This window comes from Streptomyces sp. NPDC051987, from assembly GCF_040680735.1.
Classification (GTDB): domain Bacteria; phylum Actinomycetota; class Actinomycetes; order Streptomycetales; family Streptomycetaceae; genus Streptomyces.
The window spans coordinates 54,916-111,783 of record NZ_JBFAXI010000011.1; the positions used below are offsets into that span (position 1 = coordinate 54,916).

The window sequence follows — 56,868 nt, forward strand, 5'->3', positions numbered from 1 at the left end:
GTGACGCCGTCGCGCACCGCACCGGCACGGCGGTCCTGCTCGCCCCGGCGGGCGACGTCAAGGCCTGACCGGAAGGTTCCCGTGGTTGCGGCTCGCCGTGGACACCTCCGGTCCGCGGCGGGCCCGTCGGCGGGTCACCGCCGCCGCCAGGGCAGCGCTTCCTGTGCGTCGCCGTCGGCGTCCATCCGCTGCAGGGCGGCGTTGATCGCCTCGCCGATCTCGGCGAACCGGGTCACCTGCTCGGGGGTGAGAACGTCGAAGACGGCACGGCGGACCGCCTCGACATGGCCCGGGGCCTCGCGTTCCAGGAGGGCCAGGCCGGCCGGGGTCAGGACGGCGCGCTGGTTCCGGCGGCTGGCGGGGTCCTCGCGGCGGTCGACATAGCCGGCCTCCTGGAGACGGGTCACGGCGTGGGTGAGCCGGCTTCGGGTGATCTTCAGGCGTTCGGCCAGCTGGGACATGGTCAGACCGTGGTCCCGGACCGAGGACAGGTGGGCGAGCAGCGTGTAGTCCGCGTGGGTCATGCCCGCGTCGCGCCGCAGCTGGCGGTTGAGGTGGTCGGACAGGTGGGTGGAGAACTGGACGTAGGCGAGCCACGCCCGCCGCTCCTCGGGGTTCAGCCAGCGTGGCGTCACGGTCATGCGGGTACCCTAACGGGCATTGTTTGACTGTTCAAACGAAAGCTCCGGTCCCGACTCCGTCAGGGCTCCTCGGTCCCCTTCGGCTCCTCCGGCACGCCGACCGAGGGTGCCAGAGCGACGAACAGCGGGAGCCTGTACAGCGGTGGCGGTTCGCCTGCGAGTCCCAGTCGCTGCCAGGCCAGCTGAGCCGAGATCTTCAGCACCCTTCGGGCGCGCATGACGAGCAGGAAGGCGAGCGGCAGCTCCACCAGCACGGCCGAGGCCGTGCTCACCCACACGTCGCCCCTCCCCCAGCTCAGGGAGATGTCGAACCAGGCGTCGCAGACCAGCAGGGTGGCCGCCACGAAGGACATCGGTATCAGGGCCTGCCGTCTCAGCCAGACCGCCACCCCGGCGCCGACCAGCGACACCATCAGCATCACGTCGAAGCCCACCCAGACCATGGGCCAGTACCGGGCCTCGAAGCGATCGGGCAGCGAGACGGCGAGGTAGACGGTCCAGGGGACGAGCACCACGACGCACAGGGCGAGCTGCGCCACAGCCCGTCGATGGCGGCGGCGCACCACAGGGCTGTCCGGTGAGAACGCCTGGGCCGTCATGGCCGTCGAGGCGGAGTGATCGGTCTGGTCGCTCATCCTTGCCTGTCCCTGATGTCGGCTGCCGGCCGTGCCGACTCCGTCGGTGACCGCGCTTGTGGTCGCGTCGCACGGGCCGCACACGAGCGGGAGGGGACCACGCCGTCACACCCGCTGATCGCTCTTCGATGGTACGGCGGCATACCGGTGACCAACCGTGCCCAAGCCGTTTCCGAAGCGGCCCTCTCCAGCATGGAGACGTCAGCGGAGGTCGCTGACGTCGACCGAGAGTGGAGATCGTCATGGCCGAGAACACCGAACTCGTCGAGGCGGAGTTCGTCCTGTCCCTGCAGAGCATGGAGGTCGAGACCCCGACCAGTTCCATCGTCTTCAGCTGCAGCTCCTGCGCCATCACCAGCTGCTGACAGGCACCGGAACACGGCGGTCCCCGACGGTGCCGGCCCACGCGCCGCAACCCGTCCGGGACCGCCCGCGGGGATCGCGTTCACGAGGACGAGAAGGGGGCGGCCCGACATGCAGTTGCCGTGGGAGAACGTGCTGTCGTACATGAACCACGATCCGCGGTGGTTCGAGGACTTCGGCCGGCGGGAGCCGGGCAGCGAGCACCTGAGCATCTACCGGGCGACGGTGCCCGGCAGCTGGCGCACCTGGCGCCGGGGGTACTGGATGATCGCCGAACCGCCCGACGCGCCCGTGGTCGGCGAGGGCTGGAAACTGCACGTCGCGGCGACCTCCCGCACCAGCGCCGAGACATTGCGGCGGTCGCTGCCCGTGCTGCGCGACGCGGGGGTGCGCTTCAAGTTCCTGATGGACCCCCTGGCGGTGCGCGAGGCCAACGGAAAGTCGTTCCCGCGCGCTTCGAGCGGGAAGTTCATCACCGTCTACCCCGCCGACACCCCGCAGTTCCACGCCGTCGCGTCGGAACTGACCGAGGCGCTGAAGGAGTTGGACGGGCCGTACATCCTGTCCGACCGGCGCTGCCCCGGTTCGAAGGTGGTGTCCTACCGCTACGGCGGCTTCGTCAGCCGCTTCGCGCTCGGGCCGCTGGGTCTGCGGAACCTGCTGATGCAGGCCCCGGACGGCTCGCTGGTGCCGGATGTGCGCACCCCTTTCTGGTCCGCGCCGAGCTGGGCGCGGGATCCGTACGCCGGTACGGAGCGGGCGGCGGGCACGGCCCCGGGTGGCTCGTCAGGCGCCGGCCGGGGCCTGCTGAACGGCCGGTTCACGGTGGAGAGCGCGCTGGCCTTCAGCAATCGTGGCGGCATCTACCGCGGCGTGGACACCGAGACGGGCGCGGACGTCGTCCTGCGCGAGGCGCGGCCCGGTGTCGAGGTGGGCCCGGAGGGCATCGACGCGGTGCGACTGCTGCGCCACGAGTACGAGTTGCTCACCGAACTGGCCGACACCGGCCTGTTCGTGCGCCCGGTCGCGTTCTTCGAGGAGTGGGAGCACGCGTTCATCGCCGAGGAGCACGTCGAGGGGGGCCATCTGGGGCATCTGAGTGTCGCCCACAACCCGCTGTACGGGCTGGACCTCACCCCGGCCGCGCTGACCGACTACTACGACCGGTTCCGGCTGCTGTGGCTGCAGGTGGCGGACGCGATCGCGGCCTGTCACGAACGCGGCATCGTGCTGGGCGACCTGTCGCCGACCAACATCATGGTCACCGCGGACGACCGGATCCGGGTCATCGACCTGGAGTCCGCCTTCCACGAGGACCGCGGCGGCGGCGCGGGGCTGGGCACCCCCGGCACGGTAACCCGGCGCGCGGTGGCCGCCGGCCGTGGCGACCGGCGCTCCGACTACTACGCGCTCGGCGGGATCATCCTGTGCTGCGTCCTGACCTGCCAGCAGAACGACCTCGTCGAGCACGCCGTGCCGCTGCGCCTGCTCGACGCGGTGGCCGACGACCTCGCGCTGCCCGGCGAACTGGTCGCCCTCGTCAGGGAACTCTACGACGAGGACGCACCGCTGCCCGACCCGGCGGAACTGCGCCGCCGGCTGGCCGAGCTGCCGTTCACCACCGCGTGGCGCCGGACCCCGCCGCTCGCCCACCGCGTGACACCGGACGAAGGGTCCGGGGCCGAGCTGCACCGGCGGATCGCGACCGTCCTCGACGGCGTGACGCAGTACCTCTACCGCACCGCCGACCCGCACCGCGAGGACCGGCTCTTCCCTGCGGACATGCTGGTCTTCGAGACCAATCCGCTCTCGGTCGCGCACGGCGCCTACGGCTGCCTCTACGCCCTGCACACCATGGGCGCGACGGTGCCCGACACCCTCCTGGCGTGGGCCCTGCGCAAACCGACCGGGCACACCGCACTGCCGCCCGGCCTCTACTACGGTTCGGCGGGCGTCGCCTGGGTGCTGTCGGCGCTGGGTCACCGCGAGGCGGCCGCCCGGATCCTGCGCGACGCCGGCGGACATCCGCTGCTGTACGCCGAACCGGGCGTACTGACCGGCGCCGCCGGACACGGGATGGCGTGCCTGCGGCTGTGGCGCGACACCGGCGGGGGCGAGTTCCTCGACCGGGCCCGCGAGATCGGCGCACACCTCGCGCGGACCGCCCGGCACGAGGACGGCCGCGCGCACTGGCCGGGCTCCGGCCGGCACGTCCCCGTCGGCTACGGCGAGGGCGCCTCGGGTGTGGCCATGTTCCTGCTGGCCCTGCACGCGGCGACCGGCGACCGGACCGCGCTGGAACTGGGCCGCGCCGGCCTGGAGTTCGACCTGTCCTGCGGCACGTACTCGCCCACCGGCCTGCTGTCCTTCCCGGCCGTCGCGGCCACCGGCGAACCGGCCTCCGTCCTGCGCCACTACTGGGACGAGGGCACCGCCGGCATCCTGACCACGCTGCTCCGCTACCACCAGGTGACGGGGGACGAGGCCCTGGGCAAGCGCGTCGCGGAGCTGCTGCCGGACGTACGGCGGAAGTACACGACGTTCCCCCAGCTGTTCCACGGGCTCAGCGGCCTCGGCAACGTCCTGCTCGACGCCTACGAGTTCCTGGGCGACCCGGAGTTGCTGGGCGACGCGCGGCGAGCGGCGGAGGCGGTGCTGTGCAGCGCCGTGCGACGGCCGGAGGGCGTGGTCTTCCCGGGTGAGCAGACGGTACGGGAGAGCGGTGACCTGGCGACCGGTTCGGCCGGTGTCGCCCTCTTCCTGGACCGGCTGCACAGGGCCCGCCCCGGGGCGCGCACCAACACGAACTTCCTGCTGGACGACCTGCTGACGATGCCGGGGAGCGTCGCATGACCGCCACCGTGCCCCTGGACGAGGTCGGAGCTCCCCGGCTCGGCCGCAACCGGGCGTTCCGGCTGCTGTGGATCGGACAGGCGCTGTCGGACTTCGGGTCGTCGATGACGTTCGTCGTGCTGCCGCTGGTGCTGCTGGCGGCGGGCAGTTCGGCCACGGCCGCCGCGACCGTCGGCACGGCCTCCCTGGTCGTCGCGCTCGTGACCCGGCTGCCGGCCGGCTACCTGAGCGACCGCCACGACCCGCGCACCCTGATGCTCCTGTGCGACCTGATCCGCATGACCGCCGTCGGGGCGGTGGCCGTATGGGTGCTGCTGCGCCCGGTGCCGATCGCGCTGGCGCTGGCGGCCGTGATCGCGTCCGACGCGGCGCTGGAGGTCTTCCGGCCGGCTCAGAACAAGGTCGTCCGACGCGTCGTGCCGGCCGGACAGCTGGGCACGGCGATGTCGTTGAACCAGGCTCGGGCCTACGGTGCCGACATCGCCGCACCGGCCGCGGCCGGGCTGCTGCTGTCGCTGTCCCCCGCCGTGCCCTTCACGGTCGACGCCCTGACCTTCGGCGTCTCCGCCCTCTGCGTCAGCAGGGCGGTCCGCGCGCGGCGGGCAGGCCGGCGCGCGGCCGGCCGCGACGCGGGCGCGGCGGAGCCGGGGCCGGCCCGGCAGCCGTTCCGGGCCGAATTCACCGCGGGGTGGCGGTACTTGGTCAGGGACCGGTTCATGCGCCGCTGCGCCGCCTACTTCGCCGGTCTGAACGTGGCGTTCTCCGCGCTGGCGTATGCCCTGATCCTCGGCGTGGGCCGGCTGCCCGACGGACCGGTGCTGGTGGGTACGGCCATGAGCGCGGCGGCCGCCGTCGGTCTGGCCGGCTCTCTGCTCACCCCTCTCCTCCAGCGCCACGTGCCCCTGAAGGCGACCCTGGCGCTGACACCCGCGCTCGGCGCCACGCTGCTGGCCCTCGCCTGGAGCGGGGGCGGCACCGTCGCGTTCGTCGGCGGCTTCTGCGCGCTGTGCCTGCTCACGCCGGTGGGCACGGCGACGTTCGCCACGATCATGGCGGTGGCCGTGCCGGAGGAGATCTACGGCCGGGTCACCACCACCAGCAGCCTCCTCGCCCAGTTCCTCCAGCCCTTCGGGCCGCTGGCCGCCGGACTGCTGCTGGCCCGTCTGTCGCTGCCCGGCACCGCCGCGGTGTTCGCGGGGGCGCTCGCCCTGCTGGCCGGTGTCCCCCTCGCCCTGCCCGTGCCGCCCCGGCCCGGCCCCCCGACCGAGGACAGGAGTTCCCTGTGAACACGCCACAGAGCCAGGACACCGCCGGCCGCGCCGTCCCCTCGGTCCCGCTGTCGGTGCTGGAAGTGGGCGCGACGGACGGCCGGCTCCCGGCCGCCCAGGTCGTCCGGGAGATCGCCGACGTCGCCCGGGTCGCCGACGAGTGCGGTTACCACCGCTTCTGGGTCGCCGAGCACCACGGCTCGCCCGATGTCGTCAGCAGCGCTCCCGCGGTCCTCATCGCGCACCTCGCCGCCCGCACCCGTCGCATCCGGGTCGGTTCGGGCGGGGTGATGCTGCCCCACCACGCCCCCTACGTGGTGGCCGAACAGTTCGCCACCCTGTCCGCCCTGTACCCCGGGCGGATCGACCTCGGGGTCGGCCGCTCCTCCAGCACCGCCGGGACCCCGGCCTACCGGGCGCTGCTGGAGGCCGCGCTGCGACGCGACGCGCGGGCGACGGTCGAGTTCCCCGCGCTGCTCGACGAACTGACCGGTTTCCTGGGCCCGTCGGCCCCCGCGGCACCGCTCCCGGACAACCCTTCCCTCTTCCTGTCCCCGCGGGTCACCGCACCGGCCGGGGTCTACGTCCTGGGCGCGGGGGAGAGTTCGGCACGCATCGCCGCGGAGCGCTCACTGCCGTTCGTCTACGGCCATCACCTGGGCCGCTCCAAGTGCCGTCCCGCGGCGGTCGAACGCTACCGGGCGGCCTTCTCCCCCGGCCCGCACGGTGCCCGCCCCTACGTCATCGCCTCGCTCAACGTGCTCTGCGCGGAGAACGACGCCGAGGCCGAGCGTCTGGCCCTGCGGGCCGCGGGCCACACCGTGGTCCGGCGCACGGGGGCGGCCGCCGGACAGCCGCTGTCGCCGACCCGGGAGGAGTTCCTCGCCCGCCGGTTCCTGGCGGACCAGCAGGTGGTCCACGGCGGCCGCGCCACGGTCACCACGGCTGTCCACCAGGTGGCGGGCGCGCTGGGCGCCGACGAGATCATGCTGGTCCCCTTCGACGTCACCGCGACGGGGCGCGGCCGGACCCTGCGCCTGCTCACGGGTCGACGGGCGCCGGCCTCGGCGCCTGTCGCGGTGCGCTGATCAGGTTCCTGCCGCCGGACAGCATGGACCGGTACCTGGCTTCGAGCACCGGGCTCGGTCCCAGCCCGAACTCCCGTGCCAGCACCTGGCGGTACTCGTCGTAGACGGCGAACGCCTCGGTCTGCCGCCCCAGTTGGAACAGCGTGTCCATGTGTGCGGCGCGCAGCCGTTCGCGGTGCGGATGCAGTCCGGTCAGCTCGCCGATGGTGCCCGCGACGACCTTGGCGTTGCCCAGCGCCAGCTCGGCCTCCGCCCAGTCCTCGTAGACCTGCAGGTACTGCCTGCCCAGGTGGTCGGCCTCCTCGGACAGGGCCCGCGAACAGCGCAGTTCCGGCAGCGCGGGTCCGTTCCACAGGCTCAGCGCCCGGCGCAACAGCCCGGCCGCCGCAGGGAGGTTCCCCTGGTCCGCGGTCTCCCGGCCGGCATCGGCGAGCTTGCGGAACCGTAAGGAGTCCAGTTCCTCGTCGCCCACCGACAGCAGGTAGCCGCCGGTATGGCGGACCAGTCGTCCGCCCGCGCCGACGTCGGCCAGGAGTTTGCGCAGGGCCCAGACATAGACCTGGATGTTCTTGCGTGCCGTCCTCGGCGGCTCGGCCTCCCACAGGGCGTCCGTCAGCACGTCGATCCGGACGACGGTGTTGGGGCGGCACAACAGCATGGCGAGGAGCACGCGTTGTTTGAGTGGCCCGACGGACCGGGGCCCGTCGGCGCCGCCGTGGGCGACGGAGAGCGGACCCAGCACGGAGAACCGAACGGTGCCGGGCCGCGGAACGGCCGCTCCTTGTCCCATCATTACCCCCGTTTCGGACGCATCTCGCGGCCTTCGCCGGGCCGCAGGACGACAGAGTGATCCTTCGTCCCCGCCCTGTCGCGTCCCGTTCCGTTCAACGGACCCGGACGACCGGTGCGCCGTCCGCGCCACGATCGAGGTCTCACGTGCCGGAAGCTGTCGGTCGCCTGTCAGAGTCCCGGAGTCTCACCCGCCGACGTACTCCGCGAGGTGCTGGGCGGTGAGGGTCGAGCGGGCGGCCACCAGGTCGGCCGGGGTGCCCTCGAAGACGATCCGGCCGCCGTCGTGGCCGGCGCCGGGGCCGAGGTCGATGATCCAGTCGGCGTGGGCCATCACCGCCTGGTGGTGCTCGACGACGATGACCGACTTGCCGGAGTCGACCAGCCGGTCCAGCAGGGCGAGGAGCTGCTCGACGTCGGCGAGGTGCAGGCCCGCGGTCGGCTCGTCGAGGACGTAGACGCCGCCCTTGTCGGCCATGTGCGTGGCCAGCTTGAGCCGCTGGCGCTCACCGCCGGACAGGGTGGTGAGCGGCTGCCCGATGGTGAGGTAGCCGAGGCCGACGTCCTCGAGACGCTGGAGGATGCGGTGGGCCGCCGGGGTGTGCGCCTCGCCCGCGCCGAAGAACTCCTCGGCCTCGGTCACCGGCATCGCCAGCACCTCGCTGATGTCACGGCCGCCGAGACGGTAGTCGAGGACCGACGCCTCGAACCGCTTCCCCTCGCACTCCTCGCAGGTGGTGGCCACGCCCGCCATCATCGCCAGGTCGGTGTAGACCACCCCGGCGCCGTTGCAGGTGGGGCAGGCGCCCTCGGAGTTGGGGCTGAACAGGGTGGGCTTGACGCCGTTCTGCTTGGCGAAGGCCTTGCGGATCGGGTCGAGCAGGCCGGTGTACGTCGCCGGGTTGCTGCGCCGGGAGCCGCGGATGGCGCCCTGGTCGACGGAGATCACCCCGGCCCCGGCCGGGATCGAGCCGTGCACCAGGGAGCTCTTGCCGGAGCCCGCGACACCGGTCACCACGGCCAGGACGCCGAGCGGGATGTCGACGTCGACGCCCCGCAGGTTGTGGGTGGACGCGCCACGGATCTCCAGCGTGCCGGTGGGCTTGCGGACGGCGGCCTTGAGCGAGGCCCGGTCGTCGAAGTGGCGGCCGGTGACGGTGCCGCTGGTGCGCAGCCCCTCGACGGTGCCCTGGAAGCACACGGTGCCGCCGCCCGCCCCGGCACCGGGGCCGAGGTCGACGACGTGGTCGGCGATGGCGATGACCTCCGGCTTGTGCTCCACGACGAGCACGGTGTTGCCCTTGTCGCGCAGCCGCAGCAGCAGGCCGTTCATCCGCTGGATGTCGTGCGGGTGCAGGCCGGTGGTGGGCTCGTCGAAGACGTAGGTGACGTCGGTGAGCGAGGAGCCGAGGTGGCGGATCATCTTGGTGCGCTGCGCCTCGCCGCCGGACAGTGTGCCGGCCGGGCGGTCGAGCGAGAGGTAGCCGAGGCCGATCTCCACGAACGACTCCAGGGTGTGCCGCAGCGTGTCGAGGAGCGGCGCCACCGAGGGTTCGTCGAGGCCGCGCACCCACTCGGCGAGGTCGCTGATCTGCATCGCGCAGGCGTCGGCGATGCTGATGCCGTCGATCCTGGAGGAGCGGGCGCCCTCGCTCAGCCGGGTGCCGTCGCAGTCTGGGCAGGTGGCGAAGGTGACAGCGCGCTCCACGAACTCGCGGATGTGCGGCTGCATCGACTCCTTGTCCTTGGAGAGCATCGACTTCTGGATGCGCGGGACCAGACCTTCGTAGGTCATGTTGATGCCCGCGATCTTCATCCGGGTCGGCTCCCGGTACAGGAAGTCCTGCAGCTCCCTCTTGGTGAACTTGCTGATCGGTTTGTCCGGGTCGACGAAGCCGGACTCGATGTAGAGGCGGGAGTTCCAGCCGCCGCCCTTGTAGCCGGGGACGGTGATCGCGCCCTCGTTCAGGGACAGGTTCTCGTCGTAGAGCTGGGCGAGGTCGAGGTCGGTGACGGCGCCGCGGCCCTCGCAGCGCGGGCACATGCCGCCGGTGATGCTGAAGCTGCGCCGTTCCTTCACCTTCTGCCCGGCGCGTTCCACGGTGACGGCGCCCGCCCCGCTGATCGAGGCGATGTTGAAGGAGAACGCCTTGGGCGAGCCGATGTGCGGCTTGCCGAGGCGGCTGAAGAGGATGCGCAGCAGGGCGTTGGCGTCGGTGGCGGTGCCGACGGTGGAACGCGGGTCGCCGCCCATCCGCTGCTGGTCGACGATGATCGCGGTGGTCAGTCCGTCGAGGACGTCGACCTCGGGGCGGGCCAGGCTGGGCATGAAGCCCTGGACGAAGGCGGGGTAGGTCTCGTTGATCAGCCGCTGCGACTCGGCGGCGATGGTGTCGAACACCAGGGAGCTCTTGCCCGAGCCGGAGACTCCGGTGAAGACCGTCAGCCTGCGCTTGGGGATCTCGATGCTGACGTCCTTGAGGTTGTTCTCCCGCGCGCCGTGCACGCGGATCAGGCCGTGGCTGTCGGCCACGTGCAGCGTGGGCGTCGTCGTCCCGGTCTCTTCGGCCATGCTCGAACCCGTCTCCGTCTGCTGTGCAGCGTCTGTGGCGGTCGCCGCCACGCTAGCGAGGGACGAAGGGTAACGCTTCTCCATTCCTGACCGGCCCGGACGCCGGACCGCTCCCGGACCGGGGCTACCAAGATTTTGCGTTCCCGCAAGATGCCCATGAACCGGCCCCCACCTGCGCCAGGTCCGCTATGTCCGCCGGGGCGCCGCACAGGTAACGGCGAGTTCACCCGGCTCCCCTTCCTCGGCAGTCTACGCGCGTGGTGTCATGCCCACGCTCACCCACCCCCCACGTGAGCGTCTACTCGCCTAGGAGTCATGCACATGCTGTCGAAGCTTCTCGTTCGCGCGGGTGTCGCCCTGGCGGCCACCGCGGCCGTGGTCGCGACCGCGGTCCCGGCGAACGCCGCGAGCTACTCCGCGTTCGCCTTCTCCCTCAGCAGCAGCGAGCCCACGATCTACGACTTCATCAACTCGGCCACCAGCTCGCTCGACATGACGATGTACGAGCTGGAGGACACCACGGCCGTCAACGACCTCATAGCCCTGAAGAACAAGGGCGTCACCGTGCGGGTCGTCCTGGACCAGGCGCACAAGAGCGCCGACAACTCCGCCTACACGGCCCTCACCAACGCGGGCGTGGGCGTGGCCTGGTCACCGACCCGCTTCGTCTACACGCACCAGAAGACCATCACGGTCGACGGCACCAAGTCGCTCGTCCTGACGGGCAACCTGACCTCCCAGTACTACGCGACCGGCCGGGACTACGGCGTCTTCACCGACGACACCCGGGACGTCGCGGCGATCGAGAAGGTCTTCAACGCAGACTACGCCGGCACCTCGATCACCCCGACCGACGGCGACCACCTGCTCTGGTCCCCCACCGACTCGCGCAGCCGCCTGCTGACCGTGATCAACGCCGCCACCAAGACGCTCGACGTCGAGGAACTGGAGTTCAGCGACAGCACGGTGGTCAACGCCATCGTCGCCAGGGCCGAGGCGGGCGTGAAGGTGCGGGTCGTCCTGGAGACGCCGGGCGACTACTCCAGCGAGGTCTCCGCCGTCGAGGCCGCCGGCGGCACGGTCGTCGGCTACTCCGACCCCAACGGCTTCTACATCCACGCCAAGGCCATGGTCGCCGACTACGGCCTGTCCACCCAGGAGGTGGAGGCGGGCTCGATGAACATCAGCAGCAACTCGCTCTCCAGCAACCGTGAGCTGGGCATCATCCTCACCGGCACCGGAGTGGCGCAGTCCGTGGCCACGACCGTCGAGACCACGTTCAACAGCGACTACGCGGGCGGCACCGCCGCGTAGCGGTCCGGACCGGCCCCGTCCCGGCCGCGCCTCGGCACGGCCGGGACGGGGGGCGCACCGGAATGGTGCACCGGACCGTCGAACCGTTCCCCGGCCGACGCCGAAAGCCAGGTCAGGCGAGATCATCGGGCGATCTATGCTGCTGGGGGCAGGAGGCTCGCCAGATGGTCGCAGGAGAGGGTACCCGGCACGGCGACGCCCTCTGTCCGGCGTCCGCACCGTGTCCGTCTCCCCCGAGGAACCCCGTTGAACTTCTGGTCGATCTATGAACACGGCTTCGCGCGCGTCGCCTCGTGCACGGGCCACACCGTCATCGCCGACCCGCTCGCCAACGCCGAGGCGGTCCTGCGGCAGGCCCGCCGCTGCGCCGAGGAGGGAGTCGCGGTCGCGGTCTTCCCGGAGCTCGGCCTGACCGGTTACTCGATCGAGGACCTGCTGCTCCAGGACGCGGTCCTCGACCAGGTGGAGGAGGCCGTGGCGGCGGTGGCGTCCGGCTCGGCCGGGCTGCTGCCGCTGCTCGTCGTCGGCGCGCCGCTGCGGCACCGCAACCGGGTCTACAACTGCGCGGTGCTGGTGCACCGTGGCCGGATCCTCGGGGTCGTACCGAAGTCGTACCCGCCGAACTACCGTGAGTTCTACGAGCGCCGCCAGATCGCCGCAGGCGACGACGAGCGGGGCGGCACCATCCGGCTCGGCGGCGCGCGCGTGCCGTTCGGGGTGGACCTGCTGTTCGAGGCGGAGGACGTGCCCGGACTCGTGCTGCACGCCGAGATCTGCGAGGACATGTGGGTGCCGGTGCCGCCCAGCGCGGAGGCCGCGCTGGCCGGCGCGACCGTGCTGGTCAACCTCTCGGGCAGCCCGATCACGGTCGGCCGTGCGGAGGACCGGAAGCTGCTGTGCCGCTCCGCTTCGCAGCGCTGTCTCGCCGCGTACGTCTACGCGGCGGCCGGGCTCGGCGAGTCGTCGACGGACCTGTCCTGGGACGGCCAGACCATGATCTACGAGAACGGCGCACTGCTCGCCGAGACGGACCGGTTCGCGCTGGGCGACCAGTACGCGGTGGCCGACGTGGACCTGGATCTGCTGCGGCAGGAGCGGGCCAGGATGGGCTCGTTCGACGACAACCGCCGGACCCACGCGGCCCGCACCGGCGGCTTCCGGACCGTCCCCTTCCGGCTCGACCCGCCGGTCGCCGACCTCGGGCTGCACCGCCGCGTGGAGCGCTTCCCCTTCGTCCCCGCCGACCCGCGCCGGCTCGCCCAGGACTGCTACGAGGCGTACAACATCCAGGTCTCCGCGCTCCAGCAGCGGCTGGCGTCGATCGGCGACCCGAAGGTGGTCATCGGGGTGTCCGGCGGCCTCGACTCCACGCACGCGCTGATCGTGGCGGCCCGCGCCATGGACCGCGCGGGCCGCCCGCGCAGCGACATCCTCGCCTTCACCCTCCCGGGCTTCGCCACCGGCGAGCACACCAAGGGCAACGCGCACCGTCTGATGAACTCGCTCGGCGTGACCGCGGCCGAGCTGGACATCACGCCGACCGCGCGGCTGATGCTCCAGGAGATGGGCCACCCGTTCGCCGCGGGCGAGCCGGTCTACGACGTCACCTTCGAGAACGTCCAGGCCGGTCTGCGCACCGACTACCTGTTCCGGCTGGCGAACCAGCGCGGGGGCATCGTCCTCGGCACCGGGGACCTGTCGGAGCTGGCGCTGGGCTGGTCGACGTACGGCGTCGGCGACCAGATGAGCCACTACAACGTCAACTCCGGGGTGCCGAAGACGCTGATCCAGCACCTGATCCGCTGGGTCATCAGCAGCGAGCAGTTCGACGCGGAGACCGGCCGGACCCTTGCGGCGATCCTCGACACGGAGATCAGCCCGGAGCTGGTGCCGGGTGAGGAGCTGCAGTCCACCGAGTCCAAGATCGGCCCGTACGCGCTGCACGACTTCACCCTCTACCAGGTGCTGCGGCACGGGTTCCGGCCGTCCAAGATCGCCTTCCTGGCCTGGCACGCCTGGCACGACCCGGACGCGGGCGCCTGGCCGCCCGGCTTCCCCGAGGCCGAGCGCAAGGCGTACGACCTGGCTCAGATCCGGCACTGGCTCGACTACTTCTGCCGCCGCTTCTTCGCCTTCGCCCAGTTCAAACGCTCGGCGATGCCGAACGGGCCGAAGGTCTCGGCGGGCGGCTCGCTCTCCCCGCGCGGTGACTGGCGGGCCCCCTCGGACAGTTCGGCCAAGGCCTGGCTGAACGATCTGGCCCGGGTTCCTCAGTAGCCGCCGCCCGGCAGTGGGTGTCCGGTCGGCCGTCAGTCGCCGGCCGGACGCATGACGAGGCAGGTGGTGGTCGCGTGCGCGATCAGTTTGCCGCGCTCGTCCAGCACCTTGCCCTCGGCCGTGGCGGTGGAGCGGCCGACGTGGATGACGTTGCCCTCGGCCGTGAGGGTCTGGCCCGCGGTGTGGGCGGCGCGGATGTAGTTGACCTTGAGTTCGAGAGTGGTGTAGCCGACACCGGCGGGCAGGGTGGTGTGCACGGCGCAGCCCATCACGGAGTCGAGGAGGGTGGCCGCGATGCCGCCGTGGACGATGCCCAGGGGGTTGGTGAAGTCGGGGCGGGTGTCGAGCGAGATGACCATGCGCCCGTGCTCCACCTCGTCGAAGCGCATGCCGAGCAGCCGGCCGATGGAAGGGGTCACGGAGTCGGCGGGCTGCGCGGACTGTATCCGGCGCATCAGTTCGAGGCCGGACAGGGCGGCGAGGTCGGTGGTGGACACGGGTGTCTCCTCGGTGTGCTGGGGGTGGTGCGGGCCGGACCGCGTCACGGACAGCGGGCCGCGGTGGGTGTCAGCGGTTTTCGGCGGTCTTCAGCGGTCTTCGGCGGTCTCAGCGGTTTTCAGGGTCTTCACTGGTGCTCACAGGCCTTCACCGGTCGCGGAAGGCATGGGTCAGCAGTTCGCGCAGTTCGGTGGCGGCGGCGTCCAGCGGCGCGGTGGTCCGTTCGGCGCGGCACATGATCACGGCGCCTTCCAGGGCGGCGATGACGAGGGACGCGAGCCGGGTGCCGCGCGCCTCCGGGAGCCCGTGCCGGCAGAAGTGCGCGGCCAGCGTCTCCTGCCAGCGGGCGAACGCCGCGGCGGCGGAGCGGGCGAGCTGGGGCGCCTCGTCGTTGGTCTCCGCGGCCACGGCCGCGACGGGGCAGCCGATGCGGTAGCCGCTCTCCACCAGCCGCTCCCGCCACACCGCGAAGAAGGAGTCGACCGCTTCCAGCGGGTCCTCGGCCGCCATGACGGCGTCGATCCGCTTCGCCATGAGGTCACCGGAGCGGGTCACCGCCTCCTCGATCAGCTGAGCGCGGCCGCCGGGGAAGTGGTGGTAGACGGATCCGCGCGGAGCTCCGGTACGGGCGAGGACCCGGTCGATGCTGGTGGCACCGGCGCCGTACTCACGCAGCAGTTCCGACGCGCCGACGAGCATCCGGTCCCGGCTGTCGCTCCTGCGCGGGCTCATACGACCACCGTTCCTCTTCCCCCGGACGCTCGCCCTGTGTCTACGAGTAAGTAACTTATGGTGTGTGCCATAGAACATGCAAGAGTCGGCACCGGTCGGCGCGCGATGCGCGGCGGTCCAGGGAAACACGCCCCGCATCCTGCGGGCAGACGCGGGTGCGAGGCCTGCCCGGCTCTTCGCCTGCGCGGCCGGCACCGGCGGCCGGGCGCACCCTGACGGGCGAACATCCGCCCAGTACCCGGACGGAGCCGGGCGGTGAGGCAAACCACCTGGTCAGCGCATTTGCCGTGACCCGGTCGGCGCCGTGCGCGGCCCGTGACCGGTTGCGGGGCCCCTCCCCGCTTCCCACGGTGGGCGCAAGACAGCAGTTCTCGAAAGGAACCCCATGCGCGCCCTAGCCTCCCGCGGCCTCCTCGTCTCCCCCCTGGTCTGCGCCGCTCTGGTCCTCGGTCCGGCGGCCGCCTCCGCTGCCGCCGCCGACATCGGCCGAGACACGACGGGACCCGGTGCCGCGCGGACGGCTCCGCAGCCCGGCACCGGCCTCGCGACGCTCCTCGACCGCATCGACGCGACCGGGACACCGGGCCACCATCACGCCCTCGCCCCCCTCCTGGACACGCTGTCCGGCGCCGCCACGACGCAGGGCGCGCGGATCGACCCGGCGCGGGCCGCCGCCTACGCCAAGGCACTGCGGTCGTGGAGCGACGGACTGCAGGAGCGGCTGCGGCACCTGGACGCCGGCTCGGCCGACCGCGCGCACCGGGCCACGCCCCGCGCGGCCGACCCTGTCCAGGACCTGCTGAACGCCGTCGAATCCGCCGTCGACAGCCTGCTCGCCTCGCTGACCTCGCTCGACCTGGGCGGGGTGCTGAGCGCCGTCACCGGCCTGTTGGCCCCCGTCCTCGACGCGGTCACCGGTCTCCTCGGCACCGTGCCCGCGCTGCCTGCCGCGAGCAGCCTCACCTCCGCGACGACCGTCGCCCCGTGAGGAACTGACGCGGCGCCGGCTCACCCGCACGGTCGCGGGGCGTCAGTGCCCGTTCCACCCCGGGACGGCAGGCAGCACCTGCTCCGCGACCCGCGCCAGGGCCGTGTCGTCCGGCGGTACGTCGTCCTGCCGCCAGATCGCGACCTCCAGCGTGCCCTTGCCGTCGTCCTTCCCGTGCCCGGAGACCAGCATGCAGCGCGCGGTGCCGCCGGGGCCCGTGGTCGCCTTGCCACCGCCCAGGCTGAAACCGATGGAGATGGTCGGGCTGGAGTAGACGATGGCGGGGCGACCGAGGACGGTCGTCCTGCGGGCGTCGCCCAGCAGGCTGCCCGCCTCGGAGACGGTCATGTCGTCGTACGAAGCCGTGAGTTTCACGGAGTACGTGTCCAGGGTGACCGTCGCCTCGGGTTCGGCGATCTTCTTGCCACCGGCGAGGGTGAGCCACTCGCCGTTGCCGTCGGCGGTCTCGACGTGCTCGTTCGTGGTGCCCAGCAGGGCGGGCAGGTCCGGGCGGTTGAGCGCGGCGCACAGTGCGGCGCCCGAGACGTAGCGGGCCGGCAGGCGGTCGCCCCCCTTCGAGCAGGCCGCCGGTCCGGTGGAGCTGTCCTTCTGGTGGACGAACTCCTTCTGCGCCCACAGGGCGCCCACGACGACCGCGAACAAGGCCACCGCCGCCACTGCCTGAAGCCCCGGTCTGCCGTCCTTCTCGGGCTCGGCGAAGCCTTCGGTCATGTCCCCCCACCCTCACTGTGCATCCCCTGTGCGCGGTGGAGCCTAACGGATGCTCACGGGGAAGGCACCCGCCGCACATGGCCCTCGGTGGCAGGGGAACCCTCCGGGAGTGTTTGATGACGCATGCACGCTGCAGGCCGGAGCAGGCAAGGGGGACGCGGTGGCCGACGGACGGGTCGTCGAGGCGGGCGGGAGCGCCCTGGTGGTGCGGCGCAGGCCGTGGGACCGGACACGGGCGGCGGTGCTCGTCCTGCACGGCGGGCAGGAGAACGGCCGCCGTCCGGCGCGCTCCTGGCAGCCGGCCGCGCTGCGCATGCGCCCCTTCCTCGGCGCCGCCGCCTCGGTCTCCTCGCCTCGCGACGTGCTGATCGGCCAGGTGCGCTACCGGTACCAGGGATGGAACGACGACGCCGACCCGCTGCAGGACACCCTGCGCGCCCTCGACGAGTTGCGCGGCCTGGCGGGTGACGCGCCGGTGGTGCTGGTCGGCCACTCGATGGGCGGCCGGGCGGCGCTGCGCGCGGCGGTCGACCCCGCGGTGTGCGGGGTGCTCGCGCTGGCTCCCTGGTGCCCGCCCGGCGACCCCGTGGACGATCTCGCCGGGACGCGGATCCTCGTCCTGCACGGGGACCGCGACCGGACCACCGGACCCGCCGACTCGGCCGCGTACGTACGCCGGGCCCGTGCCGCCGGCGCGGAGGCCGGGATGGTGCTGCTCAGCGGCGGTGACCACGCGATGCTCCGGCGCAGCCGCGACTGGCACCGCGCCTCCGCCGCCGCCGTCAGGCGGCTGCTGCGCCCCGAACGCGGCCTCGACGGGTGGACGGCGAAGGCCTGCGCCTCGCCGGAACCGCTTCTGCGCTGACCCGCGCCCTGGTAGGGTGCCTCGCCCCCACGGGACATCCACGCAGAGGACTGCCGATGCCGCTCGCCCGCACCGTTCGGATTGTCACGTACCTGACATCCTTGTTCCTGGTTCTCACCCTGTTCGGCACCGCCCCGGCCACCGCCGGTCCGCGGACCGCGCCGGTCGCAGCCGCGGCACCGGCCTCGTCGGCGACCGGCACCTGGCAGCCACCGCTGTCCACCCGCGGCCGCTACATCGTCGACGCCGCCGGCAACCGGTTCCGCCTCAAGGCGGCCAACTGGGACGGCGCACAGGGCTCCTGGACGGGCAGCGGCAGCATCACCGACCCCGCGAACCACCACGCCGGCCAGGACTCCTACGGCATCCCCCTCGGCCTGGACCGCGCCCCACTCACCCAGCTCCTCGTCGACTTCCAGGCACTCGGCATCAACAGCGTCCGGCTGCCGTTCTCCAACGAGATGATCCGTACGACCGCCCCGGTGCCGGACGCCGCGGTCACCGCCAACCCGCAGCTGCGCGGAAAGACGCCCCTCGAGGTCTACGACGCCGTGGTGACCGCCCTCACCGGCGCGGGCTTCGCCGTCATCCTCAACAACCACACCAACACCTCCCGTTGGTGCTGCGGCGTCGACGGCAACGAACGCTGGAACAGCAGCCAGTCCACCCAGCAGTGGGCCGACGACTGGGTCTTCATGGCCCGCCGCTACGCCGCGAACCCCCGGGTCGTGGGGGCCGACCTCTACAACGAGGTGCGCCGGGACGTGCTCGACGACCCCAACTGGGGCCTCGGGGACGCCCACGACTGGTACGCGGCGGCCCAGCTCGCCGCCGACCGCATCCTCACCGAGGCGAACCCGAACCTCCTCATCGTCATCGAGGGCATCAACTGGACGGGCGTCCCGGTCGACGGCCTCCCCCACGGCCGCCCGGTCCTCACCCCCGTCCGGACCCTCTCCAACACCCTCGTGGACGCCCACAAGCTGGTCTACTCGGCCCACTTCTACGGCTACACCGGCCCGAACCACAGCGGGGCCACCGGCCTGGGCGAGACGAGCGATCCCCGCTACCAGGACCTGACCCGCGACCAGCTGTACCAGGCCCTGGCCGACGAGGCGTTCTTCGTCACCACCGAGGGCCGGCACTACACCGCGCCCGTGTGGGTCAGCGAGTTCGGCATCGGCGCCCAGGAGACGGGCACCGCGGCCCGCACCTGGTTCGGCAACATCACCGACTACTTCGCCGACCACGACACCGACTTCGCCTACTGGCCGCTGGTCGGCTGGGAGGGCCACGACGACTGGGCGCTGCTGCGCTACGACACCGCCGGGCACCGCTCCGGCATCCTCGACGGAGGCGACTGGCGGGCCACCGCCTGGGGCCACCTCATGACCTCCGCGAGCCGCAGCGGGTACGTCGCGCCGGGGACGACCTGGCGCATGCTCGCCACGGACCACGGCGACCAGGTCGAGTCGCTGCGGGTGCGGGCGGGCGGCGACTGGGACTCGGGCGCCTACAAGGCGGTCTGCCCGGACGGGCTGCGGCTGAACGGTCTCGCGCACTCCGGCGGACGCGGGCTGTGCACCGACGCGACCGCCGGCGACCTGAGCGCCACGGGCACCGCGCAGACGGTGGTCACGGACGAGCGGTACGTCCCGGCGGGCGGTGACTGGGCTTCCGGTTACACCAAACTGCAGTGCCCGGCGGGCCAGTTCGCCATCGGCTACAGCCGTCGCGGGGAGCGGGTGTCGGCGGTGCTGTGCGCGCCGGCCCGTGCCGCACTCGGCGCCGGCGGCCGCACGGTGTGGTTCGACCGGTCCGACAACCGGCCCGCCGACGGGGCGGGGGACGACTTCGCGTACGGCGCCTACAAGGGTCAGTGCGCGGCCGGCGAGTACATCGGGGGCGTCGCCTTCACCACCCGCGTGGGCAGCGCTCAGGGGCCCGCCGCCGTGCTGTGCGTCCCGCTGCCGTCCTGAGCGGTGCACCGGCCACCGGGCCGCCGCTGCGGTGACCGAGGACGGGTACGCCCCGAGGCCTGCGGACCGTGCAGGCGTTCCGGCCCGAACTGCGTCTCTCCCAGGGGAGTTCGCGGACCGGCCGACCGTGCAGCGGCGTGCCCCCCTCTTCGACGCCCAGCGCGCCCCCGGCCGCCCGCCGGCGCCCCCCATCCAGCGGAGGGCGGAGAAGGCCTACGGCATGCCCTTCGACCACGTGCGGGTGCACCTGACGCGCCTCACGCAGGCAGGACGGCGGAGGGTCAGGGAACGCGGGTCAGTCCGCCGCCCGGTGCCGGTGCGGCCAGGTCGTCGTCGTGGTGCGGGGGTGTGCCGGGGTTCTCGGCGGTCGCCGTGAGGATGGACTGCTGCAGGCGGCACAGGCGCGCCGAGGGTTCCAGGCCCAGGTCCCTGACGAGGTGGGTGCGCAGCTGCTGGTAGACGAGGAGGGCCTCGCCGCGCCGGCCCGAGCGGTAGAGGGCGAGCATGAACTGCGCGTGCAGATTCTCGTGGGAGCGGTAGCGGCTGGTCAGGACGGTGAGTTCGGCGAGCAGTTCGCGGTGCCGGCCGAGCCGCAGGTCGGCCTCGATGCGCAGGTCCAGTGCGCAGAGCCGGCTCTCCTCCAGCCGCCGGGCCTCCATGCCCAGGTGGACCCCGGTGGGCACGTCGGCGAAGGGCGGCCCGGTCCACAGGTCCAGCGCGCGGCGCAGGATGCCGGAGGCGCCCGCGAAGTTCCCGTCGTCCATGGCACGGCAGCCCTGTTCGCTCAGCCGCTCGAACTCCCTGATGTCGCTGCGACCGCCCTGGGCGACGAGCAGATAGCCGCCCGGCAGGGTCGTGAGCACGTCCTTCGCGGACCGGGCGTCCGCCTGCCCGGGAGCCGCACCCTCGCGCAGCGCCGTCGCGATGAGCTCCCGGAGCTGGAGCACATAGGTCTGCAGAGTGGTGCGGGCACTGCGCGGTGGAGTGCCCGCCCAGACCTCCTCGACCAGGGTCGGGACGGAGACGACCTGGTCGGCGCGCAGCGCCAGCAGGGCCAGCAGCTGACGGGGCTTCGGTGCGGTCGGGGCGATGGAGACCCCGTTCTCCCTCACGTTCAGTGCGCCCAGCAGCCCGATGTCCACGTGCTTCTCCCTGGTCCTCTCAGCTGACGGTCCGCCGGTCAGTAGAAAACAGCACGAGCGGTCTGTCAACCGGCCAGGGACCGGCCTGTCTCTGACACACCGGCGGAGAACGGCCACAGACCCTCACCGGACCCCTCTTCGCCGCGGAAGCAGCAGTACAGGCATATGACGCTGGCGTCCGGCCGAGGGAACAGCACTCTTTCCGTCCACAGGATTCGGTCAGCGAAACAGGCTGGATCCCGCCCCGGGGAGGCGGCGAAACAGACCAATTGGTCGGTTTTCTGGATGCCGTCACCGTCTAGCGCGTCCACGGCGGCGCCGTGACCGGTGAGGCCGGGGGCGGGCGCCGCAGGCCCGCCGGCAGCGCTCATACCGGTCGACCGATCCTGTCAGTTCATGATCACCGGCGTGCGCCCGCCGCACATCGATGACATGACGGATGCCACTTGTCGTATGATTCGACCAAGTTTTGGCCAACGTGCGCCGGTATCGTTTCCCCGAACCTGCCCGTGGGACAGACTCACCCGCGGAGGGGGGACGAGCACGGCCGTTTCACGCCGGACGTGCCATCCCGCAGTGTCGCGCCGCCCAGGGGAAAGGCGGCGAGCAGACCAGCGGAGGAATGAATGACGCAGTCGCTTCCGGGGCGGCACCCTGCCCAGGAGCAGGCGTGGGGCGGCCACCGGCGGCCACCCGTCGTCGTGATCGGAGCCGGACCGTACGGGCTGTCGGTGGCCGCCCATCTGCGGGCGGCAGGGGCGCCGGTGCGCGTCTTCGGTGACGTCATGGGCAGTTGGCGGCACGCCATGGCCACCGGGATGTACCTGAAATCGACGCCGGCCGCGACCGACCTGTCGGCGCCGGAGCCCGGCGGCCGGCTGGCCGACTTCCGGCGCGAGCACGGCGAACCGGAACTGACCGAGCTGACGCCGATCCCGTGCGACGTCTTCGTCCGGTACGGGCAGTGGTTCCAGAAGCGGTACGTCGGTGACGTCGAGCCGGCCCGGGTGACCGCGGTCGGGCGGCCGGACTCCGGGCCGGGCTTCGTCGTCGGGCTGGACGACGGGAAGGAGATGGCGGCCTCGTCGGTCGTGGTGGCGACCGGTCTGAACGGTCTCGCCCATGTCCCGGACGAGCTGCGGCAGTTGGCCCCCGAGGGACCCGGCCCCCGGGCGTGCGTGTCGCACACCAGTGACCACACGGATCTGTCCGTCTACGCGGGACGGCGGGTGGCCGTCATCGGCGGTGGTCAGTCCGCGCTGGAGAGCGCCGCACTGCTGCACGAGGCGGGTGCCCGGCCGCAGCTCCTGGTGCGCGAACGGACGGTGTTGTGGGGGATGACGCCCGATCTGGCCCGGCCCTGGACCCAGCGGGTGACCAAGCCGGCCTCACCGCTCGGCACCGGCTGGATCCTGGCCGGGGTCTGCGCGTCACCCGGCAGCGTGCGGCGACTGCCCGCCGCGGCCCGGCTGCTGCTGTTCCGGCGGGCGCTCGGCCCCTCCGGCGGCTGGTGGCTGCGGGACCGGGTGGAGGGCGTGGTACCGGTGCACACCTCGCGCCGGGTCACGGCTGCCGTGGTCCGCGGGCCGGAGGTGGTGCTGGATGTCGCCGGTCCCGGGGGCGAGCGCGAGTCCGTCGCCGTCGACCATGTGCTGGCGGCCACCGGCTACCGGTTGGATCTGGACGCCCTGCCCTTCCTGTCCCCCTCGGTGCGGCGTGCCGTGGCATGCGTGCCCGGTTCGAAGGCGCCCGCCCTGCGGGGGACGTTCGAGTCGTCGGTGCCTGGCCTGTACTTCACCGGTTCGCTCGCGGCGCCGATGTTCGGGCCGATGATGCGGTTCGTGGCGGGCACCGAGTTCGCCGCCGTCCGCATCGCCCGGCACGTGGCGGCCGCCTGAGAATCCCGATGTCCGATACCGCCCCCGCTGCTCCGCCGACGCGGCGGGGGCGGTATCCGCGCCTCCCCAGAGAGCGAACCGCGGGGCCGGTTTGTCTAGACCGGACTCCGGCCCGCTCGCGCGCTCTGGGCGCGGGGCCAGGAGTCGGCGAGCGTCAGGCCCGCGAACTGCTCTCCGCGGGCCGCGAGTTGAGGGAGGACCAGGGTCCAGAACTGCTCGGCGTGCGGTGCGATCCGGTCGCGGTCCGGTACGCCGAGCACCTCGAAGCCGAGCGTCGCGGCGACGATCAGCGTGGCGGCCCGGTCCGGTGACACCCCGTCGGCCAGCTCTCCAGCCCGCTGCGCCCGCAGCAGCTCCTCGCGCACCCAGCCACGCCACCAGCAGCCGAAGCCCATGCCGTTCTTCCGGGAGGGATCGACACTCAGTCTGAAGCCGGCCCGGACCACGACGTCGGCGGCGACCGCGACCAGGACCTCCCGGGTGACCGTGACCAGCAGGTGCAGCGGGGAGGGCGCAGCGGGCTGCCGGTCGGCGACCAGTTCCTCGACGGACCGCCTGGCCGCCCTCTCCACCTCCATCGCGAGGGCGTCCTTGCTGGGGAAGTGGAAGTGCAGCGCGCCGGCGCTCACCCCCGCCCGCCGACTGATCGCGGGCAGCGAGGACAGCGCGTATCCGTCGGCGGCGAAGATCTCGGCGGCGGCAAGTACGAGGGCCTGGCGGGTTCGGGCCGCCCGGAGCTGCTTGACCATCGCGTCCCCCTGTCGATCCGGGCGAATCCGGAATTGGACGGTCCGATTCCCCCTGGGTCTGCAACATTCCGATTCGAGCACCTTAACAAACAGCACGATCGGTAGGTTTGGCGGTGGCCGGGCACGGCCGGCCGGCGCGGACGGCCCTCGTGTCCCGCGCGGGAATGACGTCTCCAGCGCGAACCGGCGACAAACCGGTCAGGCGGTGCGGTTCTGGCTGGTCAGGCCCGACGGTTCGGCTCGTGGCTGGTCAGGCCTCGGTGGGCACGAGCGCTTCCTGCCGGCTGCGTTCCACTTCCTCCACGACCCGGGCACCCCGGTCGGGCGCGGTGTCCAGCCGAATCAGCGCCGCGGGAGTGGCTATGGCCGGCAGGACGTGGTTGTAGAGGACCGAGATGCGGTCGTTGAGGTCGGTCCAGTCGGAGACCACCTCGGACATGAACTGGGTGCCGATCCAGGCACCGAGGAAGCACTCCGCGGTCTCGCGCGGCGTGACGTGCGGCAGCACCTCACCGCGCTCCTTGGCCTCCACGAGCTTGTCCGTCACCAGCTGGGTCCAGGCGGGCCAGGCGCTGCCGAACAGGGAGCGCCCCTGGAGGTCGGCGGAGAGGCGTATGCCGGCGAGGAGAATGACCTCCTTGGGGATCCGGTGGGCCAGCGTCATGCCGATGTCCACCCATTCCTGGAGCTTCAGTTCGCGCGGCACCCAGTAGTCGTCGCTGATCTGGGCGTTGATGACGCCTCGCGCGAGGGCTTCCTTGGAGTCGAAGTGGAAGTACAGAGCGCCCTTGGTGACGCCGGCCCGCTCCAGGATCTCCGCGATCGTCGCCGCCGTGTATCCGCGTTCCGCGAAGACCGCGGCGGCGGCCTCGACAACAGCGCGCCGGGTCCGAATCGCACGCTCCTGACGCGCCATGGGACCCCTCCTCGGTCAAAACAAAACCGGACGTGACGTACCTTACCCCAAGCGGGGGCCGACATTTCGGCCGCACGGCGCCGATTCCCGGCCGCTCCCGCGGCGGGGGCGCTGCCGCATCCCGGGCCCGGGCCGGAGCGCCGGCCAGGGGCCCGAGGGGCAGTTCACCAGGCGGTGCGCCCGCCGTCCACGGTAAGTGTGGCACCAGTGACGAAGCTCGCCTTGTCACTGCACAGCCAGGCGGCGGCCTCCGCGACCTCCTCCGGGTCGGCGGCGCGCGCCTGCGGGGCGGATCGGTAGGCCCGGGCCTCGTTCTCGGGCGACCTGGCGAACCAGTCGTCGATCATCTCGGAGCGGGTCAGACCGGGGGCGATGGCGTTCACGCGGATGCGGTGCGGGGCGTACTCGACGGCCGCGGCCTTGGTCAGTCCGATCACCGCGTGCTTGGAGGCGATGTAGGGGGCGGCGGTCGAGGAGGCGACCAGGCCGCCCACGCTGCTGGTGTTGACGATCGAGCCGCCCCCGCTCGCCAGCATGGCGGTGATCTCGTGCCGCAGGCAGTTCCACACGCCCCGCACGTTGGTCTCGGTGACCCGGTCGTAGTCGGTGTCGTCGATGAGGTGCATCGGGGTCTTGGGAAGGGCGACGCCCGCGTTGTTGAAGGCGGCGTCGAGGCGGCCGTAGCGCTCGACGGCGAACTCGACGGCGCGCCGCACCTCGTCGGTGTCCCGCACGTCCAGGGCGCGGTGGCTCGCCTCGGCACCCCGGGCGCGCAGCTCGCCGGCGAGTTCGCGCAGCCGGTCCTCGCGGCGGGCGGTGAGGACGACGGTGGCGCCCTGCCGCGCGAACACCCGGGCCGCGGCGGCCCCGATGCCGCTGCTGGCGCCGGTGATCAGCGCGACCCGGCCGGCCAGCGCGGCCTCCTCCCCCGCGGTCACCTGGTGGCCCCCGGCGTCCCGGACAGGGCGTCGGCGTCCTGCCACACGGTGCCGAGACCCGCCTCGCGGTCGAGGGTGCGCAGCCGCTCCTCGTCGATCTCCGCGAGGCGGCCGACCAGGTGCCGGACACCGAGTTCGCGCATCAGCTCGCGCTGGAAGCCGTGTGCGAAGGTGCTGGGGTGGCCGATGAAGGGCACGCCCAGTTCCTTGGCGTGGCCGGCGAAGCGGGCGACGTCGTCGATGAAGAGGGCCTGGTGGTAGGCGAGGCCGAAGCGGTCCCGGACGATCTCCCGGATGCCGGGCCGGAAGTCGTCGGTGCAGATGTAGTGCGGCTCGGTGAACAGGTGCTCCCAGGCACCGAGATGACGGCGGAAGTGGTCCTCGTCGAGGCCGCCGTAGCAGATGACGTCCAGGCCCAGGGAGCGCAGCCGGTGCAGGAGGTCCTCGGCGCCGTCGAGGGTGTGGACGGGGTGGTCGCGCAGGTGGAGCTCGCGCTCGGCGAAGTAGTCGGCGACGGCCTCCTGCTCGCTCATTCCGGCGCCGGTCTCCGCCAGCAGCACCCGCGCGGCCGCGAGCCGGGACTGCGAGAAGAGCCGCTGCTCCAGCTCCCGGGTGTACGTGCCGCCGTACTTGAGGACGAGGCGGTGCAGGACGGGGCTGAAGCTGTCGTTGAGCAGGACGCCGTCGATGTTGACGGCGGCGAGGCGCAGGGTGCGCAGTGGTTCCATCAGGCTCTCCCTCTCGCGGGCCGTTCGACCATCATGCAGGGGCGGTCGGGGACGGTGGCGTCCGGACGGGGCGTCAGGCGGGCCGGAGCACGGGCGACTTGGCCAAAAGAAACCGCCGACCAGGTTTCGCGTGGACCGCGCAGACGTCGACCCGCTCGACAACACGCCGCCGACATCTACTGCTTAGTCCGTTTTTCGCCGTGCCTTCGGCATGGTTGAGCGGAAAAATATTTGGCCAAACCACTACCGAGCGGAGTCATGCATGGATCGAGTCGAACCACGCTTGGTGAATCCTTTACCTAGTGGCCGACCCGAGAAAACCGGTAGGTCCGTATCTTATAGGCGTCGAACAGAGCTTCACACCAACGAAGAGCTTTCCGACGGGGGGTCATCGATGAGTCTGTCCGCCAGTGAGATCGGAGTCGCTCTGCCCGTACTGCCGCGGCTGACCACCACGGTCCCCAAGGAGTACGTCCACCGCGCCTCCCTGGCCGAGGTGTTCCTCAGCGGTTGCACGGCCCAGGACGACGGACTGCGCTTCTCCCTCACCGGGCAGTGGCCCCGCGCCCACACGTTCTTCAACAGCGCCGACGGTTCGAGCCATGATCCGCTCCAGGCCGCAGAGACGTTTCGGCAGGCCGGCATGTTCGTGACGCACGCCGAACACGGAGTCCCGCTCGGTCATCACTTCGTGCTGTGGTCGCTGAGTTGCCACACCGACCTGGACCGGCTGCGGATCGCCTCCCGCCCCACCGACTTCGAACTCGACGTGGTCTGTCCGGACCCTGCGCCACGCGGCCGGTCCTCCGCGCGCCGGATGGGCATCGGCTTCGTCCTGCGCCGGGACGGGCTGACCGTGGCCCAGGGTGAGGGGCGGTACTCCGTCGTCACCCCGCCCGTCTACGCCCGGCTGCGTGCCCGCCGGTCCGACAGACGAGGGCCGTCGGCCGGTCCCGCCGTCGCGGCCGGCCCGATGCCACCGGCGGCCGTGGGCCGCACCTCGTCCGCCGACGTGGTGCTGACGGCGACGAACGCGCCGGACCGCTGGCTGCTCACCCCGGATTTGGACCATCCGATCCTGTTCGACCACGGCGGCGACCACCTGCCCGGCATGGTGCTGATGGAAGGCGCGCGGCAGGCCGCCTGCGCCCGGCTGGCGCCCCGCGCGCTGATCCCGGCGAGCACGTCCACGTCGTTCAACCGCTACGTCGAACTCGACAGTCCGTGCTGGATCGACGTCACGGGGGTGACGGCCCGGCCCGACGGCACGGCGACCGTCGACGTCGCCGGCGTGCAGGACGGCGAGGTCGTCTTCACGTCCACGGTGAGCGGGCCGGTCGTCCAGAGCTGACACGGGGGTTCGGCTCTGGCACGCGTCCGCCGCCAGGCCCCCTCGAACAGGCCTGGCGGCGGATGTCTCACACGTCAGCCACGGTGGCCGAAGCGGCGGTCGTCGGCGTCACGGTGGCCGAAGCGGCGGTCGTCCGCGTCACGGTGGCCGAAGCGGCGGTCGTCCGCGTCCCGCCGGTGGTGCAGGCCCCAGGAGGCGGAGTCGACGTAGCGGCCGCGGTCGTTGCGCAGGGTGGCGGTGTCCGCGTCGTGGTTCCACACCGAGGCGCTGCGATCCTGGTAGAGGTCCGTCCGGGTGTCACGGCCCTCGCCGGTGTGGACGCGGACCGTGGCCCCGCCCGCCAGCCGGTAGTGACGGAAGACGTAGCCGTGGCCGTCGGCGTCCGACAGCGTCCAGCCGCTGAGGTTCACGTCCCGGCGGGAGGTGTTGGTGACGTCCACCCACTCCCGGTTCAGGGCACGGGCGGAGAAGGCCGCCCGGCCCTCCAGGTCGTGCTGTACGCCACTGATGACGACCGCGCCGCGGTACGACACGCCGGGGTACGGAGCGGCCGCCGCGGCCGGCAGGGTCGTGGCGCCCAGCAGGGCGGCCGCCACAGCGGCGGCGGAACCGAGACGGCGGGCGGTCGCGGGTACGGAAACGGACACGTGGTCCCCCTTCACGGGGTTCGAGCACACTCCCGCCGCGTGCGCTGCGAAGCCGCAGGCCACGAGGGTGTGTGGGGCTGGTCGGCGGCCGGGCGGCCGCGCACACACACCCTGCGCCCCGGCCGTGCGACCTTCGCGACACACACGACACCCATTACGGATCCTTCGCTTTCCCGTGACTCTCGGATGTAACGTCCATTTATTAGGTGAATGAGCGGATTTGACACCATTCTCAACCCAACAAGCCCTATAGTACGGGCCTGCGGCCTCGTTCCCGCCTCGCGAGCGAATGCCCCGACAAGGCCCGGTTCACCCGAAAGTGAGTAACAGTCATCGCCCGACCCGGCCCGCCTGGCCGGAAGTCGATCTTCTGGGTGTCACGCGGAATTTCCAAACTGGTTGGTAACAAAGAGGGGTCGGGAGAAAGCGTTTGCCGCTACGTTTTGGCGTGGCCTCATTGGCATGCCCACATCCCTCGGCGCACACCTCCCCCTAGGAGACATCCCCATGCGCAGACTCGTTGCCTGTCTGGCGGCCGCGGTCGCCGCCCTCGGCGGGCTCACGGCGACGGCCACGCCCGCCGCGGCGGCCGCCTCGGGCACGTTCAGCGTGCTCACCTACAACGTCGCCGGGCTCCCGCAAGCCCTGTCGAGCGCGTCCACGCCCCGTGACACCAGCACCACGGAGATCGGCAGGCGCATCGCGCCGTACGACATCGTCAACGTGCAGGAGGACTTCAACTACCACGCGTACCTGTACTCCACCGACACCCACCCGTACCGCACCGCGACCAGCGGCGGTGCGGGCATCGGCAGCGGCCTGAACACCGTCTCCGACCACGCCTGGGACGAGGACGACTTCCAGCGCGTCGGCTGGAACTCCTGCCAGCTCGACTCGGGCGACTGCCTCACGCCGAAGGGCTTCACCTTCATGCGCGAGCGGCTCGCCGAGGGTGTCTACGTCGACTTCTACAACCTGCACACCAACGCGGGCACCAACGACGGCGACGAGGCCTCCCGGGCGGACAACCTCAGCCAGCTGACCTCCTTCATCAGCACCCACTCGGCCGGCAACGCCGTCGTGGTGATGGGCGACACCAACACCCGCTACACCCGCTCCGCCGACACCATCGCGGAGTTCGCCGCCGCCAACGGACTCACCGACGCCTGGGTGCAGCTGATCCGCGGCGGCAGCGCGCCGGCCAAGGGCAGCGACGCGCTGGTCTGCGACCAGAGCGGGGCGACCGTGCCCAACACCTGCGAGGTCGTCGACAAGGTGCTGTACCGCAGCAGCAAGCTCGTCAACCTCAACGCCACCTCGTACAACAACGAGCACGCCAAGTTCCTGACGAGCGACGGCCTGATGCTCTCCGACCACGACCCGATCACGGTCGGCTTCTCCTGGTCCCAGAACGCCGACTTCCAGCTGAGCGACCAGTACGGCGGCCCGCACGGCGACTACTACCAGGACATCGACAAGGTGGCCGCCGGCGCCCGCGCCGCCACGATCTCGCTGCGCTCCGGCTCCCGCGTCGACCAGGTCGGCATCACCCTCGCCGACGGCACGACGCTGACCCACGGCGGCACCGGCGGCACGGCGTCCTCGCTGACGCTGGGCAGCAACGAGTACGTGACGACGGCGTACCTGTGCGAGGGCAAGTACAACAACACCACCCGCATCTTCTACGCGAAGTTCACCACCAACCTGGGCCGCACCCTCGCCGGTGGTGCCACGACGTCGGACTGCGTGACCCGCACCGCCCCGTCGGGCTGGCAGATCGCCGGTTTCCACGGCCGCTCCGGTGACGAGCTCGACAAGGTCGGCTTCATCTACACCAAGCGCTGACCGCACCCGCCCGGCCGGCGGGCGTCACGAAGTTCCCGCCCGCCGGCTACGCCTGACCGCCACTGTGCGCAGCCTGCGGTGGAGCGTCGGATGCCGGCCGGATTGCGTCGCCGTCCGGCTGGAGTGGGACGTGCCGTTGATGTACCGGTTTCCCAGGACACGCCCACACCGCCGAAGTGCTGGTCGGGTTCCGGTCAGCCCGTCCGCATGGCGGACAACCGCGGGATCAGGCCACCTGACGCGTCATCCGTGCATGGATCAACGATGGCTTTGGTGGAGCTTTGCACCCTTTCGGAGAAACCGCTTCCTCCAAACAGCGGCCGAGCTCGATCGCTGGGTGTTAAAACTTGGCCACAGAACGTCGGGCTATGCCCAGCCCTGCGCACCAACCCTGTTGTGAAATGGGACGATCTTGTCCAAGTCCAGACCCCTGACGGGCAATTGGCGCGTCGCAAGACGCCTCCAGGCCATTCTGCTCATCCCCGTGCTCGTCGCCCTCGGCCTCGGCGGGCTCCGCGTGAAGAACTCGGTCGACACGCTCCGGGACGCCGACGACGCGGTCCGGGTGGCGGAGTTGGTGCAGGCGGCGAACGCCTACGCCAGTGACGCGATCAACGAGCGCGACGTGTCCGTCATCCCCCTCCTGCAGGGCAGGCGGGACGCGCCGGCCGTGGTGGCGGCGCGCAGGGTCACCGACGCCGACGCGAAGGCGTTCGACGCGGCGGTGGCCAGGGCGCCGAGGACCGCGGGCCTCGCCCGGCGGATCGAGCTGGTGCGGGCGGGTGAGAAGCAGCTGCCGACGGTGCGGGCCAACGCGTTCACGGTGAGGACGTCGGGGGTGCAGACGGAGGAGAGCTACCACGCCGTCCAGCACCCGCTGATGGAGCTCTCCAACGAGCTGGGCTTCGGCAGCAACAACCAGGCGAGTTTCGGGCGCACCCTCTACGCCATCTCCCTCACGCAGGCCGCCGAGTCCCTGGTGCGCTCCATCGGCACGCACCTGCTGGTCGAGAACCGCGACACGTTGGCGCAGAACGAACTGCAGGTCCAGCTCGGCTCGTTCAGCTCCTACGTCTACCTGGAGCAGGTCGGCCTCCAGGAGTACGCGGGCGCCGGTACCGCCGGGGACATGGCCCGGCTGCGGACGGCGCTGGCGGACGCGCAGAAGAAGGGCGCGCAGCAGGCGGCCAAGGCCGCCGAGGAGGCCAAGGCGGCCGGGCAGGCGTTCGTGACGCCGCCGCCCCTGACCAAGATGATCCAGGAGATCGCCGCCGGTACCCCGACCGACCAGCTGGCCGCCCAGGGCATCACACCCGACTCGTTCTTCGCGGCGTCCGCGCTCGCCTTCGACGCCTACCGCAGCATCGAGGTCCATCTCACCGACACCGCCCTCGCGGGCGCCCGGAACATCGCCGCCGACGCCAAGCGGGACGCGATCGTCAACGGCTCCTTCGCGCTCGGCGCCGTCCTCGTCGCCCTCCTGCTCGCCGCGTGGGTGGCCCGCTCCATGAGCGGCGGCATGCGCAGGCTCAGCGCCTCGGCCATCGAGATCGCCGAGCAGCGGCTGCCGGCGGTGATCACCCAGCTCACCCAGGCCGTGCCCGGCCAGGTGGACACCAAGGTCACACGGATCCCGATCACCACCACCGACGAGATCGGCGAGGTCGCCCGCGCCTTCGACCACGTGCACCGGGAGGCGGTCCGGCTCGCCGTCGAGCAGGCCGCGCTGCGCGGGAACGTCAACACCATCTTCACCAACCTCTCCCGCCGCAACCAGTCGCTGATCGAGCGGCAGCTCGCCCTGATCACCCAGCTGGAGGAGCGCGAGGCCGACCCCGAGCAGCTGTCGAACCTGTTCAGGCTGGACCACCTGGCCACCCGGGTGCGCCGCAACGGCGAGAACCTGCTGGTCCTCGGCGGCGAGCGCCCCACCCAGCAGTGGGACCACCCGCTCCCCCTGGTCGACGTCATCCGGGCGGCGGCCTCCGAGGTGGAGCAGTACGAGCGGATCGATCTGACCGGCATCCCGGAGGCCGACATCCACGGCCGCGCCGTCACCGACCTGGTGCACCTGCTCGCCGAGCTCCTGGAGAACGCCACCTCGTTCTCCTCGCCGCGCTCGACGGTCAGGGTCACGGCGAGCCGGCTGCCGGACACCCGGATCATGGTCGAGATCCACGACCAGGGCATCGGCCTGCGGCCCGAGGACTTCGCGCTGATCAACCACAAGCTGGCGAACCCGCCGACCGCCGACGCCGACGTCTACCAGCACATGGGCCTGTTCGTGGTGGGCAGGCTCGCCGACCGCCATGGCATCCGGGTCCAGCTGCGGCCGGCCGCCGGGGAGTCCGGCACGACCTCCGTGGTCATGCTCCCGGGCACCATCACCTGGCGCAGCGACACCGAGTCCGACGCCGACACGCTGGCCCTGGCCGCCTTCCGGACGCGTGCCAAGCCCGGTGTGGCTGCCCTGCTGCTCGCGGACGGGCCCGCCGACCCGTTCCGGGCGCACGAGGCGTGGGAGGACGGCATCCCGGCGCCTCGACCCGCGACACCGCCCGGCGCCCCGGCCGCCGCGCCCGCCGCCGCCTCCGCCGCCTCCGCCGCCTCCGCCGCCTTCGCCGCCCCGGCGGCGTCCGACACCGCCGCGCCCTCGGGGCCGCCCCCGTCGTCCGGCCGTTCCCGTCGCCCGTCGAAGCGCGGCCGGCGCGCCGCCAAGGAGGACTGAGCCGCCGGTGCGCGGTCAGGGCGGCGGCGCCGGGCGCAGAGCCCGCACCACCGCCCAGAGGACGGAGATGAACGGCACGGCGACGACGGCGCCGATCACCCCCGCGACGATGCTGCCCGCGATCACGGACACGGCGACGACGAGGGGGTGCAGCCGCACCGCCCAGCTCATCACCAGCGGGTGCAGCACATGTCCCTCCAACTGGCCGATGACGACGATGAGCACGAGGACGGCGACCGCGGTGAGGGGACCGCGCCCGGCCAGCGCCACCACCGTGGCCACGCTGAGCGCGACCGGTGAGCCCACCAGCGGGACGAACGCGGCGAAGAACTCCAGCAGGGTGAGCGGCAGCGCGAGCGGCACCCGCAGCACGAGCAGGGCGATGCCGACCAGGACCGCGTTGGTGCCGGCCACGATGATGATGCCGCGGGTGTATCCGGCGAACGTCCGCCAGGCGGCACGCCCGGCCCGGTCCCAGGCGCTGCGGGCACCGGCGGGCAGGAGTTCGCGGCTCGTCCAGGCCCACAGCCGTTCGCCGGAGTGGATGAAGAAGACCGAGGTGAAGAGCGCGAGCGCGATGCCGGTGACCAGTTCCACGAGGGTGCCGAAGCCGCTGAGCGCTCTGCTGGCCAGGTTGGATCGGTGGGACTGGATGTAGGTGACGATCTGCTGCTGGAGGTGGGTCAGGGCGCCCGGTCCGAGCCGGAAGGGCGGGCGCCGCAGCCAGACCTCGATGCGGTGGATGCCGCCGCGGAACTCGTCGGCCAGGGTCGCCGACTCCTGGGCGACCGCGTTGCCCACCAGGGCCAGCAGACCGAGGAACAGGCAGATGCTGCCGACCAGGGTCACCGCCACGGACACCGGCCTGGGGAGCCATCGGGCCAGCTGGTCGGCGGGCGGGCGCAGCAGCGAGGTGATGACCAGGGCCAGGAACACGGCGACCGCGATCAGCTGGAAGCGGCCGAGGATGACGAAGACGCCGTAGACGACGATGCCGACGACGATGAGCCGCCAGGCGTAGGCGGCGGCGATCCGCAGGGCGGGGACGACGACCGCGCTGACGGAGGCCGAGGCACGCGGGTCGCGGGCCCGTTTCGGGATCCAGACGGCGCGGGCGGCCCGGCTGTCCGGTGCCGTGCCCCGGGCCCGCCGCGCACGGCCCCGCCCGGCCGTAGGCCCGCCCGCACCCGCCACCGCGCCTCCCGTCACCGGCCCATGTCACCTCTCAAGCACGTTAGGCGCATTCACGGCGGTGGGCGGCCGGCACTGGGCCAAGAGGGTCAGTGGGCGGCCGGTCAGCGGGCGGCCGACTCGGCGACGGCGGTGCGGACGGCCCGTTCCACCAGGTTCACGCCGTCCGGCATGGACGCGCTGCCGTCGGAGAGGACCGCGACGAGGTAGTGGTGGCCGCCGGCCGTGACGCGCCCGATGCTGTTGATGTCCCACCGGCCGGTCGCGGTCCGCATGAGCCAGCCGTTCTTCAGCGCCCACCCCGCGTCGGCGGCGGCCGAGACACCCCAGGACTGCTCGGCGGAGATCTCGGTCATCAGGGTGGCGATGCGGCTCCTGGAGGCCGCGTCGAGCGGCGTGGGGCCGGTGCCGAACACGGCGCGCAGCAGTCGTATCTGGTCGGCCGCGGTGGTCCGGGTGAGTCCCCAGAGGCCGCCGGGGCCGCCCTCGGTCGCGACGAGTCCGAGCCGCCTGTTGGCCGACTCCAGGCCGGGGGCCTCGCCGATGGCGCGCCACAGGGCGGTGGCCGCGGCATTGTCGCTCTCGCGGATCATCACCTCGGCCTCGGCGCTCTCCCGGGCGGTGAGGTCGCGCCGGTGGTCCCTGGCGTGGAGCAGCATGGCGGCGAGGATGTCGACCTTGACGATGCTCGCCGTGTCGTACCGCGCGTCGTCGCCGTAGACGGCGGGTTCCCGCCCGGGGCCGTCCAGGTCGAGAACGGCGGCGGCCACCCGCGCCTGGCCGGGCGCCCCGACGGCGGTGCGGAAGTCGGCGGGGCCGGATCCGGCGTCGGCAGCCACGGCCGCCGGGGCGGCTCCGGCGAACAGGCTCACCAGCGCGGCCACGACGGACAGGGATCGGTTGAGCATGGCAGGGCCTTCGCAGTTCGGGTCAGACGGACAGAGAACTGCGAACGTAGACAAAATGCCTCGCTCGCGACATGACGGCCGCCACGCCGGGACCGGTTCGGGGCCGATTGTGAGGAGAGCAACAGGATCGTCGGTGACCGCGGCCACAAAAGCCGCGCAGGGGGCGGGTCTTCCGGCTTGCGGAACGCGAATTCCGCATGCCTCATCCGCCGCCGTGCGGGGGAAGAATGAGGTCAGAGTGGTGGACCGGGCCCTGGGAGGTGCCATGAGCACATCGGCGGAACCACGCGTGAGCGGTCTCGAGGTCCGGTCCATCGACTACGTGCCGCTGGACGAGCGGCACGGCAAGCTGTGGCATCTGGGACCGCTGTGGTTCATGTCCAACGCGCAGATCGCCACCCTGGCCGTGGGGCTCATCAGCATCACGGAGGGCGGCAACCTGATCTGGTCGCTGCTGGCGATCGTCGCGGGGACCCTGATCGGCACGTTCTTCATGGCGTTCCACTCGGCGCAGGGGCCGCAGCTGGGACTGCCGCAGATGATCCAGTCCCGCCCGCAGTTCGGCTATGTCGGAGCGCTGCTGGTGTGGCTGTTCGCCTATGTGCAGTACGCGGGCTTCAACGTGTTCAACACCGTCCTGGCCGGTCAGGCACTGGACACCACGATCCACGGCGGTGTGAAGCTCTGGGTGGTCGTGGTCACCGTCGTCGCGCTGGTCGTGGCGCTGGTGGGGTACGACATCATCCACAAGGCCGAGCGGTTCCTGACCTACACGTTCCTGGTCGTCTTCGGCATCTTCACCGTCGGTGTGCTGGTCACCCTGCACTACCCGGCGGGCTCCTTCGACCTCGGCGGCTTCAAGGCCACCCCGTTCCTGGCGCAGTTCGGCGTGGTCGCCGGTTACCAGATCAGCTGGGCCATCTACGTCTCGGACTACTCGCGGTACCTGCCGCCGGACGTCACCGTCCGCAAGACGTTCTACTGGACCTACTTCGGCTCGGCGCTCGGCGGCATCTGGCTGATGGTGCTGGGCGCGCTGCTGGCCGCCTGGGCGGGCGACAGCTTCGACACGATCCCGTCGATCAACGCCGCCGGCGACAAGGTCTTCGACGGTTTCGGCGCGGTGGTCCTGCTGTTCTCCGCCCTGGGCCTGATCTCCGTCACCGCGCTGAACATGTACGGCGGTTCACTGACCCTGATCAGCGCCATCGACTCGTTCAGACGAGTGCGGCCGACCCTGGGCGTGCGCCTGGTCACCCTGCTGGTGACCGCGGCGCTCTCCCTGATCGGCGCGCTGGCGGCGACGTCGAACTTCCTGACGAACTTCAACAGCTTCCTGTTGCTGGTGCTGTATCTGTTCATCCCGTGGACGTCCGTGAACCTGATGGACTACTACGTGGTGCGCCGGGGCCACTACGCGATCGCCGAGATCTTCAAGCCGGACGGCATCTACGGCCGCTGGGGCTGGCAGGGGATCGTCTCGTACCTGGTCGGGTTCGCGGTCATGATCCCGTTCTTCTCGGTCGGCACGCTCTTCGTCGGTCCCGTCGCCAAGGCGCTGGACGGGGCGGACATCTCGCTCTTCGTCGGGCTTCCCGTGTCAGCGCTGCTGTACTGGTGGCTGACCCGCTCGGTCGACGTCGAGGCGGAGACCAGGGTCGCCGAGGCGGAGGCCGCGGCCCTGGAGCAGGCGGCCCACGAACACCGTGAGCCGTAGCGCCTGACCGCGGGAGGACGAGTCGCCGACTGCGTCAGCGTCAGCGTCAGTACGCGGAGTTGACGTTGTCGATGGAGCCGTACCGGTGGGCGGCGTAGTTGGCGGCAGCGGTGATGTTGGCCACCGGGTCGGTGACGCTGTGGGCGGTGCCGGCCACGTGGTACGCGTTGAAGGTGGGGTCGATGACCTGCAGCAGGCCCTTGGAGGGGGTGCCCTTCTTGGCGTTGACGTCCCAGTTGTTCTGCGCGCTCGGGTTGCCGCCGGACTCGCGCATGATGTTGCGCTTGAGGCCCTCGTAGCTGCCCGGGATGCCCTTGGCCTTCATGATCTGCAGGGACTGCTTGATCCAGCCGTCGAGGTTGTTGGCGGAGCCGGTCCGCTGGGAGGTGGTGTGGCTGCTGCTGGAGGAGGCCGTGACCGAGGTGTGCGCCTGCGTCATTTCGGCGGCCTGCGCGTTGGCCGGCATCAGGGTGAGGGCGGCGGCCGCGGCACCGGTGGTGGCGAGGCCGGCGAGGCCGATGGTGCGCAGACGGGCGATGCGGGTGCGGGGGGTCATGGTCATGTGAAGGAAACTCTCCGGTGGGGGACGGCGTCGGCGCCGCCGCTGTGGCGGCGGCGTGGGGGCGGAGCCCCGTGCTGCCGGCGGGAGTGGGCGGGACCGGCGGGGATCCGCTCGGTCCGTCGCTGTCTCCCGGCGACGACAGCAATGGTTAGCGGCGCTCGGAGCGGTCCGCAACGATGTGACGCACTACCCGACTTCGTACTAGATAGGTGAAATGCCCGATATATGGCTCTTATGGCCACTTCAGGGCGCTCTGTCACTACGACCGCGCATAGGATGTGATGTGGCTCCTATGGGGGGTGTCACGCCCCGAGGGCCTCCGCGGGCCGGAAACACACCGTCCGCGGGCATCGCATGGGACGGCGCCGCCGTTCTCTCTGGTAGGTCTGTTACCTCTGGTGCCTCAGAACCCTCTGGCGCCTTCGTCGTCTGTGTTGGGGAGTCCGACATGACCACACCCCGGGACCTGTTCCTGGTCACCGTGTACGACGCCGCAGCCCGGCCCGTCGAGCAGGGCGACCTCTCGCTGGCGCTGGCGGGAGCCGAGCTGGTCGATCTCATCGAGGCCGGGGCGGCCACGCTCGACGGCGACCTCATCGTGCCCGCCGCGGCGGGCGGGGCGGATGACCGGCTCCTCGACGAGGCGGAGGCGGCGCTGCGGCGCCAGACGCCGTACGAGTCGGTCGAGGACTGGCTGTGGCGGCGGGGGCGCGGCCTGGGCGCGGCGTATCTCGAGGCCCTGGAGGCCGACGGCACGGTCACCCAGCAGCGGCGGCGCTGGCTGCCGCTGCCCACCGGGCGGACGGAACCGGCCGACTCGCCCGAGCGGGTCCGCGCGCACGAGCGGTGGACGTCCGGTGAGCCCGTGCTGGCCGCTCTCGCGGCCGCCGTGGGGATCCCGGACGGCGCGGCGAAGGACCTCACGGGTGCGGCTCCCGAGGCGACCGTGACGGTGGTGGCCGCAGTGCACGACGCCGTGACCGAACTCGCCGCGGTCCGGCAGCGCCGGGAGATCGAGGACGCGGCCTTCGACAACGTGTGGCGCGGCCTGTGACGGTCGCCGCCCGCGGCTGACCCGCCTGCTCCCGCCATCTGCCGGGTTCCGGCCCAGCTCCGGGCGACCGCCTCTCCGCGCGGCCGCCGGAGGGCGGCCGGCCCGCTCTCACTTGAGGCCGCTGAGCATGACGCCCCTGATGTAGTACTTCTGCAGCAGCAGGAAGAGGACCAGCACCGGCAGGACGCTGAGCACCAGGCCGGCCATGACGATGGGCAGCGTGCGGGTCGGATCGACGTAGTCCTGGAGGAACTGGATGCCGACGGGCAGGGTCATGACGGCCGGGTTGGCGGTCGAGACGAGCAGCGCCCAGATGTACTCGTTCCAGGCGTCGACGAAGGTGAGCAGGCCGAGGGTGACCAGGACCGGCTTGGTCTGCGGGACGACGATCCGCCACCACACGGCGAACTCGCCGCAGCCGTCGATGCGCGCCGCCTCCAGGACCTCGTCCGGGATCGACACCATGAACTGGCGGGTCAGGAAGATCCCGAAGCTGCTGACGAGGAACGGCATGGCGAGGGCCACGATGCTGACGGTCAGTCCCGCGCCGCCGCGCCCGAGCAGGTCGTTGCCGCCCGCCAGCGGCCAGTGCACCAGGATCAGGAAGTGCGGGACGAAGAAGAGGAACGGCGGGAACATCATCGTCGACAGCACCAGCCGGAAGACCAGGTCCCGGCCGGGGAACCGGAGTTTGGCGAGCGCGTAGCCCGCCAGCGACGACGTGAGCAGCACCGAACCGGTGATCGTGCCCGTGGCGACCACGCTGTTGCGGAAGAGCACCGGCAGATCGAGCTGGTCGATCGCCGCCCGGTAGTTGGACAGGTCGAACGCCCTGGGCAGGAACCGGTACGGCAGCGTGCCCGCCTCGTCCGGTCCCTTGAACGACGTCATCAGCATGTCGGCGAACGGCACCACCGTGAGCACCGCGCCGGTGACCACCAGCAGATACGACAGCCACGGGAAACGGCGGCGGATCACGCGTCCTCCCCCTTGCGCCTGAAGAGCCACAGCTGCACCAGCGTGACCGCGAGGACCACCGTGAACAGCACGAAGGCGGCGGCGCTCGCGGTGCCCCAGTCGCCGTAGGAGAAGGCCTGCCAGTACATCTCCAGCGCGGCCACGTCGGTCGCGTCCCCCGGTCCGCCCCTGGTCATCACGATGATCAGCGCGAAGGACTGCAGACCGGTGAGGAACTGGGTGACGCACACGAACAGCAGGGACGGCCGCAGCAGCGGCAGCGTGATCCGCCAGAACACGGTCGCCGGCCCCGCGCCGTCGAGCGCGGCGGCCTCGTAGTAGGTCTCGGGGATGGACTTCAGCCCGGCGGTCAGGACGAGGATCGCCGAGCCGACGGAGGCCCAGGCCTGCACGACCACGACCGCGGGCAGCGCGGTGTCCGGATCCTGGAGGAAGGCCACCGAACCGAGTCCGGCGGCGTTGAGGACGCCGTTGACGAGGCCGCCCGGCTGGTACATGTACTTCCAGACGTTGCCGACGGCGACGACGGTGGTGACGATCGGCAGGAAGTACAGGGTGCGCCACAGCCCCTGGAAGCGCAGCTTGTCGATGCAGGTGGCGACGAGCACCGACCCGGCGAGCGAGAGGGCCACCGTGCCCACGGCGAAGAGCAGCGTGTTGGTGAGGACCGGCGTCAGGAACCTGGCGCCGTCGGCGAACAGGCCGGCGAAGTTGTCCAGGCCCACCGGGTCGATGTCGCCGAGGTCGAACCCGGCCCAGCGGGACGTCGACAGCAGCAGCGCGAAGCCGAGCGGCAGGGCGAGGAAGACGGCGTAGAACAGCAGGGCCGGCGCGAGGAAGAGGTACGCGGCGACGACCTGGCGGCGCCGGTGCCGGACGCGGGCGCGGCCGCCGGGAGCGGCGGAGCTCTCGCGCGCCGCCCGTTCGGTGGGCTCCGGGGCCAGGGTGGCGTTCACCATGACCGTGACACCTCCTGGTCGACTTGGCGGCGGATGGAGCGCAGGGCGTCGTCGACCGTCTGCTGTCCGCTCCACAGGGCCTCGATGTTGGTGCGCAGCAGCGACTTGGCCTGCTGTGCGCCCGGCACGTTCGGTTCCGGCACGGCGTACGCCAGCGCGTCCAGGAAGGGGTGCAGATTGGGGTCGCCGCTCGTGCCGAGGAGCGCGCGCATGTCGTCGGCACGGCCCGTGAGGGAGCCGACCGACGCCTGCAGAGCGCTCATCCGGGTGGCGCCGCGCACCTTCTCGGTGTTGAGCCAGCGCAGGAACTCCCAGGCCTGCCGGGGGTGCCGGCTGGCGGTGTTGACGCCGAGCATGAAGCCGGTGGAGAGCGTGGCGCGCCTGCCGTCCGCCTCGGGAAGGGGCACGGGAGCCACGCCGACCTCCCGGTAGGCCGCGCCCATCAGCGCCTTCAGGTTCGTCGTCCACCAGCCGGCGCTGATCACCATGGCCACCTGCCCGGAGGCGAACGCCTGGTAGACGTTGACGCCCGGGGCGCTCGCGCCCTTGTCGACGAGGCGGCGCTCCAGCTCCAGCACGGCGCGGCCGGCCGGCGAGTCGATGGCGGTGCGCCTGCCGTCCGCCGAGACGAACCGCCCCCCGGCGGCGTTGAGCAGGGCGAGGGTCTGGCCGACGGTCGTGGAGTCGTCGAAGGCCGACAGGCCGAACCCCTGGACCAGGGTGTTGCCGTACCGGTCCCGCCGGGCGGTGCGGTACGCAATCTCCTCCAGCTCGGGCCAGGTGCGCGGCGGGCCGTCGACCCCGGCCTCGCGCAGCAGCCGCCGGTTGTAGTAGAGGGCGTACGTCTGCGTCTCGGTGGGGTAGCCGTAGACCCTGCCCGCCACCGACGCGGCGCCGACGGCGGCCGCCCCGTACCCGCGGCCGATCTCCTCGGCGAGCTCGGGCGGCGCGGGCCGCAGCACTCCGGCGCGGACCAGCTGGCCGTTCCACAGGCAGTACGGGTGCAGGATGTCCGTGCCCTGGCCCGCGGCCTGGCGGACCATGAGGGTGGTCAGCAGGTCGGTGAACTCGACGGCCTTCGTCCGCACCTTGACCCGGTCGTGCAGGGCGTTCCACTCGTCCACCGGCCCCTGCAGGGCCTTCTTGAGTTCGCCGCTCGCGTAGTGGGAGAGCAGGGTGAGCACGATCGGGTCGCCGGGCCGTCCGGTGCCGCGGTGCGGGGCGGCGCAGCCGGCGGTGAGCAGCGCCGAGGAGAGCCCGACGGCGAAGCGACGCCGGCTCAGGGACGGTGTCACCGGGCGGTCTCCCGGCGCAGCACCCGGAACACCCGGGTCGTGGTGAAGCCGCTCTTGCGGTACAGGTGACCCGCCGGGGACTGCGCCCCGGTCCACAGGAACCACGCGGCGTGCGCGCGCAGTGCCCGCATCCGCTCCAGGACGAGGTGCAGCAGGATCTCGCCGAGTCCGGTGCCGCGCGCCTCCTCCAGCACGCCGATCGGGCCGAACCGTTCGTCCACCGAGTCGAACGCGCCGTGCATCGCCCAGCCGACCATGCGGTCACCGGGGTCGCGGGCCACGACGATCCGGTCGAGCGGGGTGCCCGCGGTCAGGGCCGCGCGGATCGTGCATGCCCAGTCCGGCCCGAAGTGGCCCTGGGCGAGGGCGAGGAGGTCCACCAGGTCGTCGTCGGTCGGGGTGCCGAACCGGTAGCCCCGTGCGGTCAGCCGGTCCACCCGGAGCGCGATGTCGTCCGGGAGCCGGTAGCCGACCAGGACGCGGTCCATCGCCACCGCCTCGTAGAGGGTCCGGAAGCCGAGGGAGTCGAGAAGGCCCGCCGCCTCCGGGTAGGCCTCGGCGTCCAGGCCGGGGAAGACGTAGTTCGGGGTGTACGAGGAGAAGTCCACCCGGGTGCGGCCGTGGCCGTGCAGCCAGTCGAGGGCCTCGGTCAGCAGCCGGCGGCCGAGGCCGCGTCCGCGGGCGTCCGGGTGGACGAAGAAGAACGGGATCCAGCCCTGCTCGGGCTCCAGGTCGGTGCCGGCCATCGGGGTGAGCCTGCGCACCGCGTAGGCGGCGCCGACGACCCGGTCACCCTCGACGGCGACCCGGAGCCCCTCCGGGTCGAAGTTGGGGTCGAGCAGCACCAGGGAGCGGAAGCGGTCGGGGGTGACGGGGTCGGCCGGCGCGCTCTGCCGCCACGCCGCCACGACCCGCGGTCCGTCGCCGGCGCGAAAGCCGCGGACAGCGGCCTGCGCCGTCGTCGTGAGAGTCGTGAGATCGGTCATCGACGGGGGTCCTTCCGAGCGATACGGCGGGTGTCGTTGGGCGACGGCGGGTACAGGGAGGGGCGACGGCGGGTGAGCGCGGTGCGCGGTGCGGCTCAGGGGTAGAGCAGGGCGTCGTCACCGGCCCAGCGGCCGGGCGGGGACGGCGGGCCGCACAGGGGCAGCGGGTCCTCGCCCGCGTCGACGGCGCGCCGCAGCCGGTCGGATCCCCACAGCAGGTCGACGAAGTACCGGTGGCCGGTGCCCTCGGCGCCGCCGTCCACCGTGTGCCAGGCGAAGTCGTCCGGGTGGAGCCGCCGCAGTGTGGCGAGCATCGCGACGGCGGTGCGCACGGGTGCGAACGCCGCGCGGTCGGTGACGTGGAGCTGGACCCCGCGCAGCTGCCGTCCGGCGTGCTTGTGGAAGGCCGGTACGAACCGAAGGTCGCGGAAGTGCACGCCGGGCAGGGAGAGTTCGGCGAGGGCGGGGGCGAACCGGGCGTCGAGGTAAGGGGCGCCGACGATCTCGAACGGCTGGGTGGTGCCCCGGCCCTCCGAGAGGTTGGTGCCCTCGAAGAGGCAGGTTCCGGGGTACACGGTGGCGGTGGCGGCGGTCGGGATGTTGGGCGAGGGCGCGATCCAGGGCAGACCGGTGGCGGCGGCGTCCATGGCGCGCCGCCAGCCGAGGATCTCGATCACCGTCAGGTCGGCCGCGCGGCCGGCCGCGCGGGGCACGGCCGAGGCGTTGAGGTACCGGGCGAGCTCGCCGCTGGTGAGGCCGTGCCGCAGGGGGACCGGGGCGCGTCCGACGAAGCTGGCCCAGGCCGGTTCGAGCAGCGGGCCCTCGCTGACGAGCCCGCCCAGCGGGTTGGGCCGGTCGGCGACCACGAACCGGATGCCGGTGCGGGCGGCCGAGACCATCAGGTCGAACATGGTCCACACGTAGGTGTAGCAGCGGGCGCCGATGTCCTGGAGGTCGTGGACCAGGGCGTCGACGCCGCTGTCGATCAGGAGCTTGTCCAGTCCGTCGCCGTCGCGGCGGTAGGTGTCGTGAACCGGCAGGCCGGTGCCGGGGTCGGTCCGGGCGTCCTCGCTCTCGCCGGCCTGGCCGGTGCCGTGCAGCCCGTGTTCGGGGCCGAAGAGGGCGACCAGGGGCGCGCCGGCTGCAAGCAGCGCGGGTGCGGCCGGACGCAGGCCGGGCAGCACGCCGGTGTGGTTGGTCACCAGCCCGAAGCGGCCGGGCCCGGCGAGTCCGGGTGCCGCGTGCAGCCGTGCGATCCCGGGCGTCACCGCGACGCGGTCGTCCGTGCTCATCCCCTGCCCCGTCCCGCCGGTGACACCTCTCACAAACGATGGCCCGGAATGTACCCTTTTCTCCGCTGACTCCGGCGATGAATCGCCGACGGCCCGGACTGCCGCCGCCGACGGCGGTCCGGGGCCGCCGGCGAAACAGCGGCGGGAGCGGTCGTCCGGGGTACCCGTGCCCCGAGGGTGTGACGCCGTCGCTCCCGTCGACGCCCCTGCCGGTCAGGGGCGTCGGACGAGGCATGGGTCTCAGCGACATCCCTTCCTTCGCCCGGCTGTCCGGCGCCTGCCTGGCGGACGCCCCCGCCTGCGTGAGCACGATTCCGGCCGGGCACCGGCGGCCCCACCACCGTCCTCCGTCCGGCGGACCGCGACGGTCGGGCTGTCGGCGCTCACCGTCGCGGTCGCAGGTGAGGCTCGTATGCGCCTCCTGACCGCCGGCCGGTCCGGCCGCCACGACACGCCGACGGATGTCGCCCGGACGTGGGACGTTTCCGTGTCGCACGGGCGTATCGGCGTGGTGACGGTGTGTGATGGCGCCGGGCTTCGGTCCTTTCCGCGGCCCCTTGTCACCGTTGTCACTGTTCACGAAGGAACTCATGATGCGCCTGCTCCGTCCGCTCGCCGTCGCTCTCGGCGGGCTCGCCCTCACCGTCATCACCATGGGACCGGCGGCCGCCGCCGACGGGACGTTCGTCTGGGTGGGACCGAAGGGCAAGGCGTACGCCATCCAGAACCCGCCGGACCGCAAGTGCCTCGACATGGCGCAGGAGGCACGCGGGCCGCAGAACGCCACGAAGAAGGCGCTCGTCGTCTACAGCAGGCCGAAGTGCAAGGGCACCACGCACCGGGTGGCCCCCGGCCACTCGGCGTCCCGCAACGTCCACTTCGCCAGCGTGGTCTTCAACCCCCGCTGAGAAGGCGCCTCGCGGCGCGGCCCTGGCGCGGCCCGAGCGCCAGGGCCGCGCCGCGCACGGGCGCCGTCGGCGATCGGCGGACGCGTGGCGCGGACCGGCGCGCGTCAGCGGACGCCGTCGTCCGATCGGGGGAGGTCCGATGCGCCGGCCGCCGGTACCGGCGGCCGTTCGTGGCGTCACAGCGGGGCGCGCGCGACCACCATGACGTAGGCCCCGAACAGCAGCGAGACCGCGGCGAGGGCGCCGACGACGAGGACGGTCTGGGCGGGGTGTGTCCGCCGGCCGCCGGCCAGGGCGCGGGCCAGCGGGATCAGGAGGGGGAAGGCGGGGAGGAGGAAGCGGGGCTTGGAGGAGAAGGAGCCCGAGCCGCCCACGACCACCAGGACCAGGACACCCGCGAAGACCACCAGGGCCAGTGGGGCCCGGTCCAGGCACAGCAGGCAGAAGAGCAGGACCCCGGCGGCCACGAGCACCAGGTCCGCCGCGTAGACGAAGGCGCCGCCGTGCAGGAGCAGGCTTCTGAGGAACCTCAGCGAGCCCGCCCCGAAGTCGAAGCGGGAGTTCCAGGCGTGCTGCACCTGGAAGTAGCCGTGCAGCAGGTCGCCGGTGCGCTGCCCGACCCACAGGACGTAGCCGAGCCAGCCGAGCGGGGCGAGCAGGCAGCCTGCCCACAGGGCGAGCGGGACCCGGCCACGCCGTCGTACCGCGTCGTGCGCGCCCGCGGCCAGGACGGCGGCCGCGACCGCGAAGCCGGTGGGGCGGGACAGCCCGGCGAGCGAGGCCAGCGAGCCTGCCCACAGCCAGCGGCCCTTGAGGACGCAGTACAGGGACCAGGCCGCGAGGGCGGAGAAGAGGGACTCCGTGTAGGCGATGGTGAGTTCGACCGACTGGGGCAGTACGGCCCACAGGGCGACGAGCGCGGCGGCGACGGCTGGGCCGTACAGGTGGTGGCCGATGCGGTGGATGCCCCAGGCGGCGACGACGGCGGCGGTCCCGGAGACGACCAGTGCGGCCCTGCCGGGGGTGAGGGGCAGGACGGTGGTCAGGGCGCGGATGAGCCCGGGGTACAGCGGGAAGAACGCCCAGTCGGCCTGGACCGCTCCCCTGCGGGTGATGTCGATGAGGTCGCCGTAGCCGTGGCCGGCGATGTGCAGGTACCAGCGCGCGTCCCAGGCATGGGCCAGGTTCTTGACCAGGGGACGCCCCAGGGCGTGGTTCGCCGCCGCGACGGCGGCGACTCCGGCGAGCCGGACGGCCGCGAACAGGACGAGGGCGGGCACCAGGCCGGACGAGGAGCGGCGGACGGGTCCCGGGCGGGCGGGACCGGACTGCGCGGCGGACTCGGGCCGCGGGACGGAGGAGGTGCTCACACTCCGACCTTCGGCAGCGTCCCGCGACGGCGCAACGCGACACGGAACCTTCTCACGGTCTTCGGCACGGGTTCAGACCCCGGCGATCCGCATCACACCCGGACCCCCTTGATCGATCATTCACCGGCCGGTTTACCATATGAGCGCCACCCAGCTCGATCGAGAGATTCAGGTCTGTGACTGTCAACGACGACTCGTTCACCAACTGGAAGAACCGCGAGGAGATCGCGGAGTCGATGATCCCGCTCATCGGGAAGCTGCACCGGGAGCGGGACGTGACGGTCCTCCTCCACAGCCGCTCCCTGGTGAACAAGTCGGTGGTCAGCATCCTCAAGACCCACCGCTTCGCCCGCCAGATCGACGGGGCCGAGCTCTCGGTCACCGAGACGATGCCGTTCCTGCGGGCGCTCACCGCGCTCGACCTCGGCCCGTCCCAGATCGACATCGGCATGCTCGCGGCCACCCACAAGAGTGACGACCGCGGTCTGTCCGTCGAGGAGTTCACCGCGGAGGCGGTCGCCGGGGCCACCGGCGCCAACAAGATCGACCGCCGGGAGCCGCGGGACGTCGTCCTGTACGGCTTCGGCCGGATCGGCCGGCTGGTCGCCCGGCTGCTCGTCGAGAAGGCCGGCTCGGGCAACGGGCTCCGGCTGCGGGCCATCGTGGTGCGGGGCACGGGTGGCGAGGACATCGTCAAGCGCGCCTCGCTGCTGCGCCGCGACTCCATCCACGGCCAGTTCCAGGGCACCATCACGGTGGACGAGGAGACCAGCACGATCCTCGCCAACGGCAACGAGATCAAGGTGATCTACGCCGACGACCCGAGCGCCGTGGACTACACGGAGTACGGCATCCGGGACGCGATCCTCATCGACAACACGGGCAAGTGGCGGGACCGCGAGGGCCTGTCGAAGCACCTGCGGCCGGGCATCGAGAAGGTCGTGCTGACCGCGCCGGGCAAGGGCGACGTCCCGAACATCGTGCACGGCGTCAACCACGACACGATCAAGCCGGACGAGCAGATCCTGTCCTGCGCCTCCTGCACCACGAACGCGATCGTGCCGCCGCTGAAGGCGATGGCCGACGAGTACGGGGTGCTGCGCGGGCACGTGGAGACCGTGCACTCGTTCACCAACGACCAGAACCTGCTCGACAACTACCACAGGTCCGAGCGCCGCGGCCGGTCCGCGCCGCTCAACATGGTCATCACCGAGACGGGCGCCGCCTCCGCCGTGGCGAAGGCGCTGCCGGACCTCAAGGCCCGGATCACCGGCAGCTCCATCCGGGTCCCGGTGCCGGACGTGTCGATCGCGATCCTCAACCTCCAGCTGGCCCGCGAGGCCTCCCGCGAGGAGGTCCTCGACCACCTCCGCGAGGTGTCGCTGACCTCCCCGCTGAAGCGACAGATCGACTTCATCACCGCGCCGGACGCGGTCTCCAGCGACTTCATCGGCTCGCGCCACGCGTCGATCGTCGACGCCGGCGCGCTGAAGGTGGAGGGCGACAACGCGATCCTCTACCTCTGGTACGACAACGAGTTCGGCTACTCCTGCCAGGTGGTCCGGGTCGTCCAGCACGTCTCCGGCGTCGAGTACCCGACGTTCCCGGCCACGGCGGTCTGACACCGCCGGCGCCCCGGGCAGCCCGGCCCCCTGCACCGCGGGGAGCCGGGCTGTCCGCGCTCTTGACGCGATCACGGCACGATGGCAGCTTTTTATCGATACAAAAGGCGCCGCCGCGTACCACCTTGCGAACAGCGTTCGTGATATCGAACGTCCCTCACCTCCGGCTTCCTGGACAGGAGTTCCCGCGTGCCCACCGCCACCGCGATCATCAACCTCGACATCGAGGGCCCGACGATCAGCCGTCACCTCTACGGCCACTTCGCCGAGCACCTGGGCCGCTGCGTCTACGGCGGCTTCTGGGTCGGCGAGGACTCCCCGCTCCCCCACGTGGGCGGCATCCGGCTCGACGTCGTCGAGGCGCTGCGGGCGCTCGACATCCCCAACCTGCGCTGGCCGGGCGGCTGTTTCGCCGACGAGTACCACTGGCGGGACGGCATCGGCCCGCGCGAGCAGCGTCCCCGGATGGTCAACACGCACTGGGGCAATGTCGAGGAGAACAACCACTTCGGCACCCACGAGTTCATGGCCCTGTGCGAACTCCTCGGCGCGGAGCCCTACATCAGCGGCAACGTGGGCTCGGGCACCGTCCGCGAGATGAGCGAGTGGGTGGAGTACCTCACCCGGGACGGCGACAGCCCCATGGTGCGGCTGCGCAAGGAGAACGGCCGCGAGCAGCCCTGGCGGGTGAAGTACTGGGGCATCGGCAACGAGACGTGGGGATGCGGCGGCAACATGCGCGCCGAGTACTCCGCCGACCTGGCCCGCCAGTACGCCACCTACTGCCGCGACCACGGGGACAACAAGCTCTACCGGATCGCCTCGGGCGCCTCCGACGCCGACTACAAGTGGACCGAGACCCTGATGCAGCAGATCAGCTGCTTCGGCTGCGAGGCCACCCCGAAGACCTTCTTCCAGGGCGTCTCCGTCCACTACTACACCCTCTCCGGCCCCTGGGAGGCGAAGGGCAGCGCCACGGAGTTCGACGCCGAGGACCACTACCGCACGATGCTGTCGGCCCGCCGCATCGACCGCATCCTCACCGGTCACTCCACGGTGATGGACGTCTACGACCCGGGGCGCACGGTCGGCCTGGTCCTGGACGAGTGGGGCACCTGGTGGGACGTGGAGCCCGGTACCAACCCCGGCTTCCTCTTCCAGCAGAACACCCTGCGCGACGCGCTGGTGGCGAGCACCCACTTCGACATCTTCCACAGGCACGCGGCCCGCCTGCACATGGCCAACATCGCCCAGACCGTCAACGTCCTGCAGGCCATGCTCCTCACCGACGGCGACGCCCTGGTCCTGACCCCGACCTACCACGTCTTCGAGATGAACAAGGGCCACCAGGACGCCACCTCGCTCCCCGTGCACCTGCGCGGCGAGGGCACCCGGCGCCGGGTCGGCGACACGGAGCTGGAGACGGTGTCCGCATCGGCCAGCGTCAAGGACGGCACCGTCCTGATCTCACTGAGCAACCTGGACGCCGAGGAACCCACCGAGATCACCCTCGACCTGCGCGGCGGCGCCCTCGGCGAGCCGGCCGCCCGGATCCTGACCGCCGACAAGCTCCAGGCCCACAACACCCCCGAGGCGTCGGCCGCCGTCTCCCCCCGGGCCTTCGACGGCGTGTCCGTGACCACGGGCGGCCTGCGGCTCACCCTGCCGCCCCACTCGTTCGTCACCGTCCAGGCTCCGCTGACCCAGTGCTGATCCGCAGGAGTGCGCACATGACCCGACCCGCGCGTCCGCTGCCCGCCCGGCGTCTGCGGCCGCCCATGGGCTGGAACAGCTGGGACTGCTACGGCACCACCGTCACCGAGGAAGAGGTCCTCGCCAACGCGGAGTTCATGCGCGAGCACCTGCTCCCGCACGGCTGGGACACCGTCGTCGTCGACATCCAGTGGTACGAACCCACCGCCCGCGCCCACGGCTACAACCCCGACGCACCGCTCGTGCTCGACGCGCACGGCCGCCAGCTCCCCGCACCCAACAGGTTCCCCTCCGCCGCCGGCGGGGCGGGGTTCGGGCCGTTGGCCGCCCGGGTGCACGCCATGGGCCTGCGGTTCGGGCTGCACATCATGCGGGGCATCCCGCGGCGCGCGGTCGAGGCCCGGCTGCCCGTCCTCGGAACGGAGTTCACCGCCGCGGAGGTGGCCGACACCGACTCCGTGTGCCCGTGGAACTCCGACAACTACGGCCTGGACCACGACCATCCCGGCGCCCAGGCCTACTACGACGCCCAGGTCGCCCAGTTCGCCGCCTGGGGAGTGGACTTCGTCAAGGCCGACGACATGCTCTTCCCGTACCACGAGCGGGAGATCGCCGCCTACGCGCGGGCCGTCGAACGCAGTGGGCGGCCCATCGAGCTGAGCCTCTCCCCCGGCACCGACATGTCCCTCGCCCGCCTGGACCACCTGCGGGAGAACGCCACCATGTGGCGGGTCTGCGACGACCTGTGGGACCGCTGGGAGGACGTCGAGGCGCAGTTCGCGCGGATGGCCCGCTGGGCCCCCTGGCAGGGCGAGCGGGGCTGGGCGGACGCCGACATGCTGCCGCTCGGCCACATCGGGATCCGCGCCGAGCGCGGGGCGGACCGCCAGTCCGCCCTCACCGCTCCCGAGCAGGTCAGCCTCCTCACCCTCTGGCTGATCTCCCGCTCCCCGCTCATGATGGGCGGCGACCTGCCCACCTCGCCGCCGGAGACCATCGCGCTGCTCACCAACGACGAGGCGCTCGACGTGCTCTGGCACAGCACCGGGAACCGGGAGGTGCTGCGGGAGCGGGACCTGGTGCTGTGGACCGCGCGGGACACCGACGGGCCCACCCGGTACGCGGCGGTGTTCTCGCTGGCCGGCGAGGAACGGCGCTTCGAGGTCCCGCTGGGGTCGATCGGAGCCACCTCCCGCGACCGGGTCCGCGAGCTGTGGACCCGCGCCGACACCGCTCACGACGGCGAGCGGCTGTCCGTCGTGCTGCCCGCCCACGGTGCCGCGCTCTATCGTCTTGCCGAGGACAGCCGGCGGGAGTGACTGTGGCGACGATCCAGGACGTGGCGAAGGCCGCCGGGGTGTCGGCGATGACCGTCTCCAACGTGATCAACGGGCACCCCCACGTCCGCCCGGTCACCCGGGAGCGTGTCCTGGCGGCGATGGACCGGCTCGGCTACCGGGTCAACGTGGCCGCCCGCAATCTGCGCAAGGGCCGCACCGGCACCATCGGGCTGGCCGTCCCCGAGATCAACCGCCCCTACTACGGCCGGCTGGCCGCCTCGATCATCGCGGCGGCCGCCCGGCACGGTCTCCGGGTGAGCATCGAGCAGACCGGCGCCCGCCGCGAGAACGAGCTGGCGGCCCTCGCGCTGTCCCGCAACCGGCTCTACGACGGGCTCATCCTCAGCACGGTCGGCATGGGCCCGGCCGATGTCGGCGCGCTCGACGTCGACCATCCGGTGGTCATCCTCGGCGAGCGCATCTTCGGCGGGCCGGTCGACCATGTCGCCATGCCGAACGAGGCCGCCTCAGAGGCCGCGACCCGCCATCTCGTCGAGCGGGGCTGCCGGCGCATCGCCATCGTGTGCGGGCGGCTGGACGGTGACGTCGACGTGTCGAGCCTGCGCCATGCCGGGTACCGGCGGGCACTCACGGCGGCGGGGCTGCCGGCGGGCCCGGAACTGGTGGTGACCGCCGCGGCCCTCACCATGCCGGAGGCCGCCCGCGGCATCCGGGAGCGGCTCGCGGACGGCCCCGGGTTCGACGGGGTGTTCTGTGTGACGGACACGGTGGCGATGGGCGTGCTGCGCGCCCTCGCCGACGCCGGGGTCCGGGTCCCGGACCAGGTCAAGGTGATCGGCTTCGACAACGTCGACGAGAGCGCGTACCTCGTGCCCTCCCTGTCCACTGTCGACCCGGACCACGACCTGATGGCCGACCGTGCGGTCGCGCTGCTGGCGGCCCGCATCGACCGGGGCGGCCCGGGTCCGGAGCGGGAGGAGTTCGCCGGTCCGTTCCGGCTGGTGGTGCGGGAGTCCTCGGGCGGCTGACTGATCCGCGGCGCCGGCACGCCGTCAGACCAGGTGGGCGAAGACCACCAAATTCTCGGTGTAGTCCCTGGCCTCGTGGTCGTAGTCGCCGGCGCAGGTGATCAGGCGTACCTCGGGGCGGCGGGTGTCCGCGTAGACGCGGTCGCTGGGGAAGTCGTCCTTGGCGAAGGTGTCGGCCTCGTCGACCACGAAGTTCGCGTCCGTGCCGTCGGCCCGGCTCACCGTGAAGCGGTCGCCGCGCTCCAGTTCGTCCAGGCGGACGAAGACCGCGGGCCCCGTCGTGGTGTCGACGTGGCCCGCGATGATCGCGGTCCCCGCCTCGCCGGGCGCCGCGCCCCTGGAGTACCAGCCGACGAGGTTGGTGTTGCCGGCCGGCGGGGGGTCGAGCCGGCCGCTGGAGTTCATGGTGAGGACGGTGAAGGGGGCGTCGACGGCGATCTTGGGGATGAGCAGGCGGGTGGGCGCGGACCGGGACAGTGCCTCGCCGGAACGGCGCGGGTCGGCCGAGGGCGCTGCGTCCGTGCCCTCCGGCCTGCCGGTGCCGGTGGACGCGGAGCCGGCCGGGTGTCCGCCGAGCAGCGCCACGGCCAGGAGCACGACGGCGACGCCCCACACGGGCAGCAGTCCGCCGCGCGGAGGGCCGGCGGGGCCGCTCCGGTCGTCCTGGCCGTCGTGATCGTCGGGGTTCGGGGTGGGGCCAGCTGCCATCGGAGGTCACCTTTCTGGGGCACGGCAGCGGGAGGGCGGGACACAGGGGTCGCGGCGCCGTCGGCGTGTGGAGCGCCGACGGCACCGCGGCCTCCGCAGGCGTGGGCCCATCAGGACACGGGCCCGGTGACTCTCCTGCGCCGCAGCGCGTAGGCACCGGCGGCCGCCACGCCGAGGACGGCCAGCCCGCCGGTGGTGACGCCGGGGGTGGCGAGGCCGCCGCCCCCGGTGTGCATACCGCCGTGCGGCCGGTCGCTGTCCTCGTCGGAGCCCCACGACGAGCCGCCCTCGTCCTTCCCCTTGCCCCCCTGGTCCTGCTTGCCCCCTTGGTCTTGCTTGCCTCCCTGGCCGCCCTTGCCTCCCTGGTCGTCCTGGCCCTGGTAGCTCTGAGGGTCGAACCTGCTGTCGCTGCTGCTGTAGGAGGAGTCGTCACGGCCTCCGTCGTCCCGTTCCGCCGCCGCGGCCTGGGCCGCGGGAGCGGAGAACGCGAGGGCCGCGGTGGCGGCCGTCGTCGCGAGGATCATGCGGGCAGAACGCATCTCGATGTCCTTCCGCCGCGGCCGGGCGCCGATACTCCATCAGCTGTAACGACCCGGCCCCGACATGAACCACCGTCAGCCACCCGTGCGGCGCGCACCATCCAGGCCGCCCATCCGTGGTGACGACACGCCCAACACCGCCCGGCTGGGTCAACGCCCCGGGCCCGCACGCCGCCATTCGGGCGGTCGTGGGCCCGTCGTCGGCGTGTCGCCGCATGACGGGTGCCCCGCGGTGTCAGTAGCCGACGTGGAAGGTGGCGTCGGCCTGGTCGGTGCTCGTGGCGATGGGGTCGATGCGCAGCACGTAGTCGGAGTGGCGGATGTAGCGGGTCGGGTAGTTGTACGAGCGGAACGAGGACCAGGAGGGGTCGGCGAGACCGGCCGTCCGGTAGAACGTGGCGTCCTGGGCGAACGAGGTGGTGCCGTCGTTCTCGTCGAGCCGCAGCTGGTAGTCGTAGTGGCGCAGATAACGGGTCGGGTAGTTCACCGACCGGAAGGACACGCCGCCGCTGTCGGCGAGACCGGGCACCAGCGTCCACATGCCGTCGGTGTACGGGTCGAAGGCGTACGGGTCGATCCGGCCGACGAAGTTGCTGTGCCGGACGTATCTGGCCGGGTAGTTGTAGGACTTCAGCCGGTTCCAGGCGGGGGTGCCCCAGGCGGCGACGAGGTTGGCGTACTCGGTCGCGGTGATGGGCTGGATGCCGCAGTGCTTGGAGTTGAGCGGCTGGGTGTAGGTCTTCTGGTCCAGGGCGGTCCAGGTGCCGGCGGACAGATCAGTGGTCTGCCAGGCGTAGAAGACGCCGTTGGGGTCCCAGGTGTCGCCCCAGAGGTACCAGGTGGAGCTGGAGGTGAGGGACTTGACCAGCTCCGGGGCCTCGGTGCCGTTGTGCGAGACGGCTGTGGAGAACTCGGTGAAACTGCCGGGGTCCAGCGAACCGGAGCGGGCGCCGACGAGGGTGGAGTTCTTCTTGAAGTACAGGTAGTTGACGCCGTTGACACCGACCGCGAGGTCGCCGTCGATGACGTCGTAACCGGGGTCGAAGAAGACCTGGGGGGCGCCGGCGGTGACGAAGTCGCCGGTGTAGTTGATCATGATGACGTTGTGGCCGCTGCTGTTGACCGCGGAGTAGATGACGCCGTACGTGCCGCGTCCCGCGTCCCAGAAGGCCTCGGGCGCCCAGGCGTGGGTGTCCATGTCGTGCAGCTTCATGCGCCGGTAGCCGGTGAAGGTGCGCAGGTCGGTGGAGTCCCACACGTGGATGTACTGGCTGACGTAGCTCCAGTCGGTGCCGTAGAGGTCGGTGGCGAGGACCACGAAGGTGCCGTCCTGCTTGCGCAGGATGAACGGGTCGCGCAGGCCGAGGGAGCCCGCGGTGGGGGTGGCGACGGGGTCGTTCTGGTTGAGCGGGGTCCACTGGAGGCCGTCGGTGCTGACCGCAAGGTGCAGGCCGTAGTTGGCGGCGAGCATGTTCGGGGACTCCGTGAAGTAGCACATCACGTAGGCCGAGTCGGTGGCGGCCACGGCGGACCCGGCACCGAGTGCGAGGGCACCGGTGGCGGCGAGGGGGACGGTCGCGGCCGCACCGAGGAAGCGACGGCGGGACAGGGGGGTGCCGTTCATGTGCGCTCCAGACGAGGGGGGATGTCCGGGATTTCGGACGCGGTTCGGAAAACCGATCAGAAACTAGAGGGGCGCGTGGGGCGCGTCAATGCTTGCGCAACAAGGGAGTTACTGGGAATTAGCTGTGCGCACCGGAGCCGGAGGACCGCGGGCGTAGGCGTGTACGCGGCCGCGGGCGTAGGCGTGTACGCGGCCGCGGGCGCTTCGCGGTCGGCGCTCCCCCGGCCCCTGATCACGCTCGCCCGTACGCTGGTGGGCATGGTCGGCCACGGCGAGAGTCCGGGTGCGGTGGCCGCCCGGCTCACCGGGCGGCCGGTCTCCGGTGTGCGGACGCGGTCGGGCGGCCTGGCGGAGGTGACGCTCGCGGGCGGCCCGGCGGCCATGGTCAAGCACGGCGACGGCCCCGGGGCGGTGCGGGCCGAGGTCGCCGGGCTGCGCTGGCTGGCCGCCGCCCGTGCGGTGCCGGTGCCCGAGGTGCTCGGGCACGACGAGGAGTGGCTGGTGACCGGACTGGTGCCCACCGGGCGGCCGGACGCCGGCGCGGCGACGCGCTTCGGGCGGGCGTTGGCCGCCCTGCACGCGGCCGGCGCCCCGGCCTTCGGGGCCGCCCCGCCGGACGGGCCGCGCGACGCCCGGATCGGTCCCGCCCCGATGCGCAACGAGCCCGGCGACGACTGGCCGCACTGGTACGCCGAGCACCGGGTGCTGCCGTACCTGCGCGCAGCCGTCGACAGGGGGACTCTGCGACCGGGTGAGGCCGTCGTGGTCGAGCGGGTCTGCGAGCGGCTGCCGGCCCTCGCGGGGCCGCCCGAGCCGCCCGCCCGGCTGCACGGTGACCTGTGGAACGGCAACGTCCTGTGGGGCGCCGACGGCCGGGTCCATCTGATCGACCCGGCCGCGCACGGCGGGCACCGGGAGACCGACCTGGCGATGCTCCACCTGTTCGGCTGCCCGTATCTGGACCACGTCGTGCGGAGTTATCACGAGGTGGCACCACCGGCCGACGGGTGGGCGGAGCGGATCGGTCTGCACCAGTTGTTCCCGCTGCTGGTGCATGCGGTGCTGTTCGGACGGAGCTATGCCGAACAGGCTTTGGAGACATCACGGAATTACGCGGACATGTGACGCCGTCAGACGCGCGACGGGAATGTGAAATCGGCCACGTGCCGGAGTGATGTGCCGTTTCTCCCTTAACAAGCTCTTAATTCGGGCTGAGATTACGCAGAGTAAGGAAACCAACCACGCGTTCGAATCGTATAAGTGCATGGAAGAACGAAACAGGGAGAGACCATGCAACCGTTCGCGCTCAACTACGCACGGCCCGCAGTGCAGTTGGACGTCACCACTCCGTACGCGTATGACTCCGGACTGCAGTTGAACGTTCTCCACGATGGCCGGATCGCAGCCACCGATCACGCAACGCTCAGAGCGCTGGGGACCACGACCTCCACCGCGGGCTCCAAGACGCACTTCGACGACTGATCGCGGACCCACACGATGACCGTGCTCATCCTGACCAGTGACGAGGACGTCACGGCGGACATGGTGGTCCTCCGGCTGCACCAGGCCGGCGTGCCCGTCGTCCGCCTCGATCCCGCCGATCTGACCAGGGGTGTGGCCCTGTCGGGCGAGTATGTGCAGGGCGCCAGCCGCGGGCATCTGTCCGTGAACGGACGCCTGGTGAGCATGGACGGCCTGCGCTCCATCTGGGTGCGCAGGCCCGGGGCGGCAGCCGCCCGGGCCGCGCAGCCGTCGGCCTGGCTGACCGAGGAGTCCGAACAGGCGCTGTACGGCATGCTGCGCGGGACCGAGGCGCGTTGGATGAACCATCCGGACGCGGCCCGCCAGGCCCGCCACAAGCCGTGGCAGCTGCGGCTGGCGCAGCGCAGCGGGCTGGCCGTGCCCGCGACGCTGATCACCACGTTCCCGCAGGCGGCCCGCGAGTTCGCGGAACGGTTCCCGGACCTCGTGGTCAAGCCGGTGTCGGGGGCGCATCCGCAGGAGCCGCCGCGGGCGGTGCCCACCAGCCGGGTGGCGCCGGACACCGACTTCGCGGCGGTGGCGTTCGGCCCCACGCTGCTGCAGCGCCGGGTCGCCAAGCGGGCCGACATCCGGCTGACGGCGGTCGGCGAGCGGCTGCTGGCCGCTCGCAAGCCGGTGAGCCCGGACGCCCACCCCGACGACGTGGACGTCCGGTTCGCGCCGTCCGGCTCCCCCTGGCAGGAGGCGGAGGTGCCGCCGCGCGTCGCCGAGGCCGTCCACCGGTACCTGAAGGACGCCCGACTCGCCTACGGCGCCTTCGACTTCGCGGAGGACGCGGACGGGATCTGGTGGTTCCTGGAGTGCAACCAGTCGGGGCAGTTCGGGTTCGTCGAGATGGACACCGGTCAGCCGATCGCCGAGGCCATCGCCGGATGGCTGGCGCACGGCACCGACCGGTGCCGGTCGTACGCCGGCGGAGGGCGGAGTGCGACGCCTTGACGGGCTGGGCGAGGATGTGGAGCCGGTACGGAGAAAGGACCGCGAGATGCGCATCGGACTGCTGGGCACCGGGCCCTGGGCGCGGGCGGCGTACGC

At 71.9% G+C, this 56,868-nt stretch carries 50 protein-coding genes (2 of these 50 cut by a window edge); 25 read left to right on the top strand and 25 right to left on the bottom strand.

The window, feature by feature from the left end:
- On the top strand, positions 1-68 hold the end of the coding sequence (locus tag AB0M11_RS09090) for a universal stress protein (protein WP_365703121.1). 364 nt of this gene lie to the left of the window's left edge; 68 of the gene's 432 nt are visible here — the last part of the coding sequence; its start codon lies beyond the left edge, outside the window; its stop codon occupies positions 66-68.
- A 66-nt stretch (positions 69-134) separates the two neighbouring features.
- Here the strand turns inward: AB0M11_RS09090 and AB0M11_RS09095 are convergent, their stop codons facing one another.
- Positions 135-641 carry a MarR family winged helix-turn-helix transcriptional regulator gene (locus tag AB0M11_RS09095; RefSeq protein ID WP_365702999.1) on the bottom strand — a complete coding sequence of 169 codons (507 nt, stop codon included), beginning with the start codon at positions 639-641 and terminating at the stop codon, positions 135-137.
- Between the two features lie 59 nt (positions 642-700).
- Complete coding sequence (locus AB0M11_RS09100; RefSeq protein ID WP_365703001.1) at positions 701-1,276, bottom strand: hypothetical protein; 576 nt, start codon at positions 1,274-1,276, stop codon at positions 701-703.
- Positions 1,277-1,518: 242 nt separating this feature from the next.
- Here AB0M11_RS09100 and AB0M11_RS09105 point away from each other — a divergent pair, with 242 nt between their 5' ends.
- The 4 genes from AB0M11_RS09105 to AB0M11_RS09120 all read left to right on the top strand — a co-directional run bounded on the left by AB0M11_RS09105 (position 1,519) and on the right by AB0M11_RS09120 (position 6,848).
- Entirely contained in the window at positions 1,519-1,641 is a 123-nt protein-coding gene (locus AB0M11_RS09105; protein ID WP_365703003.1) for a hypothetical protein, read from the top strand.
- Positions 1,642-1,750: 109 nt separating this feature from the next.
- Positions 1,751-4,492 (top strand): class III lanthionine synthetase LanKC, encoded by a 2,742-nt coding sequence (gene lanKC, locus AB0M11_RS09110; RefSeq protein WP_365703005.1) that lies wholly within the window; start codon positions 1,751-1,753, stop codon positions 4,490-4,492.
- Entirely contained in the window at positions 4,489-5,778 is a 1,290-nt protein-coding gene (locus AB0M11_RS09115) for an MFS transporter (RefSeq protein WP_365703007.1), read from the top strand. The genes lanKC and AB0M11_RS09115 overlap by 4 nt, the downstream gene beginning before the upstream one ends.
- Positions 5,775-6,848 carry an MsnO8 family LLM class oxidoreductase gene (locus AB0M11_RS09120; RefSeq protein WP_365703009.1) on the top strand — a complete coding sequence of 358 codons (1,074 nt, stop codon included), beginning with the start codon at positions 5,775-5,777 and terminating at the stop codon, positions 6,846-6,848. Before AB0M11_RS09115 ends, AB0M11_RS09120 begins: the two co-directional genes overlap by 4 nt.
- Here AB0M11_RS09120 and AB0M11_RS09125 read toward each other — a convergent pair.
- Together AB0M11_RS09125 and AB0M11_RS09130 are read right to left on the bottom strand one after the other, a co-directional pair.
- The gene (locus AB0M11_RS09125; RefSeq protein ID WP_365703011.1) at positions 6,802-7,590 is read right to left on the bottom strand and encodes a BTAD domain-containing putative transcriptional regulator; all 789 of its coding nucleotides are present in this window, start codon (positions 7,588-7,590) and stop codon (positions 6,802-6,804) included. The two genes, AB0M11_RS09120 and AB0M11_RS09125, sit on opposite strands and share 47 nt — an antisense overlap.
- A gap of 234 nt (positions 7,591-7,824) precedes the next feature.
- Positions 7,825-10,209, bottom strand: coding sequence for an excinuclease ABC subunit UvrA (locus AB0M11_RS09130; RefSeq protein WP_365703013.1), 2,385 nt, complete (start codon positions 10,207-10,209; stop codon positions 7,825-7,827).
- Positions 10,210-10,530: 321 nt separating this feature from the next.
- Between AB0M11_RS09130 and AB0M11_RS09135 the strand changes: the two genes are divergently transcribed.
- Together AB0M11_RS09135 and AB0M11_RS09140 are read left to right on the top strand one after the other, a co-directional pair.
- Positions 10,531-11,523 (top strand): phospholipase D-like domain-containing protein, encoded by a 993-nt coding sequence (locus AB0M11_RS09135; protein ID WP_365703015.1) that lies wholly within the window; start codon positions 10,531-10,533, stop codon positions 11,521-11,523.
- Between the two features lie 246 nt (positions 11,524-11,769).
- Positions 11,770-13,800, top strand: coding sequence for an NAD(+) synthase (locus tag AB0M11_RS09140; RefSeq protein ID WP_365703017.1), 2,031 nt, complete (start codon positions 11,770-11,772; stop codon positions 13,798-13,800).
- A 32-nt stretch (positions 13,801-13,832) separates the two neighbouring features.
- Here the strand turns inward: AB0M11_RS09140 and AB0M11_RS09145 are convergent, their stop codons facing one another.
- Together AB0M11_RS09145 and AB0M11_RS09150 are read right to left on the bottom strand one after the other, a co-directional pair.
- Positions 13,833-14,297, bottom strand: a complete 465-nt coding sequence (locus tag AB0M11_RS09145) for a PaaI family thioesterase (RefSeq protein ID WP_365703019.1) — start codon at positions 14,295-14,297, stop codon at positions 13,833-13,835.
- Positions 14,298-14,445: 148 nt separating this feature from the next.
- Positions 14,446-15,030 (bottom strand): TetR/AcrR family transcriptional regulator, encoded by a 585-nt coding sequence (locus AB0M11_RS09150; protein ID WP_365703021.1) that lies wholly within the window; start codon positions 15,028-15,030, stop codon positions 14,446-14,448.
- Positions 15,031-15,415: 385 nt separating this feature from the next.
- Here AB0M11_RS09150 and AB0M11_RS09155 point away from each other — a divergent pair, with 385 nt between their 5' ends.
- Positions 15,416-16,018: a hypothetical protein gene (locus tag AB0M11_RS09155; RefSeq protein ID WP_365703023.1), complete on the top strand. Its 603-nt coding sequence runs from the start codon at positions 15,416-15,418 to the stop codon at positions 16,016-16,018.
- Between the two features lie 42 nt (positions 16,019-16,060).
- Here AB0M11_RS09155 and AB0M11_RS09160 read toward each other — a convergent pair whose 3' ends face one another.
- On the bottom strand, positions 16,061-16,750 hold the full coding sequence (locus AB0M11_RS09160; RefSeq protein ID WP_365703025.1) for a DUF6215 domain-containing protein: 690 nt from the start codon (positions 16,748-16,750) through the stop codon (positions 16,061-16,063).
- Between the two features lie 109 nt (positions 16,751-16,859).
- Here AB0M11_RS09160 and AB0M11_RS09165 point away from each other — a divergent pair, with 109 nt between their 5' ends.
- Together AB0M11_RS09165 and AB0M11_RS09170 are read left to right on the top strand one after the other, a co-directional pair.
- Positions 16,860-17,615, top strand: coding sequence for an alpha/beta fold hydrolase (locus AB0M11_RS09165; RefSeq protein ID WP_365703027.1), 756 nt, complete (start codon positions 16,860-16,862; stop codon positions 17,613-17,615).
- Between the two features lie 56 nt (positions 17,616-17,671).
- On the top strand, positions 17,672-19,594 hold the full coding sequence (locus AB0M11_RS09170) for a cellulase family glycosylhydrolase (RefSeq protein WP_365703029.1): 1,923 nt from the start codon (positions 17,672-17,674) through the stop codon (positions 19,592-19,594).
- A 281-nt stretch (positions 19,595-19,875) separates the two neighbouring features.
- On the opposite strand, the gene AB0M11_RS09175 is transcribed toward AB0M11_RS09170, so the two are convergent.
- Positions 19,876-20,736, bottom strand: a complete 861-nt coding sequence (locus tag AB0M11_RS09175) for an AfsR/SARP family transcriptional regulator (protein WP_365703030.1) — start codon at positions 20,734-20,736, stop codon at positions 19,876-19,878.
- A gap of 626 nt (positions 20,737-21,362) precedes the next feature.
- On the opposite strand from AB0M11_RS09175, the gene AB0M11_RS09180 reads away from it, so the two are divergent.
- Positions 21,363-22,634 (top strand): FAD-dependent oxidoreductase, encoded by a 1,272-nt coding sequence (locus AB0M11_RS09180; RefSeq protein ID WP_365703032.1) that lies wholly within the window; start codon positions 21,363-21,365, stop codon positions 22,632-22,634.
- Positions 22,635-22,729: 95 nt separating this feature from the next.
- On the opposite strand, the gene AB0M11_RS09185 is transcribed toward AB0M11_RS09180, so the two are convergent.
- From AB0M11_RS09185 to AB0M11_RS09200, 4 genes are all read right to left on the bottom strand, one after another.
- Positions 22,730-23,383, bottom strand: coding sequence for a ScbR family autoregulator-binding transcription factor (locus tag AB0M11_RS09185; RefSeq protein ID WP_365703034.1), 654 nt, complete (start codon positions 23,381-23,383; stop codon positions 22,730-22,732).
- 250 nt (positions 23,384-23,633) lie between these two features.
- Positions 23,634-24,299, bottom strand: coding sequence for a ScbR family autoregulator-binding transcription factor (locus AB0M11_RS09190; protein WP_365703036.1), 666 nt, complete (start codon positions 24,297-24,299; stop codon positions 23,634-23,636).
- Between the two features lie 164 nt (positions 24,300-24,463).
- Positions 24,464-25,237, bottom strand: a complete 774-nt coding sequence (locus tag AB0M11_RS09195; protein ID WP_365703038.1) for a glucose 1-dehydrogenase — start codon at positions 25,235-25,237, stop codon at positions 24,464-24,466.
- A complete protein-coding gene (locus AB0M11_RS09200; RefSeq protein WP_365703040.1) occupies positions 25,234-25,965 on the bottom strand; it encodes an HAD family phosphatase in 732 nt (243 codons plus the stop codon). The genes AB0M11_RS09195 and AB0M11_RS09200 overlap by 4 nt, the downstream gene beginning before the upstream one ends.
- Positions 25,966-26,359: 394 nt before the next feature.
- Between AB0M11_RS09200 and AB0M11_RS09205 the strand changes: the two genes are divergently transcribed.
- A complete protein-coding gene (locus AB0M11_RS09205; protein WP_365703042.1) occupies positions 26,360-27,316 on the top strand; it encodes a ScbA/BarX family gamma-butyrolactone biosynthesis protein in 957 nt (318 codons plus the stop codon).
- Positions 27,317-27,390: 74 nt separating this feature from the next.
- On the opposite strand, the gene AB0M11_RS09210 is transcribed toward AB0M11_RS09205, so the two are convergent.
- Positions 27,391-27,963 (bottom strand): lamin tail domain-containing protein, encoded by a 573-nt coding sequence (locus AB0M11_RS09210; RefSeq protein WP_365703044.1) that lies wholly within the window; start codon positions 27,961-27,963, stop codon positions 27,391-27,393.
- Between the two features lie 507 nt (positions 27,964-28,470).
- On the opposite strand from AB0M11_RS09210, the gene AB0M11_RS09215 reads away from it, so the two are divergent.
- Together AB0M11_RS09215 and AB0M11_RS09220 are read left to right on the top strand one after the other, a co-directional pair.
- Positions 28,471-29,808 (top strand): jacalin-like lectin, encoded by a 1,338-nt coding sequence (locus tag AB0M11_RS09215; RefSeq protein ID WP_365703046.1) that lies wholly within the window; start codon positions 28,471-28,473, stop codon positions 29,806-29,808.
- Positions 29,809-30,292: 484 nt separating this feature from the next.
- Entirely contained in the window at positions 30,293-32,536 is a 2,244-nt protein-coding gene (locus AB0M11_RS09220) for a nitrate- and nitrite sensing domain-containing protein (protein ID WP_365703048.1), read from the top strand.
- 15 nt (positions 32,537-32,551) lie between these two features.
- Here the strand turns inward: AB0M11_RS09220 and AB0M11_RS09225 are convergent, their stop codons facing one another.
- Complete coding sequence (locus tag AB0M11_RS09225; RefSeq protein ID WP_365703123.1) at positions 32,552-33,637, bottom strand: AI-2E family transporter; 1,086 nt, start codon at positions 33,635-33,637, stop codon at positions 32,552-32,554.
- Positions 33,638-33,831: 194 nt separating this feature from the next.
- Positions 33,832-34,635, bottom strand: coding sequence for a serine hydrolase (locus AB0M11_RS09230; RefSeq protein WP_365703050.1), 804 nt, complete (start codon positions 34,633-34,635; stop codon positions 33,832-33,834).
- Positions 34,636-34,924: 289 nt separating this feature from the next.
- Between AB0M11_RS09230 and AB0M11_RS09235 the strand changes: the two genes are divergently transcribed.
- Positions 34,925-36,352, top strand: a complete 1,428-nt coding sequence (locus tag AB0M11_RS09235) for a cytosine permease (RefSeq protein ID WP_365703052.1) — start codon at positions 34,925-34,927, stop codon at positions 36,350-36,352.
- 46 nt (positions 36,353-36,398) lie between these two features.
- Here the strand turns inward: AB0M11_RS09235 and AB0M11_RS09240 are convergent, their stop codons facing one another.
- On the bottom strand, positions 36,399-36,914 hold the full coding sequence (locus AB0M11_RS09240; RefSeq protein WP_365703054.1) for a transglycosylase SLT domain-containing protein: 516 nt from the start codon (positions 36,912-36,914) through the stop codon (positions 36,399-36,401).
- Positions 36,915-37,362: 448 nt separating this feature from the next.
- Here AB0M11_RS09240 and AB0M11_RS09245 point away from each other — a divergent pair, with 448 nt between their 5' ends.
- A complete protein-coding gene (locus AB0M11_RS09245; RefSeq protein WP_365703056.1) occupies positions 37,363-37,968 on the top strand; it encodes a GPP34 family phosphoprotein in 606 nt (201 codons plus the stop codon).
- Positions 37,969-38,076: 108 nt separating this feature from the next.
- Here the strand turns inward: AB0M11_RS09245 and AB0M11_RS09250 are convergent, their stop codons facing one another.
- The 5 genes from AB0M11_RS09250 to AB0M11_RS09270 all read right to left on the bottom strand — a co-directional run bounded on the left by AB0M11_RS09250 (position 38,077) and on the right by AB0M11_RS09270 (position 43,478).
- Positions 38,077-38,946: a carbohydrate ABC transporter permease gene (locus AB0M11_RS09250; protein ID WP_365703058.1), complete on the bottom strand. Its 870-nt coding sequence runs from the start codon at positions 38,944-38,946 to the stop codon at positions 38,077-38,079.
- Positions 38,943-39,905 (bottom strand): sugar ABC transporter permease, encoded by a 963-nt coding sequence (locus AB0M11_RS09255; RefSeq protein ID WP_365703060.1) that lies wholly within the window; start codon positions 39,903-39,905, stop codon positions 38,943-38,945. Before AB0M11_RS09255 ends, AB0M11_RS09250 begins: the two co-directional genes overlap by 4 nt.
- The gene (locus tag AB0M11_RS09260; protein WP_365703062.1) at positions 39,899-41,200 is read right to left on the bottom strand and encodes an ABC transporter substrate-binding protein; all 1,302 of its coding nucleotides are present in this window, start codon (positions 41,198-41,200) and stop codon (positions 39,899-39,901) included. Before AB0M11_RS09260 ends, AB0M11_RS09255 begins: the two co-directional genes overlap by 7 nt.
- Positions 41,197-42,186 (bottom strand): GNAT family N-acetyltransferase, encoded by a 990-nt coding sequence (locus tag AB0M11_RS09265; RefSeq protein ID WP_365703064.1) that lies wholly within the window; start codon positions 42,184-42,186, stop codon positions 41,197-41,199. The genes AB0M11_RS09260 and AB0M11_RS09265 overlap by 4 nt, the downstream gene beginning before the upstream one ends.
- 95 nt (positions 42,187-42,281) lie before the next feature.
- Positions 42,282-43,478 carry a DUF1343 domain-containing protein gene (locus tag AB0M11_RS09270; RefSeq protein WP_365703066.1) on the bottom strand — a complete coding sequence of 399 codons (1,197 nt, stop codon included), beginning with the start codon at positions 43,476-43,478 and terminating at the stop codon, positions 42,282-42,284.
- Between the two features lie 590 nt (positions 43,479-44,068).
- Between AB0M11_RS09270 and AB0M11_RS09275 the strand changes: the two genes are divergently transcribed.
- Positions 44,069-44,386, top strand: coding sequence for a hypothetical protein (locus AB0M11_RS09275; protein ID WP_365703068.1), 318 nt, complete (start codon positions 44,069-44,071; stop codon positions 44,384-44,386).
- A 176-nt stretch (positions 44,387-44,562) separates the two neighbouring features.
- On the opposite strand, the gene AB0M11_RS09280 is transcribed toward AB0M11_RS09275, so the two are convergent.
- Positions 44,563-45,756, bottom strand: coding sequence for a hypothetical protein (locus AB0M11_RS09280; protein ID WP_365703070.1), 1,194 nt, complete (start codon positions 45,754-45,756; stop codon positions 44,563-44,565).
- Positions 45,757-45,932: 176 nt separating this feature from the next.
- On the opposite strand from AB0M11_RS09280, the gene AB0M11_RS09285 reads away from it, so the two are divergent.
- The 4 genes from AB0M11_RS09285 (at position 45,933) to AB0M11_RS09300 (ending at position 51,420) form a co-directional block, all read left to right on the top strand.
- Positions 45,933-47,378: a glyceraldehyde-3-phosphate dehydrogenase gene (locus tag AB0M11_RS09285; RefSeq protein ID WP_365703072.1), complete on the top strand. Its 1,446-nt coding sequence runs from the start codon at positions 45,933-45,935 to the stop codon at positions 47,376-47,378.
- Between the two features lie 189 nt (positions 47,379-47,567).
- Entirely contained in the window at positions 47,568-49,091 is a 1,524-nt protein-coding gene (locus AB0M11_RS09290; RefSeq protein WP_365703074.1) for an alpha-L-arabinofuranosidase C-terminal domain-containing protein, read from the top strand.
- Between the two features lie 17 nt (positions 49,092-49,108).
- Positions 49,109-50,410 (top strand): glycoside hydrolase family 27 protein, encoded by a 1,302-nt coding sequence (locus AB0M11_RS09295; RefSeq protein ID WP_365703076.1) that lies wholly within the window; start codon positions 49,109-49,111, stop codon positions 50,408-50,410.
- 2 nt (positions 50,411-50,412) lie between these two features.
- On the top strand, positions 50,413-51,420 hold the full coding sequence (locus AB0M11_RS09300; RefSeq protein WP_365703078.1) for a LacI family DNA-binding transcriptional regulator: 1,008 nt from the start codon (positions 50,413-50,415) through the stop codon (positions 51,418-51,420).
- Between the two features lie 24 nt (positions 51,421-51,444).
- Here the strand turns inward: AB0M11_RS09300 and AB0M11_RS09305 are convergent, their stop codons facing one another.
- The 3 genes from AB0M11_RS09305 to AB0M11_RS09315 form a co-directional block, all read right to left on the bottom strand.
- Positions 51,445-52,128 carry a class F sortase gene (locus tag AB0M11_RS09305; protein WP_365703080.1) on the bottom strand — a complete coding sequence of 228 codons (684 nt, stop codon included), beginning with the start codon at positions 52,126-52,128 and terminating at the stop codon, positions 51,445-51,447.
- A gap of 110 nt (positions 52,129-52,238) precedes the next feature.
- Positions 52,239-52,667 (bottom strand): hypothetical protein, encoded by a 429-nt coding sequence (locus tag AB0M11_RS09310; protein WP_365703082.1) that lies wholly within the window; start codon positions 52,665-52,667, stop codon positions 52,239-52,241.
- A 235-nt stretch (positions 52,668-52,902) separates the two neighbouring features.
- The gene (locus AB0M11_RS09315) at positions 52,903-54,291 is read right to left on the bottom strand and encodes a glycoside hydrolase family 43 protein (protein WP_365703084.1); all 1,389 of its coding nucleotides are present in this window, start codon (positions 54,289-54,291) and stop codon (positions 52,903-52,905) included.
- A gap of 258 nt (positions 54,292-54,549) precedes the next feature.
- Here AB0M11_RS09315 and AB0M11_RS09320 point away from each other — a divergent pair, with 258 nt between their 5' ends.
- From AB0M11_RS09320 to AB0M11_RS09335, 4 genes are all read left to right on the top strand, one after another.
- Positions 54,550-55,416: a fructosamine kinase family protein gene (locus AB0M11_RS09320; protein ID WP_365703125.1), complete on the top strand. Its 867-nt coding sequence runs from the start codon at positions 54,550-54,552 to the stop codon at positions 55,414-55,416.
- Between the two features lie 165 nt (positions 55,417-55,581).
- On the top strand, positions 55,582-55,773 hold the full coding sequence (gene tgmA, locus AB0M11_RS09325) for a putative ATP-grasp-modified RiPP (protein WP_089102565.1): 192 nt from the start codon (positions 55,582-55,584) through the stop codon (positions 55,771-55,773).
- 15 nt (positions 55,774-55,788) lie between these two features.
- A complete protein-coding gene (gene tgmB, locus AB0M11_RS09330) occupies positions 55,789-56,772 on the top strand; it encodes an ATP-grasp ribosomal peptide maturase (protein WP_365703086.1) in 984 nt (327 codons plus the stop codon).
- Between the two features lie 46 nt (positions 56,773-56,818).
- On the top strand, positions 56,819-56,868 hold the start of the coding sequence (locus AB0M11_RS09335) for a Gfo/Idh/MocA family oxidoreductase (protein ID WP_365703088.1). Its footprint extends 838 nt past the window's final position; only the first 50 of its 888 coding nucleotides appear in the window; it begins with the start codon at positions 56,819-56,821; its stop codon lies off the right edge, out of view.

Coding starts and splice junctions, on each gene's coding strand:
- AB0M11_RS09240 (WP_365703054.1), bottom strand. CDS start 36,914: ATGACCATGACCCCCCGCACCCGCATCGCCCGTCTGCGCACCATCGGC.
- AB0M11_RS09155 (WP_365703023.1), top strand. CDS start 15,416: ATGCGCGCCCTAGCCTCCCGCGGCCTCCTCGTCTCCCCCCTGGTCTGC.
- tgmB (WP_365703086.1), top strand. CDS start 55,789: ATGACCGTGCTCATCCTGACCAGTGACGAGGACGTCACGGCGGACATG.
- AB0M11_RS09310 (WP_365703082.1), bottom strand. CDS start 52,667: ATGCGTTCTGCCCGCATGATCCTCGCGACGACGGCCGCCACCGCGGCC.
- AB0M11_RS09150 (WP_365703021.1), bottom strand. CDS start 15,030: ATGAGCCCGCGCAGGAGCGACAGCCGGGACCGGATGCTCGTCGGCGCG.
- AB0M11_RS09245 (WP_365703056.1), top strand. CDS start 37,363: ATGACCACACCCCGGGACCTGTTCCTGGTCACCGTGTACGACGCCGCA.
- AB0M11_RS09320 (WP_365703125.1), top strand. CDS start 54,550: ATGGTCGGCCACGGCGAGAGTCCGGGTGCGGTGGCCGCCCGGCTCACC.
- AB0M11_RS09170 (WP_365703029.1), top strand. CDS start 17,672: ATGCCGCTCGCCCGCACCGTTCGGATTGTCACGTACCTGACATCCTTG.
- AB0M11_RS09270 (WP_365703066.1), bottom strand. CDS start 43,478: ATGAGCACGGACGACCGCGTCGCGGTGACGCCCGGGATCGCACGGCTG.
- AB0M11_RS09130 (WP_365703013.1), bottom strand. CDS start 10,209: ATGGCCGAAGAGACCGGGACGACGACGCCCACGCTGCACGTGGCCGAC.
- AB0M11_RS09100 (WP_365703001.1), bottom strand. CDS start 1,276: ATGAGCGACCAGACCGATCACTCCGCCTCGACGGCCATGACGGCCCAG.
- AB0M11_RS09095 (WP_365702999.1), bottom strand. CDS start 641: ATGACCGTGACGCCACGCTGGCTGAACCCCGAGGAGCGGCGGGCGTGG.
- AB0M11_RS09105 (WP_365703003.1), top strand. CDS start 1,519: ATGGCCGAGAACACCGAACTCGTCGAGGCGGAGTTCGTCCTGTCCCTG.
- AB0M11_RS09275 (WP_365703068.1), top strand. CDS start 44,069: ATGATGCGCCTGCTCCGTCCGCTCGCCGTCGCTCTCGGCGGGCTCGCC.
- AB0M11_RS09305 (WP_365703080.1), bottom strand. CDS start 52,128: ATGGCAGCTGGCCCCACCCCGAACCCCGACGATCACGACGGCCAGGAC.
- AB0M11_RS09190 (WP_365703036.1), bottom strand. CDS start 24,299: ATGGCGCGTCAGGAGCGTGCGATTCGGACCCGGCGCGCTGTTGTCGAG.
- AB0M11_RS09265 (WP_365703064.1), bottom strand. CDS start 42,186: ATGACCGATCTCACGACTCTCACGACGACGGCGCAGGCCGCTGTCCGC.
- AB0M11_RS09180 (WP_365703032.1), top strand. CDS start 21,363: ATGACGCAGTCGCTTCCGGGGCGGCACCCTGCCCAGGAGCAGGCGTGG.
- AB0M11_RS09185 (WP_365703034.1), bottom strand. CDS start 23,383: ATGGTCAAGCAGCTCCGGGCGGCCCGAACCCGCCAGGCCCTCGTACTT.
- AB0M11_RS09135 (WP_365703015.1), top strand. CDS start 10,531: ATGCTGTCGAAGCTTCTCGTTCGCGCGGGTGTCGCCCTGGCGGCCACC.
- AB0M11_RS09255 (WP_365703060.1), bottom strand. CDS start 39,905: ATGGTGAACGCCACCCTGGCCCCGGAGCCCACCGAACGGGCGGCGCGC.
- tgmA (WP_089102565.1), top strand. CDS start 55,582: ATGCAACCGTTCGCGCTCAACTACGCACGGCCCGCAGTGCAGTTGGAC.
- AB0M11_RS09230 (WP_365703050.1), bottom strand. CDS start 34,635: ATGCTCAACCGATCCCTGTCCGTCGTGGCCGCGCTGGTGAGCCTGTTC.
- AB0M11_RS09115 (WP_365703007.1), top strand. CDS start 4,489: ATGACCGCCACCGTGCCCCTGGACGAGGTCGGAGCTCCCCGGCTCGGC.
- AB0M11_RS09295 (WP_365703076.1), top strand. CDS start 49,109: ATGACCCGACCCGCGCGTCCGCTGCCCGCCCGGCGTCTGCGGCCGCCC.
- AB0M11_RS09315 (WP_365703084.1), bottom strand. CDS start 54,291: ATGAACGGCACCCCCCTGTCCCGCCGTCGCTTCCTCGGTGCGGCCGCG.
- AB0M11_RS09200 (WP_365703040.1), bottom strand. CDS start 25,965: ATGGAACCACTGCGCACCCTGCGCCTCGCCGCCGTCAACATCGACGGC.
- lanKC (WP_365703005.1), top strand. CDS start 1,751: ATGCAGTTGCCGTGGGAGAACGTGCTGTCGTACATGAACCACGATCCG.
- AB0M11_RS09215 (WP_365703046.1), top strand. CDS start 28,471: ATGCGCAGACTCGTTGCCTGTCTGGCGGCCGCGGTCGCCGCCCTCGGC.
- AB0M11_RS09160 (WP_365703025.1), bottom strand. CDS start 16,750: ATGACCGAAGGCTTCGCCGAGCCCGAGAAGGACGGCAGACCGGGGCTT.
- AB0M11_RS09205 (WP_365703042.1), top strand. CDS start 26,360: ATGAGTCTGTCCGCCAGTGAGATCGGAGTCGCTCTGCCCGTACTGCCG.